Genomic DNA, 57,671 nt, shown 5'->3' with positions numbered 1-57,671 from the left:
TGGGGTGAGACATGACGATCGCCACTGATGTATACCAAGTAAAAGTCATTATTCCCATTTGCAAGCCGTACCAAATTTGAACGGGTATAGGTGTAAGCGGGTTGATAACTTGAGTAAATAAACTTAAAAAAAATAATGTCACTTTAGGATTGAGAATATTGTTAACAAAACCCATTCTAACGGCTGCCAGCTTACTAAGATCTTGACTAGTTTGCGAGCGTCTAGACTGCTGTTCTAGTTGCCGTTGTGGTTTCGCTATTAATGATTTATAACCAAGGTAAATTAAATAAGCCGCACCTATATACTTAATTAAAGCAAATAAAACAATCGATCGCGAGATAATAAAACCAATCCCAATTAAAGAATAACTAGCATGAACCAAAATTCCCAAAGTTAAACCGAGAGCAGAATAAATTCCCGTTTGTCGCGAATAAACTAAACTATTACGACAAATCACCACAAAATCTGCTCCAGGTGCAATAATCACTAGAAATTGTAAAATAGCTACAGCAATTAATTCAGGTAATAAAGGCATAATCTAATTGAAAGTTTCCCATGCAGGTAAGTTCAGCAAGGCGATCGCGATCGCCTTGATGCATCAGTCGAATCAGGAGATAATCTAACGGCTTGTAATCTAACTTTTCTGCCCATTCAATTGCCACAATTCCAGGGGCAAACTCTATTCCTTCCCAATAAATTTCTGGTTGTAATTCTGTAATTTCTGTTGGTTCTAAACGATATAAATCGAAATGATATAAAGGTATCCGACCTTCTAAATACTCGCTAATTAACGTAAAAGTAGGACTCTGGATTGGCTCGGTAATACCTAAACCCGCACCAATCCCCTGTACCAAAGTCGTTTTCCCACTACCTAGATCGCCTTCTAACAAAATCGTACTACCAGCAGGCAAACAGCGCCCTAAATTAACACCAAGCGATCGCGTTGCTGCTGCATTTGTTAACGAAAGTACGATTGTCTCTCTCATGATTTGAATGAGTAGTTATCAGTTATCAGTTATCAGTTACTACTGGTTAGTCATAACTTCTGTCTCCTGACTCCTGACTTTTGACTTTTGACTTTTAACTTTTGACTTTTAACCTCATCCTCTCATCTTACTCGCCCGACTGTACCAGCGAAATAGGACTCCTGCCAAGCGTTGCGGGTTGTGACGTACTAAACCTTGTTCGTCTTCATCCATCACGTTAGCAAGGATAATTCGTCGCTTTAATTGTGCTACTTCTTCGCGATCGAGAAAGACAGGATGAGAATTTTCTTGAGCGTAGCGAATTAAGCTAGTTTCTGAAGGAGATTGCTTTTGTACGAGTACAGCACTAAATAAATGTCGCCCGCAAGCGCGATCGATCGCGCGAATGTGATCTGCAACAGAATAACCTTGAGTTTCACCAGGTTGAGTCATGATATTGCAGACGTAGATACAGGGAATTGGAGGATTACCCTTTTGACACCGTTTGGCGATCGCGGCGGCGATTTCTGGGACTAACAAATTAGGAATGATACTAGTGTAAAGACTGCCAGGACCAATAACAATAAAGTCTGCTTCCTCGATCGCTTGCAAGGCTTTGGGTAGTGCTGGGGGATTGGTAGGAGTGCAACCGAGTCTGATAATACTACCCTTAGCATGAGTGATATTAGACTCCCCTTCTATCCGGCGACCGTCCGCTAATTCTGCCCACAAACGCATATCGCTGAGAGTTGCTGGCAACACTTGACCTCTGACAGCAAGAACGTTGGAACTTGCCGCGATCGCCTGTTCCAAATCTCCAGTAATATCGCTCATAGCGGTCAAAAATAAATTGCCAAAACTGTGTCCGACTAATCCATCTCCAGCTTTGAAGCGATACTGAAATAGTTCTGTCAATAATTTTTCTTCTGATGCTAGCGCTGCTAGGCAACTACGAATATCCCCTGGGGGTAAAACACCGATTTCGCGACGTAACCTTCCAGAGGAACCGCCATCGTCCGCTACGGTGACAACAGCAGTAATGTTAGCACTGTAAGTTTTCAATCCCCTTAATAGCGTTGATAGTCCCGTACCACCACCCACAACCACAATTTTTGGTCCTCGGTTTAAGCGGCGATAGTTCAACAGTAAATCGATCAGTTCTTCATCGCCATCCGTACGGAATACCTCAGTAATTGAACCTACGGTTCGAGATTGTCCCCAGAGAATTAACAAAAAGCCCAATAACAAAACTAAAGGACCGCTAATATAGCTAGGTAAAATAGTTGTAACCTTATTTAGGAACCCTTCAACTAATTGAATTGCATAAAAAATTGGTGTTAGTTTAATCCAGATTGCCAAACCTAAACCAACAAAACACACTCCACTAGCACTAATTAATAACCAGCGCTTGATTGATAAACCAGGAGATAACCACTTAAACCATTGGTTGACACGATAGGGAGTGACAGCGCGGGAGTCCTGCCGAAAATACTTGAGAATTCGTTTAGGAGTATTAAAAGGCATAACTGGATACGTGGCAGGTGGACATAACGCAGGTGAATCTGATGCAGGTGGATATGACAATGTATATCAGACGATCGACCAACTAGAAACTAAGTCACTTTAGAGAACTTGCAAAAGAGAACTTGCGGAACAATGATAGCAATCTAGACATGGGAACGAGGTAAAAGGGTTCAGTGGGATCGAAACAACAAATTGAACAACGGCTGGAAAAACGCTTAGAAAAACGGATTCTGGGATTAGATCCCGGGCTAGCAATTTTAGGCTTCGGTGCTATTTGTACGCCAGTAGGAGATCCGATCGCAACAGCAACTTCATTAAAGTCTGCCCCAATTCCGACCCAAGCGATCGCCACTTCGGTCAAGTTGCTAGACTTTGGCATAATTCAAACTACTGCTAAAAACGAGATCGGCAGCCGACTTTGTACGATTTATGAAGATTTACATACCATACTTCAAGAATGGCAACCGGACTTAGTGGCAATTGAAAAGCTGTTCTTTTACCGCATGGCTAGTACTATTTCCGTAGCTCAAGCACGGGGAGTTTTAATGCTTGTCCTAGCCCAGCACAACATCCCCTACATCGAGTTTACTCCTGCCCAAATTAAGCAAGCGCTGACAGGGTGGGGGAATGCCGATAAACGCGATGTCCAACTCGCAGTAGCCCGCGAATTAAATCTAGACTACATCCCTCAGCCAGACGACGCTGCCGATGCTTTAGCAGTAGCCTTAACTGCATGGTTTCAAGTCTAGGGAGCAGGGAAAGACAAGGGAGACAAGGGAGACAAGGGGGACAAGGGGGACAAGTCGCGCCTGAGCGCCTGAGCAATTCAAAATTTCCTGACTCCTGTACGGGCGGGTTCACCTAGAATCTCTGTTTAGTACGGAGTTTTTTAGTAAACCCGCCCCTACGACTTCTGACTCCTTACAAATGACAAATGACGCATGACAAATGACAAATAACAAACTGTCTACTGTCAGAAAAACAAAAGTTGTTGCTCGGTAAGATATTCCTATACACGCTCTTGTCTTATGGTTTCACTCGCTCGTAAAAACCTGCTGGAAGATATTCCTCGCTTTTTGGTAGCGCAAGCAGGAATTATGTTCGCCGTGAGCCTGGTAACTATTCAAACAGGGATCTTCAATGGATTTACGCGATCGGCAGCACAGCTAATTTACAATGCTAATGCGGATATTTGGGTAACGTCTGATACATTAGTCCAGCCAGAACTCAGCTTACCGCTACCAGCAACAACATTAGACCAAGCTCAGGAGGTAGCAGGAGTAGCACGCGCTGAAGCACTGATCTTTAAGAGTGCTGTTTGGCGACATTCCAGTAGCGATATCAATTTGGTACGGGTGATTGGTTTCGATCCGCAAGGAGAATTATTTAACCCCAACAATTTGATTCAGGGTAGTAGGCAAGCTTTGCAACAACCTTACACCGCGATCGCCGACACTAGCACGTTGCGATCGCTCAATGTTAGCAAAGTTGGCGATATAGCAGAACTCGGTTCTCTACCAGTGCGTTTGGTAGGCTTAACTCAAGGCAATCGCTCGATTACTTCTAATCCTTTTGTTTTCACGTCTTTAGAGAATGCCAATGCTTATGCAACTGGTGGTCAGAATGCTAGGTTGTCCTGTAAGTTGCAGACTGGTTCGGAAGACATTCAGTGTACGAGTATACCGACAAATCAGAAACAAAGTCCTCAAGCTAAACCACGTCAGCTAGCAGCTTCAGACACGATTTCTTTTATTTTAATTCGCGCTCAATCTGGGCAAGACCTACAACAGCTCAAGCAGAGATTAGAAACAGCTATTCCCAATACCACTGCATATACTCAAGCTGAGTTGATTAAGAAGACGCAGCAGTTTTGGCAGCGTCGAACGGGCGTTGGTTTTATTTTGGGGTTGGGTGCAACTGTAGGCATTATCGTAGGGGGCATTATTGTGGGTCAGATTCTCTATTCTTCTGTATCCGACCATTTGCGGGAGTTTGGCACGCTTAAAGCAATGGGAGCATCAGATTGGACTATCTATGGCGTAATTATCGAACAATCACTTTGGATGGCAGTCTTAGGCTATATCCCAGGTATGGTTCTTTGCTTTGGAGTTGGTGCATGGACTTTTGCGACGCAAGGTATAACGATCTTGATTACCCCTGCTACAGCGATCGCCGTGTTTGGCATTACAGTCGCAATTTGTGTCGGTTCAGCAATCTTTGCCATTCAAAAAGTAACGCGGGTCGATCCAGCAATCGTCTTTAAGGCATAATTTCCTTCTTCCCAGGGAGAGAAAAAAACTATTTACAATATCTATATACAACTTCATAAATGCTTCATTTATTCCGAAAGCTACATAGGGAGAAATAAATAAGGTAAGTAGAATACATTCATGCATTACAAAGTTTAATATTTTTCCTGGCTACTCCAAATTTTCGTGAAGTTAAAACCATATCGATTAAATATTTGCAATAATGACAGCCTCTTTAATCAATTTCGCCACTGCAATTAAGCCTTCAGTCAAGCACCGCAAAAGATCGGCGGAATCGAACTGTGGAGCAAATATCCCAGAATCGTCAGCCATTGTCGCCAAAGGTATAGAAATGGCATTTCAGTCAGGACAACAGCAGTATCCCGTGCTGAAGGGAATTGACCTTGAAATTCGTTCTGGTGATATTCAATTACTGATGGGACCATCCGGTTCGGGTAAGACAACCTTACTCTCAATTTTGGCAGGATTGCTCACGCCAACAGAAGGATGCGTTTACTTACTGGGCAAAGAGATTACCAGAATGTCTCGGGAAAAGCTGGCGAAATTTAGATTACATAATATTGGTTTTATCTTCCAAGGTTTTAACTTATTTCCGGCGCTAACGGCAGCAGAAAATGTCGAGTTAGTGCTGAATTACAAGGGGATTAATGGTGCGATCGCCCAAAAACAAGCACGAACTTTGCTAGAACAAGTAGGATTAGGGGCGCAGGCGAATCAAAAACCCAGCGATCTATCCGGCGGACAAAAACAGCGAGTGGCGATTGCCCGTGCTTTGGCTGGTAGTCCCAAGTTGATTATGGCAGACGAACCCACGGCAGCTTTAGATTCTCAAAGCGGTCATAACGTAATTCAGTTACTCCGCAATTTGGCGAAAGAGCAAGGTTGCACTGTTTTGATGGTAACGCACGACCCCAGAATTATTGACGTTGCCGATCGCGTCAGTTATTTAGAAGACGGGATGTTGACGCAGAAGTAGGAATCGTAGGGTGCGTTATTGTAACGCACCCTACCAAGAAATATCGATCTGGGTAGGGGCGCACAGCTGTGCGCCCCTACAGCGTTATACCGACGTTCTCGTTAATTTTTTCACAATTTGACGCAATACTTCTTCCACCGATCGCGGTTGCCATCCTAACTCTTTTCTCGCCTTGGTAGCGTCAACCCGCACGCAGCGATCGTACACGTAGTGAACTCGTTCGCGGCTGAGGGGAGGTTGCCATTTCAACACTCTGCCAATTGGATCGAGAATATTACCGACAAGCTTTACAAGAGATTTGGGTGCTTCCTTGGGAACGGGAATTCCTGACTCTTGGGAGATAATTTGAAACATTTCCTTCGTGGGCAAATCTCCGGCAGAGATAATGAAATGTTCGCCAGTTTTAGCTTTTTGGGCAGCTAAAAGCATTGCTTGTACCAAGTCATCGACGTGGACGATACCCGTAATGCGATCGCCCCCCGCCCATACTTTTAGTCCGCCTTTGAGAAATTGTTTCAGTACGGGTCCGAAATGGGGATCGTCAGAGCCAAAAATACCCGAAGGCATAACGCTAACTACAGGTAAACCTTGGGCAGCAAATTGGTCAGCTAACTTTTGTGCTTTGTATTTAGTCACGTCATAAGCAGAGGAAAAGTCAGTTTGAGTGCGATTAAAAGTTTCATCAATAACTTTTCCCTGAGTATCACCGTAAATTCCTACAGTGCTACAGTAAACGACTTTCCCTACTTTCAATTCTTGGGCAACATCTAAGACAGCATGGGTTCCTTCTACGTTTACCCGTTCCATCTTAGCTGCATCGACTATGCCCAATTCCACATAAGCCGCCGTGTGAAACACCACGTCCACACCAGCCATAGCAGCGCGCAGAGCATGGCGATCGCTAATATCGCCGTAAACTAACTCTATGGGGCAGTCAGCCAGACGGGAGAGATCGCTAGACTTACGTACCAAACCAACAACAGTATCTCCTCGTTGGGTTAAAGCACGGACTAAATGAGAACCTGTAAAACCGTTAGCGCCAGTAACTAGTGCTTTCATGAAGGGTGTGGGTAATTGGTAGTTGGTAGTTGGTAGTTAGTAGTTGACGGTTAATGGTTGTTGGTAGTTGGTTGTTATTCTCCCTTGTCCCCCTTGTCCCCCTTGTCCCCCTTGTCCTTCTTCCTACGAGTAGCTAAAACACTCACAAAGCTTTCTCATAAATCCGGTAGGTTTTGTGAATTTTACCGCCAGCAGCCTCTACGAGCTTGCGAGAAGCAGAGTTATCTTCGTAAATATGTCCTAATTCCGCTCGTTTGTAAGGTTTGCCTTTTTTGATTCCGCCTTGCATTCCCAAATAAATGAGAGCCAAAGAAACCATTTTGCGGCGATATTCAGGGAGGGAGCAAATGTAAATTACTCTCCCTTGGTCAATTTGGCGGCGATACCACAAGAATTTTAACGTGCCGAGCCAATCGAGTTTGCCACCTAGATGCTTGAGAGCGATATTGTAGTCAGGTAATCCCATCCACATCCCCACCATTTCACCGTTGTATTCAGCGATGGGAAAAACATCAGGGTCGATCAGAGATTGAAACGATCGCGCTTTATCTAAAAACTCTGCTGGGGTTTGCGGTGAATAACTGTAGTTGTCGGTAAACATGCGCACGAGGAGATCGTAAACTTTCAGCGCATCTGCCTCAAATTCCTCACCCTTGGTTCTAATGGGACGAAAAGTTATACCAGCTTTACAAGCAATACGATAAGCCTTTTCAAATTCCGCTGGTAAAGGTTTGTCTAGGGGAAAGTTATACGTGTAAGCATCCTTACCTTTGTACCAACCATCCCGTTCGATAAACTCTGGGTAATAAGGTGGATTATAAGGCATCAAAATCATTGGCGGGGAGTCAAAGCCATCGACTAAAAATAAACAGCCGTTGTGAGTTGAAAAATCGATTGGTCCCCTAACTACAGTCATGCCTTGTTCTCGCAGCCAGTCACAAGCAACCTGGAGGAGGGCTTGAGCCACATCAAAATCGGAGATAGATTCAAAAAAACCGAAGACTCCGACATTTTGACCTTCTTTCTCTATCAACCGTTGATTCACAGCAGCAACAATTCTGCCGATTGGTTCTCCTGACTGAGATAGAGCGATAAATTGCTGTGCCTTACCATACTCAAAGAAAGTATTGCTAGGCGAGAATTGCTTGGCTTCACTGCTGCGGATGGGGGGAACCCAGTAGGGATCGTTCGCATAAACCCTAGCAGGAACATCGAGAAAAAGTTCTTGTTCTACTGGAGTCGTAACAGGTTTGATTTGAAACTTTGTAATCGTTTGCATGATTTACACAGCAGTGTCAAAAAAATTGTGCGATCGCTCTTGTTTGTAATTGGATGAAATACACGCTCCGTAGGGGCGCACAGCCGTGCGCCCCTACAAATGTTATGGACGCAAGCGAAAATTATGTTTAAAAAAACGATTAAGACCAAAATACAGCAATGCATCCTGGTCTTAAAAAATTATCTAAGTTTTTAATAATTGAATTTGGAATTTAGCCCGTTTCGCTAGGCGCTGATCATGGGTTTGTAGATCGTGTCGCGAATTGCTACCATTCCTTCTACTAACCGATCCATATCCTCTTCGGTGTGCAAGGCATTAACGGTGATTCGCAAGCGTGGCTTAGCAATATACCAAATTGCCGATGCCCAGATGCCATGTTCTTGCATTAATTGACGGGCAAAGTATTTCGGATTGCACTCAGTGGGTAACACGACGGGAACGACGTTGGTTTCGCCCAAAGCTTCAAAATCATGCTTAGCCAAACGCGATCGCAGATATTTGGTTTTTGCTTGCAGTTGTTGTACCAGTTCGGGATTTTGTCGCACTTGGCGAATGCTCTCCAAAGCAGCAGCAGCAGTAGGTGCAGGTAAAGAAACCGTGCCGATGGAGGTGGGAGAGAAATTCATCAACGGGATCAATTCAGCCACGGGACTGCTAATTGCTGCCCCAGCCGAAGCCGCAAACTTAGAAAATGTGGTCATAATCAACGGCACGATCCCCCGCGCGATCGCATTTTGAGGAGTCAACCCAAAATACTCGTAAATCCCCCTTCCCGTGGCTCCAATCGCGCCGCTAGCGTGTGCCTCATCCATGACCAGCACGCTACCTTCATAGTTTTGCAACACATCAAGCATATCTGGTAGAGGGGCGATGTCACCATCCATCGAGAAGACAGCATCGGAAACCACCATAATTCTGTCGTCGGGACGAGCATAGCGATATAGTTTCCGCTCCAAGTCTTCAGTATCGCAGTGGCGATAGGCTTTGACGCGGACGCGGGGGCTGTGGCTGAAGACTTTCCCAGAGCGAGTCCCAGCATTGACAACAGCCGAGACAATACAGCCGTGGTTGAGTACGTCAGTCAGGATCAGAGTCTCTCTCGTATTTTGAAATCCTGGTACGGGGATGGCGAGGTGACAGAAAGCATCCATCAAGGCTTGCATTGCCATCCAAGCATTCAAAAATAGCTGGGTGTGGGGCAGATGCTTAAAAGCAGAAATCTCTGCTTCGAGTTGACGGTGTAAGTCAATGCGACCGTTTAAAACGGAAGTTCCACTATTAGAAGTACCGTATTGCAAAATCGCATCAATTGCCGCTTGCTGCACGGCTTCATTCTGCACTAGCCCTAATACATCATTGGTGCAGAATGTCAAGACATTTTGCCGCTTGCCCGTTGCTCCTTCTTCGATTTCAACTAAATTACCCTGACGGCGATGACAAATGAACTCGTCGGGGGCTAGCCCGCTGTCATATAAGCGCTGAACGTACTCTTTGACTACTTGCACGAATTTACTCCCCTCACCTGAAATTCCCAGATAGCTTTGTGCGTCTGGCTCAACATTATTAATATTTTCCCTGGTTAGGTAATTTTTAGACTATCCAGGCTCTTATTTCCTGCCGGAGGGCAGCTTAATTGAGTCTATGAATAAGACATTTTGCCAGCACTATACCATTCATAGCGATCGAGCTAGCGATCTTTGACTGTATTGACGAGATAATTGCTTCATGCGATTGATAATAAATTAGCTTGACTATACCCGACTAGAAGAGATCGCTTCCGATTAAGACAGCGATTCCCCCTGCTGGTTCCCTGAAAGTTGGGAAGACAGGGTTTTGCGGCGATATTGCTCGTATTGCCGCATCATGACCTTTTGCAGGGCAATAATTGCCGGATTAATCTCTACATAGCGACGTTGGGGGTTGTTTGAATAAGTGAGTTGCTCGCTCTCCATCATTTCGATATCCTGATCGAGAAACTTGGAAAATAGAAAGCGCCAGATACAAGCAGAAATCAGGGGTTTGAACGGCTGCACCAACCACTTAGGTAAATTCAGCCGCAGAAACATCAAGGCAAACGATTTAGTTTCCGTCGCTCCCACAGGCGATCGCATCAGGTATAAAGAGGAAACTCCCTCTAGAGAACTGTGGTAGTGGGGATATTGGTAATGGAGTGAGACAGTACGAGTTGTCACCTCATCACCGCGATCGCTCAAACCCAGAATTTTCGTCATGACTCCCTTATAAGACACTCGATAATCGGCATGAACCGATGATTCTGTCGTCTTCAAGCTAGTTAGCACGGGGTTAAACCAACCTTGGAGATTTTTGTGTAAAAACCCGTGAAACACATCCATCGTGTTTTCGTTGCAGATGGTGAAATGTGCCTGAAAATGACCTGGAATTGGAACCATCAGACAATCTGGATCGTCGAATTCCGGTATTTCTGGTAAGGAAATGCTAGTTGCCAAACTCGCATCGCCAGGAAAAATCCAGATCAGATTGTATTTTTCGCGGACGGGGTAGCTACGAACTTGAGCGCATGGTAGTTTTTGTGTCTCAGGGAGGTATGGGATTTTGACGCATTGACCTGCACCGTTAAATTCCCAACCGTGATAGGGACACAATAAATGTTTCCCTTGAATTTGCCCTTTATGTAGAGCCACACCCTTATGCGCGCACGCATCATCTAAAGCATGAAGCTGTCCGTCCGTGTTGCGGAAAACAGCAATTGCTTGTTTCCAGATCGTTACGGGCATAATATGACCAGGTTGCAGTTTATTTGCCCACCCAACCGGATACCAGTAATCTGGATTAATCCCGATCTCGCGGATAGCATTCTGAACTGTCTGACTTGTTAAGGTCGTAGCCAGTTCCATGAATCGTTCCTCTCTTGCCTGATTCTGACGATATTTAGCTTTCTAGTGTCCCTTAATTCGGCTAAATTGTCAGCACAATTCCTGACAGCACACCAACTGTCCACTCATACTAGGGAGCAGGGAGCGCTTCGGTGCAGAAGGGCAGAGGGGCAGAGGGGCAGAGGGGCAACAACTGTCAACTATCAACCAACAACGAATGACGAATGACAAATGACAAATGACAAATGACCAACTATCAGTGACGAATTCCCCAACATGCGCAAACTATCACTATCGCCAACAATAGCTTTTGCCGCGATCGCCCGTAATCCTCAGTTGATGGTGCTGATGGCGGCTGGCTCCCTAACTACGATGACTGGAGCGGTGTTTAACCCTGCCTTAGGGGAGATCAAACATCAACTTCAGCTGGCTCCAGAGATTGGCGGTTATTTAGCAGCCGCTCATGTTTGGGCGCTGGGTCTTTTTAGTCTTCCCCTGGGAATTCTCTCCGATCGCGTAGGAAGAGTAAAGGTACTCATAGTTTCCCTGCTTTGCTATGCCGTTTTTGGTGCTGCTGGAGTCACGGTAGACAATTTTATCCCCCTAATCGCATTACGAGGATGTTTGGGAATCGCTACAGCAGGCATTACATCCGCTAGCTTAGGTCTGCTCACGAGTATGTATGAGGGTGAGGAACGAGCCAAAGCATTAGGTTACGCCACGGGGACGCTGACGCTAGCGGGGATCGTCTTTCCATTGTTGGGGGGTGGAGTAGGCTATTTCTTCCACTGGCGATACATTTTCTGTCTATACGCGATCGGGCTGCCATTAGCAGTATTGACAGCCAAGATTTTGCCACAGCCACCCGAACGTACTTCAGTCAAAACAGAGCAACGACCTAAGCATAAACTGTGGCAAGTTTTAGGGCGCTACCAAACAATTTGGTTATTGCTAACTCTGAGCTTGACATCAATCGTGATGTACTCGGTTGTCTTCTATACCCCGCAGTATTTCAAAGATACAATTAATGCCAATACGCTGACTAATAGCCTCGTCTTAGCTTCTCGCGCTCTGGGTGCAGCCATTATCTCTGCTTTTGGAGCCAGAAGGCTATCTCAATCGTTGGGTTTGTATAAAGCCACGGCTATCGGCTTCATCTTGATGGCGCTGACGCTCAGCACGATCCCATTTTTACGAGAGATCGGTTTAATTATGTTAGCTGCGGTCGGTTTTGGTGCTGGGTTTGGTCTGATCCTACCCAACCTTTATGATGCTCTAGCGGGTCTTGCGCCTTCCCAGTTGCGATCGAGCGTGCTATCAGCGGGGGCTGGAGCAGGCTTCATCGGTCAATCTTTCTGTCCGATTGTGTTAGGCTTTGTCGTCAAAAATCACGGTATAGAAGCTGCTTTTTACACGGCTGCGAGTGCTTCGATTATCATCGGGATGCTGTTGCTCGTATTCGGGAGCAGGAAGTCGGGAGTCGGGAGTCGGGGGGAAGAGAGCTGAGGAAGCGCAAGGTTACTGAGGTAGCTGAGGTAGCTGAGGAGAAATTACTAGTCGCTGGTCACTGGTCACTGGTCACTAGTCACTGTCTCTATCTTCTGGCAATTTCACCTCTTGCTCTATTTTTAGACCAGCCAAAAAATTGCGGTCTTCGCTGATGTGGGGAAACTTGAGTTGAGAATCGGGAATGCCCTTTTCTATCTGTCGTTGGCGGAGGATGGCAAAGCTACCAGGAGCTAAAATTCGCAGTCGGGGTGGCGGAATCGGATCTTTGCGGCTAATTTCATAGTGGGTGTTTGCTGCTTGTAATTTGCGATCGCACTCATTTAAAAAAGCTTGCGGATCTTCCAGCTTATAACCATTAGCTAACTCAATATTGAGCAGGTAGCGAGCGGGAAAATCATTTTCAGATAAAGTCATGCAAAAATCTTCTAGTAATAAGCTAAATTCCTGCTGTACGGCTTGCATCACCTGAGTCGCATGGGCTTCCGTCGTCTTTTCTGTCGTAGAAGAAATCAAACCACCTTGACGATGACGAAATACAATTAGCGGTGCTTGCTCGTAAAATCCGACTACCTCGATGACATCGCCAATATCGTAGCGATAAAATCCGTTATAGCTCGTAGTCAGAATGCGATACTGTTCTCCCGATCTGACTTCGGTAGCGAGTAGCGTTTTCGGTTGTTCTTCTTGCCACTGGTCTTGAGGGATAAATTCAAAAAAACCGCTTTCCAGGGCTAAAATGCTGCTGTCGTCGTCGAGTTTGTGATAAATACTAAACATCCCTTCGGCAGAAGAAAATACTGCGCCGAAAATGGGTGTATTGCTGAAATAGGTGGAGAATCGCTCGAAATAAAAGTCGGACGTACCTCCACGGGCGCAGGCGACAAAAGACAAATTTGACCAGGCGAGATGAGGGATGAGCTTACCTTCCGACTGGAGAATTTCCCGTAATTGATTGGCTCGAACTGGATTGGCTGATAAGTGCTGCTCTAATGTCAGTCGTAGTTCCGGTTCTACTTCTAACCAATTGGCAATGGTTCCTGTTTCGATATCGTGGATTAGGTCTTCACCAAATTTTTCCAAATAGTTGCAGGTACGGAGGATGAGCATCGGAAAGTTAGCTAACATCCCCCGCATTAAAGGATCTTGTAAGGCAAATAATAAGGCGAGATAATGACGGGCAGAGCTATCTGCGACTTGGAGAGTCTCGTAAGGCTGGGCAAAAAATTGCTCGTACAGCCACTTATCCATGCTGAGGACACCAGCACTAGCGGGACCGTAGGGAATACCAGCACTAGTACGTCCCCATTGTTGAGTAGAATTTGTCAGGAGAATTTTGCCAAACTGTTGCCCTCTAGAACGTAGGGCGGCGGTTAGAAAACCCATACTGGTTAGGGTAGCTTGACGAGTGATATTTTGCGATCGCCTCGTCGTCGGAATCATTTTCTTTTTCCCCGTCGAACCACTCGTCAGCGTCAAGTACACCACCGGATCGGCTGTTAGAATATTTTGCTTGCCGTTGGCAATGCGCTCCAGATAAGGTTCGTAGCTGGAATAAGGTAAAATTGGCACTCGTTCGCGAAAGCGATCGACTGTTTTAATCTCACCGAGCTGATATTTCCTACCAAATTCTGTATCGCGATGAGCTTGTAACAACCGCAACAAAAACCGTTCTTGTACTTCTGCCGTCCGGCGAGTTTTTTTGATAAAGTTTGCCTTTGTCAAATCTGTAACAGCATTTAAAGCAGACAGAACGAGATTGACCATTCAGCTTTCTCAACTCATCAAATACTGATTCAAGCAGATTAATTGTGTTTAGAATATGACAATTTGGTGTCGAAGTAACTGGAATCGGTAATTGGTAATTGGTAGTTGGTAATTAGTAGACCGATAACTGGTCACTGGTTACTGGTCAGGAGTCACTGACAACTGTACTTCCCGTGCCACTTGCAAACCAGCTAGGAAATTGCGATCTTCGCTGATGTGGGGAAATTTTAGTTGAGAATCTGGTACTCCTTTCTCTAATTGCCTTTGCCGCACGATCGCAAAGCTGCCAGGGGCAAGAATTCGCAGTCTTGGCGGGGGAATTTGATCGTTGTCGATCCGCTTGACGGCGTAGGAAGTGTGAATTGCACTCAGCTGACGGTCAAAGCGATCGAGAAATTGCTGCGGATTTTCTAATATTTTTCCAGGCGCAAGCTCGATATTCACCAAATAATATGCGGGAATGACATCATCCGATAAGGTAATACAAAAATCTTCTAGAGGTAAGTCAAATTCTTGTTGTAATACCTGCATGACTTGAGTGACATGAAATTCAGTAGTTTTTTCTGAGGTTGAAGATAGCAAGCCACCGCGCCGATGGCGGAATACAATCAGTGGTGCTTGTTCGTAAAATCCGACGACTTCCATAACATCGCCAATGTCGTAGCGATAGAAGCCGCTGTAGTTACTCATCAAAATTCGGTAGTAGTTTCCAGGTTTGACTTCGCTAGGTAGTAGTGTTTTTGGTTGTTCTACATCCCATTGATCTTGAGGAATAAACTCGAAAAATGCACTTTCGATCGCTAAAATACTGGCATCAGAATTTAGCTCTGGGTAAATGCCAAACGCGCCTTCTGACGAACAACAAACCGCGCCAAAACCTGGTGTCTTGCTAAAGTAAGTCGGAAAGCGCTCGAAGTAAAAATCTGAAGTTCCGCCTCTGGCTGCAACTGTGAAGGCAAGATTCGACCATACTGCTTCGGGGGTGAGTCTACCTTCTGCTCGCAAGATTTCTTGTAGTTGCTTGGCACGGTTGGGGTTAGCGACTATTTGCCGTTCTAGTTTTAAGCGCAATTCTGGTTCTAGTTGCAACCAAGGTGCAAGCATTCCTTTGTCAATGTCGCGAATAAAGTCTTCTGCATATTGTTCTAAGTAGCCGCAGGTGCGGAGGATCAGCATGGGAAAGTTGGCGGCTATTCCTCTCGTATCTGGCTGTTGTAGCGCAAATAGCAGACAAAGATAATGGCGCGTCAGGCTATCGGCTGCTTGCAGTGTCTCAAAGGGATGAGCAAATATTTGCTCGCAGAGAAATTTTCCCATCCGCAGGACTCCAACGCTAGCGGGACCGTAGGGAATTCCACCACTGGTACGTCCCATCAGTTGAGTTGAGTTAGTGGCGATCGCTTTGCCAAATTTAGAACCCCGTTGTCTTAATGCCGAGCTGAGAAAGCCAATACTAGTTAAGTTGGGACGGCGCAAGGAGTTTTGAAAGCGTTTGGTGACTGGGATGAGCTTGTGCGCTCCTGTAGAACCACTTGACAGGTTAAAAAAAACAACGGGATCGGGGGTGAGAATGTTCTGTTCCCCTTGGGCAATGCGATCGCAGTAGGATAAATAGCTATTGTAGGATGACACGGGAATACGCTGGCGGAATTGCTCAGCAGTTCTAATGTCTTTAAATTCATACTTTTGCCCTAGCTCTGTCGCCTGATAAGCTCGTAGTAAATCTCGCAGAAATCGCTCTTGTACTGCTTCAACTTGGCACGTTTTTTTAACAAAGTTATCCTTTGTATGCTCGGCAACAGTTTGCAACAGTGGCAGCAATAAATTCGTCATGGCTCCTCACACCTTTTGTCTGCGTTATTATAAATAATAGTTGGCTTATCTAATTATTTCGAGTGCGCTTTGTGGTGCAACCGCATACATTTTTGTATATCTTAAGAATCGTCAAATATCAACACATACTTAAAATTAGCTTAAAAAAGTATTTTTTTCTTTATTTTGATAGGTAAGTTATAGAAAGTACGTTTGAAATTTTCTATGCGTTTAACGACTAGCAATTTTGCTGAAAGCAGAGCTGATAATACAACGTTCTCAATTGCACGGATAGAGCTATCATCGGTATCGCCAGATTTATTTTTTGAAAAATATCAGAAAAGCGGGATTCCAGTTATTATTACTAGATTAAAAGTAGATAACTGGAATATAGATTATCTCTGCGAACAGTTGGATCGGCAAGAATTTCTCTTTCGCTGTTACGGACGGGAAAGATATCAACAAGATAAACGTACTTGGCAAAATATTGGCAGTGGTGTTCCGCTCAAAACAATGTCATTCACAGACTATGCAAAGTTGTTGCACAGTCATGAGGCTCACGAAAAGGATATCTATCTAGCTAAATGTTCGCTGAAAAATACAAAGTTGGCAGACCACAATTCTTTAAGTAGTATTAGCAAACAACTAGGTTTAACAAAACCTATAGGTAATATCAATCCTTGGGTAGCACCCGGAGAGCATTTAGAGTGCCTACACTACGATACGCTGGATGGTATTTTGATCTAGATGCATGGGACAAAAAAAGTATTATTATTTCCATCCAGCCAGACTTATAATTTGTATCCATTTTCAATATTTGTACATTACTACGCGGCTTAGAACTGCGAGCTTGGTTTAGTAATGTATATCCAGAAAAGCTAGATTTCGTAGCATTTTCCAAACTCAAAAGAGCATTAGAATTCAAGCAAGAAGTTATATTAGAGCTAGGAGAAATGCTATATATTCCTATGGGATGGTGGTATGAAGTCACGGCATTAGGTAATGAAATGGTGTGTTCTGTCAATCAGTTCTGGGGTGTGTATCCTACCTCAAGAGCAATTTTTTCTTGGTGTCGGTGGCGAGTGATTTTTAGCAAAATGTTGACAATACCTTATTTATTAGTCAAATTTGCGATCGCTTTTCTGAGTCAAAGCAGACAGCACCAGATAAAACAGATTTTTTATCGATTTTGAAGCCTCAATTGTAGGGTGGGCATTGCCCACCCTACAATTGGTATTATTAATGAGGTTGAATAAAGTCGTGTCATGAAAACTCAAAATTTCACTGCGATCGTTTATCGAGAAGATGATATGTATGTTGCTGAATGCCCAGAAGTCGGTACAGTAGATCAAGGAGAAACTATAGAACAGGCAGTTGCCAACTTGCGCGAAGCAACAAAACTTTATTTAGAAGAGTTTTAATTAACGAACCCTACAGTTAAGATGCATTAGTAAAATAAGGTAACAATAATTGCTGTTTGTACCAATTTGTATAGACAAAATGAAGCACAAAAGGAGCTGAAATTACTATCAGTACGATTCCCAAATGCAAATATTCAGAAAAATTATAATTTGTCGTTATCTGTTGACTGGGAAAGATAACTTCTAGAACGATTGTGGCAGCATTATTCATGGCATGAGCGATCGCAGGTACAATTAACGAGCGAGTTTTGAAATAAAGCAATGTCATCAAAATTCCAAAAACTGCTGCACCGAAGGGAACAATATGACCTAAACCAAAAATGATTGCAGAAACTAATATTGCTGGCGATATTCCCCATTTCATTGCCCACCGATGTATGAGTACGCCTCGAAAAATAAATTCTTCTGTAATAGGAGCAACTACAACTAAAGAAATTATATTTGTTAAGTAAGCAAGAATTGGTAAAGCTGAAGTACTGGCTGGAGGATCTTGCAACCAATTAACCAGGCTTACAGTTAGTGAAGGAGAAATTAAAGATAAGCTGTAAAAAAATAGCAGATCGATTCCCCACGTAAATAGGCAGATAGCGATCGCAATTCCACATAAAGACAGCCAGCGATCGCGATTGGGTAGTTTGCCAATTAAATATTTAGGGTGAATAGATAATTGATGAAACCTATGTAAAATCCAGATGCTAGGTAAAAGCATCATAAGATAGTAAATGAAATCGTAAAATATTGGATCGTCACTATTCCAGTTAAAGAAGAGTAATAGAAGATCGGAAATAAAAACAAACTCAACAATCAGAATCAAAAGTAAAATAAATATATTTCGAGTTTTAAATTTTAAGAAGGGATCGATCGCTGGTAAGTTAAGCATATGACTCGATTTGATATGGTGGAAATAATCTAGATAGATTTGAGATTTGCGATCGCATTCTTTCTTGAAAAACATGACAGCCGCACGTTTAACCATCAAAGAACTTACCGAGGCAGTTGGGGGAAATTGTACCCCTCGGATGGTGCGACACTATCACCAACTCGGCATTTTGCCACCCCCAGAGCGATCGCGTAGCAATTATCGCCTCTATACTCAGGAAAACGTGCAACAGTTGCGGCGGATTGTGGCACTAAAACAGCAAGGCTTTCAACTTTCACACATTCGCGAACTCCTCAAAAGCGATGCTGCTACAGAAGTAAAAAATTTAACACATCAATTACAACAACAATATCACTCTGTGATGCAACAAATGGCGCGATTGCGGCAGACAGCGACAGCGCTAGAAGGGTTGATCGGACGCGATCGCTCGTGTCAAAACTTGCAGGCAGAGGCGATTGCTCAGTTGCGCTTGTTAGAAGTGGAAAGCCAAGATGGACTAGGGCAATTGGAACAATTGTGGGAAAATTGGGATGCAGCCACCCATGCTCACCCAGAAGAATTTCAGGAATCTTTGCAACAATTATTACCCGATCTCTCCAACCGTTCGGAAATTGAAATCGATTTGCTGTCTAAACTAGTGCTTGCTTGCGGTGATGTCAGTTTAGTTAATTTTATCCGCATCGGTAAAGGAGCGATCGCGGCGGCGCGTCATGCTCTAACTCAGGGCTGTGAGATTATCGGCGATGTTGCCCCTGTAGTTGCGGCTTGCGATCGCACCCGTTTATCTCATTTAGGATGTCCGGTTACTACCTTAATCGCCGATCCTCACGTTAGCAGCGTTGTGGAAGCCGAGCAAGCCTTTTGGCATCAAAGCCAATGGCAAGAACAGCTACAACAGTTGCCACTAGGCTGCATTTTTGTCGTGGGATACGCCCCATCAGTGCTGATTGCTGCTTGTGATGCTATTGCCAAGGGACATTTTCAACCCGCTTTAATCATCGGAATGCCAATTGGTTTCAGCCATGCCCCAGCTGCCAAGCGGAAATTAATCCGTTCTGGCATTCCCTACATTACGATTGAGGGGACAATAGGCGGCGGCTTGTTAGCTGCGGTTGCCCTCAATGCTTTAGTTGAATCGACAATTGAGAAACCGGATTGTCATTGTTATTTGGGGGAGTAGGGTGTGGCTAGTGGCTGATGGCTAGTGAAGAAAGGGTGTCGTGTAGGGGCGGGTTTAGCCCGAAATTCACAGCCACGGCAAGAAATCTTTCCTCAAAACCCGCCCTTACAGAGGTCACAGCGAATTGCGTAGCTTGCGAGTATCGTAGGGGTATTGCGAATTGTCTCCATCTACAGCCGATCTGCCGCGATCGCAGCACCAACTAGCCCAATGTCCGATCGCAGGACGATATGCACGGGAACGTTTTCTAGTAGAGGGCGCATCCGTCCTTTACTGGTGAAGGTGCGGATAAAAGTACCTTCTTGCATCAGGGGGAGAATTTTCGCAGCAATGCCACCAGCAATGTATAACCCTGCATATGGTAAGAGTTTGAGGGCGAGGTTTCCTGCTTCTGCGCCGTAAGCCTCAACAAAAATCTGCATTACCCGTTCTGACAGGCGATCGCTTTTTTCTAGGGCAGCTTTGGAAATTGCGGCGGCTGGATCGACGGTTTTTTCTTTCTTGCCAGCTTGTTTTTCCCAAGCTGCTACAACTTGGGCAATTTCTGGCGATTCTTTCACGGAGGCGCGATCGCGCAAAAATTCATAAATGGCAACAATTCCTTGTCCCGATACGACTCGTTCTACTGAAACTCGTTGGATGTCGTGCTTGTCCAATAGGTATTTTAAGAGGTGAAAGTCTAACTCAGAACGAGGTGCGAAATCAGCATGTCCGCCTTCGGAACTAAAGACATGGTAAGTGTCGCCTTGCTGAATTAAAAATCCCTGCCCTAATCCGGTTCCTGCACCAATTACCGCGATGGGCGTACCTGTTTGGGGCTTACCTGCTTGGAGGGTGTGCAAATCTGATTCCTGCAAACCCAATATACCGTAACCAACAGCTGCAAAGTCGTTGATTAGGGAAATAGACTCGATCCCCAACTCTTCTTCTAGCCTGGATGCTTCTAGCAGCCAAGTCAGGTTGGTTAACTGTACTGTGTTGTTAACAACTGGACCCGCGATCGCAAAACAAGCTTTTTGCGGTAAGAGTTTTTTGCCCAACTTTTCCTCAGATGTAGCTAAAAACTCTTGGACTATTGGTGCTAAATCTGGATAGTCGCGACTGTTATAGCGTTGTTCGTAAAGAGGTGTGGGTGTTGCTTCTGTTGTCTCCACCAGACGCAAGATCGTCTTCGTGCCACCAATATCTCCTGCTAACAGTATTGTCATAGCGATCGCTTTAATGAAATCGAATAATTTTTTCGGTTTTACTTAAGTGGGACGTGTCGCCATTTAACTCCAACACCCAAGGTTGTTCTGGGGCTGGACGGACAACTTTCACTAAACAGCACAAAGCAGCGTTAACCTCTGTTTGAGCCGTTGCGCCTACTAGACCCATTGTTGCACCTACTACAGATGCCCCGTGTCCTACCAACAGAATATCTTTGGAAAATTCTGCTGCTAACAACCGAGCCGTTTTGCCAGCCCGTTCTAGGGCAACTTCTCCGGTTTCGGGATATTCTGCCGCGACGCGAGAAATATAGCTAGTGTCGAGCCTGGGAAACATGCGGGTTAAAACTTCTAGGGGCGCTCTTTTTGGCGCTTGTGGCATCCAAGCAGGATTGAGCCATTCGCTCAAACCAGATTCTAAGTTAATCGAAAGACTGAGGGCTTCTGCTACGTAGTTAGCTGTTTGCACCGTGCGCAAAAATGGGGAAGCAAAGATATGACTGATATTTTCTCCTTTCAGCCGTCGCGCCAGTTGTTGAGCTTGAACTTTACCATCTTCAGAAATCGGTGGATCGAAGGGTCGTTCTGCGGTGAGGAACCACTCAGGATTGACAAAATCAAGACGATTGGCGTGACGAGCAATCCAGACAATTTGAGTCATAAGATGAATATTCCGAGCGCATAGAATTCGCAGAATGCCACCACAAATATAAGCAACTTAAAAGTCAAAAGTCAAAAGTCAAAGGAGACAGGAGACGAAAGAAACAGGAAATAGAAGGAACCCATTGATTTAAAAACACGGATTTCACCCACGCCTTATGCGCTTACCATCAATTGGCTTCTAACTTAAACCCAACCAACATGAAATAAGTAATTGGTCACTGATTACTGATTACTAGTCACTGTTAACAGGCGATCGCCACCTTTTTGAAACTGATAAGCTACTTGTCTAATTTCTACTTTACACCCTTGCTTTTGCATTTCATCCATTACTGGTTTCAGCCACGGCGAAACTTCTCCTGAGAACTGGACTAAGATTGGAAAAATTCTCACTTCTTTTGCCACGCGGCACATTTCGCTAATTGCTGCTATGTGAAAATCTAAGGAAAGATTGTCAGAATAAGTGAATAAGAAATGAGAACATAACGCTAAATCGAACTGATGCGAATGAAATGATAGGTGAGGCAATTCGTCTGTAACATATCTACCTTGTTGCAGTCCTACTGGGAAATCTGCAATAAATTTTTTCATCGCTGCAATTCTAATTTTGCCTAACTCTTCCGGCGACTGAATATCTTGCCAAACAAAGCGATCGTAATGAATTTTAGTCCCATCAATAATTGTTTGATAAGTTTCTTGTACTCGCCGCGCAATTTCTGCCGCAGTGAATTGATAGATTGGATCGCTAGAAATAACGTTATGTCCTAGCTGCGTCATTTCTGCATTAAAGCTAGCGGGACCACCACCACAATCTAGAATATTTAGTTTTAGAATGTCAGGTTTGAGATCGAACATCCTTACATATTCTTGCATCGATCGCCCCCAAGGAACGACATTTTCTAGTTTAAAAGTCATGTTTGCACGTACTGGCTCAAACGTTGCTCTAATCTACCTAATAATGTATCTACATCAGAAGCAAGATGCTCGAAACAAATAGGGGGAGGGGGTTCGATTTCAAATTGAATTAACTTAATTTGCCCGTTACCAATACCAAGAATTAAAACTTGTTTTTCAGGATTATGAGCATCAATAAATCCTAAAACTTCTTGGATCTGACTGTTGACGCGATCGTTTAATTTTTCAATTGCAGATTTAGGACAAAAGATAAAACGCGGTGTCGGTTGGATGTCGATACCCAAGGTATCATCGCTGGCTCCTTTTTCCAGAAATAACCCCCAAGATAGCGCTGCTAACTCTTGTTGATTCTCCTTAACAAAGCAATCTAATTGCTGTCGCCATTGTCCATCTTCTCCGACAGGTTGAGGGCTACCAAATGAGAACATAGTTGGTAATTGGTAATTGGTAATTGGTAGTTGGTAGTTGGTAGTTGTTCCATGAGGAACAAATTTATTTTATGCCGGATTGGACGCGCCAGAGCGTGGCGTAGATTCCTCCACGTTCTAGGAGTTGTTCGTGGGTTCCAGATTCGATGAGTTTGCCATACTCCATGACATAGATACAATCGGCATTACGGACAGTAGAAAGACGATGGGCGATCGCAATTGTGGTTCTATCTACAATAATTCGTTCGAGCGATCGCTGAATAGCTGCTTCTGTTTCGTTATCGACAGCTGATGTCGCTTCATCTAAGATTAAAATTGGTGGGTTCTTTAATACTGCACGGGCGATCGCAATTCTTTGTCGTTGTCCGCCTGATAATTTTTGTCCCCTTTCCCCCACAATTGTTTCATAATCTTGGGGCAGTTGCATGATAAATTCATGCGCTTCTGCAACCTTTGCCGCTGAGATAATTTTATCTATATTGGCATCGGGACTACCATAGGCAATATTCTCGGCTACAGTACCGTGAAATAAGAAGACATCCTGACTGACTAAGCCAATACAAGCGCGTAAATCTCTCAATTTTAAATCGCGGATATCGATCCCATCTAAGGTAATCGTTCCCGATCGCACCTCGTATAATCTGAGCAGGAGTTTGACTAAAGTACTCTTCCCCGAACCCGTGGAACCAACAATCGCGATGGTTTTTCCGGCAGGAATCTGCAAAGATAGATTTTCAATCACGGGCGATCGCTCGTAATAAGCAAAGGTAACATCTTTTAATATCACCTCTCCTTTGACCTCATGAATTAGTAAGGTAATATCTCCAGTATGAATATCAATGGGAGTGTCGAGTAAATTCATCACCCGATTTGTGGAAGCCATTGCCCGTTGATATTGGTCAAAGGTTTCGCCTAATCTAGTTAGGGGCCATAACAAACGCTGAATTAAAAAGATCAAGACGCTGTACGTCCCTACACTCATTCTGCCCGCGATCGCTTCCATGCCTCCAAATAAAAGTAAAGCGGTAAAACCCGCTAAAATAATCATCCGAATTAAGGGAACGAAGGCAGCAGATAGCGCGATCGCTTTTTTGTTACTCTGACGGTAGGCTTGGCTTTCCTCTGCAAGTCTGCTTGATTCATAGGCTTCGGCAGTAAAGCTTTTGATCGTCATAATGCCGGACAAATTATTTGCCAGCCTTGCATTCAATAAGCTAACTTTTTCGCGCACCTCTGCATAACGCGGAGCCAAAAGTCGTTGAAACGCTACCGAACCCCACAAAATAAAAGGCATGGGTAACATTGCCATCCAAGCGACGCTAGGAGCGAGAATAAAGAAAGCCCCGCCGATAATTAGAACTGTAGCGGTAACTTGGATAATTTCATTCGCGCCATTATCCAAAAATCGCTCTAATTGATTGATATCATCGCTCAAAACTGACATCAATCCGCCCGTACTGCGTTCTTCAAAATAGGCGAGTTCTAATTCTTGTAAGTGGTTGTAAGCATCGAGGCGGAGTTCGTGTTGAATCCTCTGCGCCAAGTTACGCCATTTCCTGGCATAGGCATATTCAAAAATTGATTCTAGTATCCAAATAATCACCGTGAGGACGGAGAGAATCAGAAATTGGGCAAAAACATCCTTAACACCCCAACGGGCAATAATCGAATCTTGACGCTGTACTACCACATCAACAGCAACACCAATCAATGCAGGCGGAGCCAGATCGAAGATTTTATTTAAGACAGAATAGAGAGATGCCAGCCAAATTTGCCCCCGATAGTGGCGAGTGTAGGCGAGTAAGCGTTTGAGGGGATGCTTTGGTTGAGGGCGCAACCTTGGGGAAGATTTGCGTTTTGGCGATCGCATTAATGCCTGCGGCTGCATTATATTTTTTTACATATGTGGGTGTATCTTCCAAGATAACGTGGTGAACGGTGCGTGGTGCGTGTTGATGCGGGTGTGGGGTGTGGGGTATAGTGCAATACGGTTTAGTTAAAAGCGATCGATCCTCGAAGATCCCCCCAAACCCCCTTTTTAAGGAGAGTTGGGGGAATCGAGTCTTATCTAAACTGTATTGAGGTATAGTGGATTGTTGACTGGTAACAGGTCACTTGTCACTGCTCCCTGCTCCCTATTAAAGCCAATTTCCCACTAAAACATAAGCTGCCCAATAGCCAGGACGACGATAGTTAGGGTAGTTTTTCATCAGATTCAGTTGGGCTTGACGTAGGGCTTCGGCACGGGTGAGTTTAGTTTTGGTGAGTTGTTTGTAAAATTCACCAATAAAAATAGCTGTTGCTTCATCGTCAATTTGCCACAGAGAAGCTAGAGTACTCCTAGCCCCAGCCCTGACAGCAATTCCTGCTAGTCCCAAGGCAGCGCGTCTGTCTCCTGTAGCAGTTTCGCACGCGCTGAGGACGAGTAATTCGATCGCATTCGGACGGCGACGATTGCGCGATCGCAATAAGTCATCAAATTTCCTGACGTTAATTGGTCCATCAGCGGCGAGGATAAATGTATTCTCGGCTTGAGAACTGAATTGACCGTGAGTCGCTAAATGAACTACGTTGAAGCTAGTTGAGTCGATCTTGGTTTCTAGGCTCTTGCTAGTAAAGGCGCGATCGAGTAATTCGGCGATCGCGACTCCGGCTTGTTGAATTAAATTAAATTCCAACCTGACAGCGGGTAAGGGTGGAAAGGGAGAGTTAGCAGGCGGAACGCTAAGTCCAGCAGTTAAGGCTTTGAGATTGGCTGGAGAGATAGGCTGAGGGTTGATGAGTTGCAAACCTGGACTCACGGCGATCGCGTATTTTTCGACCAGATATTGCTTACCATCAAATAATGCAGACATGGGAATATTTCGCAACGCCCCATCTGGGACAAATACTAGGGTTTTGACTCCGCTTTGCTGCAACTTACTAGCAATAGGTTGGATCAGCCAGTTGTATATTTGTTGAGATAAAGTTCTGACATCTTTAGTACGATCCGGCTCGGTTAGCGATCGCTGCAATCGTTCTACCGTTTGCTCGACCTGAGTTTGTGGCTGATGGATCGTATAGTGGCGTAGAGGTTGCTGGGGAATTTTGAGAATCACTTCCAGGCGATCGGGTAATATAATCGGATAAATTACCGCTGCTGTAGGATTATCCCGATCCACCACATTATCGATCGCTACAGGTTGGGCTTCGATACAGGCTTCCCGAAAAAAGTTATCTAGTTCCGCTAACTGCAACGCTTCGATCGTTTCACGCGCTTGGGCAAGGTTTTGCTGAGGGGTTTCGCCTGACTTTTGCCCAGACAACAGCAAAGCAACGAGTTCTCGATAAACTGGCTCTACTTCATCGCGAAAATTAAATTGAATTTCTGAGTTGACAGCGACGAGATCGTTACGCAGAGCTTTTAAAGTTTTGACTGCTTCTCTGTATGTGGCGATCGCCGCTGGAGTATCTCCTTGCGCTCTCAGTAAACGTGCCAATTGCCATTGCCAGCGATAAGTAATATCCGGTGCATTCACTGCCTGAGATAAGATTAAAGCCTGCTGTGTCAACTCTTGAGCGTTCTGCCATTGCCGATTTTGCTCGTACAAACTACCTAAATTACCTACTGCATAAGCCTCAGCTCGTCGATCTCCTAAAGTTCGAGATTGGTGGACGGCGGTTGCGAGTAATTGGGCAATAAATGTGGGAGTGGTAATTGGTAATTGGTAATTGGTAATTGGTGTTTTTCTCCCTTGTCTCCCTTGTCCCCCTTGTCCCCCTTGTCCCCCTTGTCTTCCTTCCCCTAGTTTCATCAAACTTTGAGCGAAATCAATTTGGGCATATACTGTTTTACTACTGGGGGGGATGGTAGCAAGCAGAGATTGAATTTCGGGAATGAGCGATTGGGCAGTAGAATCTTGCGTGTCTACTAATAGGCTGAATTGGTTAAGTCGAGCTTGCAGTTTTGCGATCGGCGCGATCGCGGTAGTAGCAGCCTGTTGATAGTAGGCTAAGGCAGTTAGATTGTCTTTTTGCGATCGCGCTGTATTACCGAGGCTAAATAAACTAGCCGCAATATCTGACTGCGAGTCGAGTTTTTGCGATAAGACTAAACTCCGTTGCAATACTTGTTGGGACTGTAGCAAATCGCCCATCGATCGCAGTAAGTTCCCCATTTGGCGCAGTCCGGTAGCTTTCAGCGAAGAATCTGGAATAGCACTGAGGCTGCGATCGGCAGAAGTTAACGTTTCTAAAGCACGACGATACAATCCCAAGGCTTGCAACGCTTGACTTTGATTCAGTAAACTACGGATGACCCCAAGGCGATCGCCTGCTTGTTCGTATGCAGTAGCAGCTTGTTGCCATGTACTTACAGCTGTTTCTGCTTGTCCCAATCCCAATTGCAAGCTGGCTTGGGTATTTAAGGCTTGAGCAAGAATTCGGGAGTCGGGAGTCGGGAAATCTTGAATTTTGAATTTTGAATTTTGAATTTTGAATTTTGAATTGCTCCCTTGCAACGCATCGAAACTAACAGCGATCGCCTGTTCTGCCTGCTGCCACTGTCCGAGTTGCTGATAGGCTAGTGATAAATTGCTGGAAGCGATCGCGAGGTTAAGCTTATCTCCTTTGGCTCTAAAGTTTTGCGCTGCTTGTTGCCAGATTTTTACTGCTTGGGCAAATTGTCCGGTTGTATAGAGTTCTCTGCCTTGTTGCAATAACCGTGCATCATCACCGCTGCTCTGTGTTGGTTGCATAGCGATCTCTGGAGCGGATGGAGCTGCGATCGCCGTTCCAGGGAGGAAAATTAATAGTACTGCGAGGCAAGTTTTTGAGATTGAATGCATTGTCATCACCTCTTGCCTCTCGCCTCTCGCCTCTTGCCTTAAAACAAGCTGTAATTAACCGAAAAATATACGCCGTTTTCTTGCCAGGTGCGATCGCGGTCTTCAATATCAACTAAGGGAATACCCCAATCTAGACGAGCAGTTACGGTGTCTGCTAGTTGAAAGCGCAATCCCAAACCTACAGATACTAAGGTATCTTCGTCTTCAGGCGGAGTCAAATCATCCACCGATCGCCCAGCCTCATTCCAAATCGTCCCAAAATCGACGAAGGGCGTGACTTGCAGTGTCAATTGCCGTTCGGGAACGCGATAAACTGGAATGCGCAGTTCTGCCGAAGCAAATAAACCACCATCTGATAGCAGTGCGTCTTGACGGTAGCCTCTGACGCTTTCGAGTCCACCCACGCCAAATTGTTCTAAAGGTACGAGCGGATCGTCGGCAATTTGGATATTTGTACGGAGTAGGAATAAAGTATCGGGAGCGAGCAACCGTACCCATTGCGCTTGTCCTTGCCAGGAGAAGAAGCGACTGTCTGGATCGTTACTGTTAATCGTAGCGTCAAATGCTCCCACACCTAAATTGAATTGCGATCGCGCTGCAAATACTTCTCGCGTGTTGCGTTGCGTCCATTCTTGAAAGAATTGGACGGCTGAAATGCGAGTATCTCCATCCTCATCTGCGCCTGGTGATAGCAAAGAGGAAGGATAGTCAAACTCTTCTAAAACATCAGAAGAAATTTCGCTTTCACGCCGCGCCGCTGTCAAACCGAGGGCAAATTCGCGATTGGGAGATTGCAATATAGGTTGACGATAGCTGAGTTCAAAATAGCGGGAATTACCATCAATTTCGAGGTCGTCGAATGGCGGTTCGATCACGTTGCTGTCGGTAAATCCAACATTCAAGCTAACCGCGCCGTTTTTAGCATTTACGGGGATTGTATAACTGCCATCTACGCCGTTGCTACCGTCGGTATTGCTATATGCAAAACTCAACCCATCGCCAAATCCGAGTAAATTAGCTTGATTCAATTGCACCCGTCGCCGGAAGCTACCAACACTAGGCGATCGCCCGTTATCTAAGACAATTTGTGTATCAAAAGTATCTGCTTCTTTCACAGTGACATCTAGCACACTCGTACCTGCACGAGTCCCTGCTGAAAGTTCGGCTGACAGGTTTTGAATTAAGGGATTGAGTTGCAGCAGTTGCAGAGATTCTAGTAAGCGTTGTTGGTTCAGGGGTGTGGCTTGCGGAATGCGATCGCGAATGTAACTAGGTCTTAATCGCCGTGTTCCCTGTATGTTAACTGCTTCTAATCCCCCTTCGACGACTTGAATTTTCACTACGCCGTCTTGGATGGCTTGGGGTGGAATTAAAGCCCCAGAGGTAATATATCCTTTATCTATATATAGTTGCGTAACCGCAGTACGGGCTTGAAACAGTTCGGCAAAAGATAGCGGTCGATTCGTGAAGGGAGCTAAAACTTTCTCGAAATCTTGGGGGCTAAATACCGTACTTCCAGTCACCTCGAACCGTTTCACTGTGAGTTTTTCTGGAATTTTTCCCGGTATAGGTGCGGGTGTCGGAGGTGCGTTAGGTGGCTGTAATAAATCTTCTGGTGGTGGTAAGGGAGCGGGTGTCGGGAGTTCTGGCGGTGCGGGTTCGGGGCGCGGAACTACGTCTTGAGGACGTGGCGGCGGTGCTGGGAGGCGCGGAACTTGGGCGATTGGGAGTTGTGCTGGTAAGTTTGTCTGTGCAACAACCGCCGGATCGGGGCTAGCATTCAGACTAGGAGTCAGTAAACAAAAACTAATGCTTATACAACCAATCCCTCCCGTTATTTGTATGAGGAGGGATGCAAAACTATTGTAAAATTTACGTTCCATTACAGCTATTCGGTCTAAACCAAGGAATATTAAGCGTATCGGTAATAACAGAAGCAGTCAGTATGACCTCACCATTAGAACCTACCACCCACCCTGTAGCTTCCACAAGTGGGGCAGGATTAACTTTATTGGAAATTTCTGCGGGAGCCGAAATTGCTTTTGACTTTTGACTTCTAACTTTTACGCGGCTAATGTTGCCGAATCCATTCGGCAACCGCCTGCTTGACTTTTCTGTGATGCCCAAATCTGCCAAGATAGAATCGCTTCTGGTTGTTTCGGCAGGGGTTGGAGGCAAGCCACCTCGCCCGGCGATCGCGAAGCTGCTTTCTCCTGATGCTACGCTACCTACAGAACACCCTTGAGCTACCAGAGCGCTGACATCGACGACATCTGCTGGTAAGATAACTAACTCAGCGCTGGGGTCTACATCTGGTCTTCTAATTTCTACTATTCCATTAATACCGCGATCGGAGCTGGCATCGATCGTACTATCGGGAGACACAAAGAGTCCTTGGGTTGTAATGCTGATATTACCACCGCGACCATCGACAGCTTTAGCTGTAATTTTGCTTCTTTCTGCTAGTACTAGATTGTCTGTATCAATATTGATATTGCCACCATCACCCGCACCTTCAGCACTAGTAGAAATTTCACCACTATTGCGTAATGTAAGTAAGTCCAGGTTTTGTAAGTTTATATTGCCACCATCACTGCTGAATTTACTGGTAGCCGTAAGTTTGCCACCATCTTCTACACGCATAGAGTTAGCTGTAACTTCTAAGTTACCTGCGTTACCTGTACCTGTACTACTGGCGTTGATTTCAGCCCCATCTTGGAGGGTCAACTGTCTGGTATTAATTTCCAAGGTTCCTGCATTACCTGTGGCTAGACTTCCTCTGCTTTCAGTTAATAAAGCACTGAAAAATTCACCATCTGCTGTTTTGCCAATTAGGTTTATAGCTTCCGATGCGTTTACGGTTAAAGCTCCACCCTGACCAGAGCCAGAAGTAGAAGTTGATACTTGCGCCCCATCTCGAACAGTTAGCGTCCGCGTATTAACAGTTAAATCTCCTGCTCTTCCAGAAGCAACAGTTTGAGCGAATAAACCGCTAGGCGATATATCTGAGCTACCACTCAGTTCTATAGAATCTGCGGTCACAGTCAAATTTCCTGAACGACCTGCGCCAAAAGACCCTACTGTAATTCTCGAACCGTCTCGCAGAATTAACTGTTCGGCACTAACGGATATTGCTCCTCCGTTGTTATCTTCATTAAATGAAAAAATTCCTGAATTATCAGTTAAGCTTATAAGTCTACCTTTAACCTGAATCTTTCCACTTCCAAAACCACTAGTGTTGATGCGTCCTCCTTGCAGAAGCTGGATATCTTTGAAATCCTGCACCCCTTCATACCCTAAAGCCCAACCTTGCATAACAGGCGTTAGACTTACTAGACCGCTCCTTACACTCCCTAGCTCAATCCGTCCCCCGTCCAGTACTGTTATGTTAATACCCTCTATTTGGCTACTGCCTTCTATTACGACATCACCTCCTACAAGACCTAAAGTTTTGCCAGATGGTACTTGAAGACCAACAGAATAACCTTCGCTACCAAGCACTTGAGATTGATTGCGGATTGCTCCTGGGGAATTGCCCAAATGCAAACCTATAGGAGTACTAACGGTTAGTAGAGGCGGTACAGTGGGATCGGCAGCACTAAAAAAATTACCATCAGAAAAGTTGATACGGTTAGCTGTGCTAGCAATGAAAGAACCGCCAATATCTAACCTGGCATTGCGACCAAAGACAATGCCATTAGGATTAATTAGAAATAAGTTTGCACTACCGTTAGCTTGAATTAAACCGTTAATATTAGAGATGGAACCACCAGTCACGCGGCTGATAATGTTTTGCACGCCATATGGAGTTAAAAAAACAGTCGAGCCGCCTGTCGGAACTGAAAATTCATCAAAGCTTTGGAACAGATTGCCTCCAGCTTGGTTTCCTCCGGCAATAATGAAATTAAGGTTATCCGTGGTTGTAACTGTGGTAGGTAACGTATTATCTGAGGTAATTTGCGCTTGCACCAAGCTAGCTTTCTCCAAATAGCCACAGATAATACAAGTCGAAATTAGGAAGGAACAACCACCTAGTCGCATAGACTAACTTTAGTAACTACTCTACTGTAATTTACTATGATTTCTCTAAATCAATAACCAAATACAAGCGCAAACTCATCTTAGTTCACTACATTTTCCTTGATTCAACCATCAGGTGGAAACATTATTTTTCAAGCAAACCCGTACTCATTTTATACTCATATTGATAGAGCCAATCAATTGGCATCTACTCTACCGATAACTTGAATAACTGGGCAACATTGCGGGCGAAGTCTCCAATGACACGGACACTCTAAATTAGACTTAATATACAGTAAGTAGACAATTCCTAACTCCAATTGTGGTTCGCCAGGATACTCTATCTCTAGACTAGATATGTCTTCCTGCTGCCATATAACCTTTACATCATGTGGACTAGATAGTTGTATTAAATACACTGAATATGAAGTAGCATCTGGAATCTTCTGCCAACTGAATTTTGGTTTTTCGTCAAGAATCAACTTCGGTTCATACATAACCAATCTCCTTGAATTAAAAATAGGGCAGAAAGTATTTTTGTAAGCAATTACCTCTGTCTCCTCACTACAATTCTTCAGTTCGCCATTCCTGAAAATAGTCAAAATAAATTTTTATTGCTCGATATCAGCGATATCGAAACTAATCGTACCAGTCGGGAAGTAGGAAGCATAGGGAAAAACCATTAATATTTTTCTCCATCTCCCAAACTCGCCTTCTCATCATGCCCCATCAGCGCGATCGCACTCCAATTTCCCTCACACTCATAACCCGACTACGCATACAGCACCTTTTTTAAGGGGGTTGGGGGAATCTCCACCTTTTTCAGGGAAGTTGGACTAACTGCCAAGGATTGCTGAAAATAGTTGGCAATTCCATGCACATCTGGGCAAGTCGGACTTAGTATTGACAAAAGGAACCTGAATCCACACGCTCAGCCCATGCAAACCCTGGAAAAGACAGAACCCAAACTCGCCCAACTCAAAACCCTCCTGACAGAGATTAACGACATTGAGTCGGCTGCTTCCCTTCTCTATTGGGATCAAGCAACGTATATGCCTCCCGAAGGCGCAGCAGCACGGGGAAGGCAACTAGCCACGCTAGCGCAGATTGCCCACACGAAATTTACCGATCCGCAAATCGGACAACTATTAGAAGATTTACGCCCCTACGAACAAAGCTTAGCCTACGATTCAGATGAAGCAAGCCTGATCCGCATCACGCGCCACGACTACGAACGCGCCGTAAATATTCCCCCTGCCTTTACAGCTAAGTTTTCGCAGCATACGGCTGAGTGTTATGAAGTTTGGGCAAAAGCAAGGGCTACAAATGATTTTGCTATAGTTGCGCCTTATTTAGAAAAGACATTAGAACTGAGTCGCGATCTCGCTAACTTTTTTCCCGGGTACGAGCATATTGCCGATCCACTGATTGCAGATGCAGATTATGGCATGACAGTCAAGAGCGTGCGATCGCTATTTACTCAACTGCGTCAGGAACTCGTCCCCATTGTCGAAGCAATTGCTGCTCAACCCGTAGCCGACGCATCTTGCTTGCACCAGCATTTCTCCGAAGCCGAACAACTAGACTTCAGCTTAAAAGTTATCGAACAACTCGGTTACGATTTTCAAAGGGGACGACAGGACAAAACCCTACACCCCTTCATGATTAAATTCTCTACAGGGGATGTCCGCATAACCACCCGCGTACGCGAAAATGACTTGAACGAAGGGCTATTTAGTACGATTCACGAAACCGGACACGCACTCTACGAACAGGGAGTGAGTCGGGCATACGAAGCTACGCCCCTAGCGGGAGGAACTTCAGCGGGAGTGCATGAAAGTCAATCGCGGTTGTGGGAAAATATGGTGGGCAGAAGTCGTCCTTTTTGGAAATGCTTTTATCCCCAGTTGCAGGAAACCTTTCCCCAACAGTTAGGAAAAGTTGACTTAGAGACATTTTACCGAGCGATTAATAAAGTCGAGCGATCGCTCATTCGCACCGATGCCGATGAAGTCACCTATAATCTCCATGTCTTGATTCGTTTCGACCTGGAATTGCAGTTATTAGAAGGTAAATTAGCAGTTCGCGACCTTCCTGATGCTTGGAACGAACGTTACAAATCCGATCTTGGCATTACCCCACCCAACGATAGTATTGGTGTTTTACAGGATGTCCACTGGTACGGTGGTGCGATTGGCGGTGCGTTCCAAGGATATACCCTCGGTAACTTAATGAGCGCTCAATTCTTTGCTACTGCAAGGCAAGCACATCCAGAAATTCCTCAACAAATCGCCTCTGGTAACTTTACCACCTTGCACGACTGGCTGAAACAAAACCTCTACCAACACGGTCGCAAGTATACGGCGGCGGAATTAATCCAACGGGTGACTGGTAGTCCCCTGCAAATCGAACCCTTTATCAGCTACATCAAACAGAAATTTGGCGAATTGTATGGAATTTAGGGAGTCGGGAGTCGGGAGTCGGGAATAGGGAAAAACGCCCCTCACCAACTACCAATTACCAATTACCAATTACCAACTACCAATTACCAACTACAACACTCTTGGGGAATTTATCATGTCCGAACTGCTGCAAGCTGTTCTCGATAGTGAAGAAAGAAGCGATCTGCGCCAGTTTTTTAGCGAGATTCGCCATCAAGATAAGAAGTACTTGTTGAGAAACGACATTTTGATGTCGTATGTCGAATATTGCAATAAGTACCAAAAGTCGGCTGAGTTTTATAGCGGTTCTCATTTGGGTAAGCTCGTTTACTATACCCAAGAAATCATTCTAGAAAATGGTAATCTTTGTTTAATTATCCGCCAAAAAATTGCCAGTCAAGAATTCTATCGAATCACAGAAGATTTGATGGTAGAAGTGCTAACGATCCAGGAATTGCTTGATGTTCGCGATCGCTTTGTCAACCGCTACCATCCAAATGAAGGGGATATTCTCGAACTCGATTTTGGACCTTTTTACGACTACACTCCAACCATTCGCGACCCGAAAAATATTGGGAAAGGGGTACAGTATCTCAACCGCTATCTTTCCAGCAAATTGTTTCAAGATGCTAGACAATGGCTGGAAGGTATGTTTCACTTTCTCCAGGTACATCAATATGATGGAATTCAACTGCTAATTAACGGCAGAATTAAGTCCCATCAACAATTATCCGATCAAATCAAAAGAGCGATCGCATTTGTGGGCGATCGCGCCAGTGAAGAACCCTACGAAAATTTCAAATTTGACTTACAAATGATGGGGTTTGAACCTGGCTGGGGAAACACGGCGGGGCGGGTACAGGACACTTTAAGTATTCTCGATGAATTGATCGATTCTCCCGATCCGCAAACCCTGGAAGCTTTTATTTCTCGGATTCCGATGATCTTTAAAATCGCCCTTGTTTCGTCCCACGGCTGGTTTGGACAAGAGGGAGTTTTGGGACGACCCGATACAGGGGGTCAGGTGGTATACATCCTCGACCAGGTAAAAAGTTTAGAAAAACAGTTGCAGGAAGATACGACCCTGGCGGGTTTGGACGGGATGAATGTGAAGCCGAAAGTTGTCATTCTCACCCGCTTAATTCCTAATAGCGATGGAACTCTTTGCAATCAAAGATTAGAGAAAGTTTATGGAACGGAAAATGCTTGGATCTTGCGCGTCCCGTTGCGAGAATTCAATCCTAAACTGACACAAAACTGGATCTCGCGGTTTGAGTTATGGCCCTACCTAGAAACTTTCGCGATCGATGCTGAGAAGGAATTACTAGCAGAATTGCATGGAAAACCCGATCTAATTATCGGTAACTATTCTGATGGTAATTTAGTCGCATTCTTACTATCGCGGCGGATGAAGATTACTCAGTGTAATATTGCCCACGCGCTAGAAAAGTCCAAGTATTTGTTTAGCAACCTGTACTGGCAAGATTTAGAAGATAAATATCACTTCTCGCTACAATTCACCGCCGATCTGATTGCCATGAATGCGGCTAATTTTGTCATTAGCAGCACCTACCAAGAAATTGTCGGGACTCGCGATAGTGTCGGGCAGTATGAATCCTACAAGTCCTTTACAATGCCAGACTTGTACCACGTTGTCAGCGGAGTCGAACTATTTAGCCCTAAATTCAACGTGGTTCCGCCTGGTGTGAATGAAAGTTACTACTTCCCATATTCGCGGATGGAAGACCGCGTGCCAAGCGATCGCGAACGGGTAGAAGACTTATTATTTACCTTGGACGACCCCGTTCAAGCTTACGGCAAACTCGACGACCCCAGCAAGCGTCCGATTTTCTCGGTAGCCAGGTTAGACCGGATCAAAAACTTAACTGGTTTAGCTGAGTGTTTTGGGAAAAGCGAAGCGTTGCAAGAACATTGCAACTTAATCTTAATTGCTGGGAAATTGCGCGTTGAAGAATCGGAAGACAACGAAGAAAAGGATGAAATTGTCAAGCTTTACAGCATCATCGACCAGTACAACTTGCATGGTAAGATTCGCTGGTTAGGGGTACGCTTGCCTAAATCTGCTTCTGGGGAAGTTTATCGAGTTATTGCAGACCGTCACGGTATTTTCGTGCAGCCAGCGTTATTTGAAGCTTTCGGCTTAACCGTATTAGAGGCGATGATTTCTGGTTTACCGACTTTTGCTACTCAGTTCGGGGGACCGCTAGAAATCATTCAAGATAAGGTAAATGGTTTCTACATCAACCCAACACATCTAGAGGAAACAGCCGATAAAATTTTAGATTTCGTCACTAAATGCGAACAAAATCCTAATTATTGGTATGAAATTTCCACGCGGGGAATTGACCGAGTTTACAGCACTTATACTTGGAAAATTCATACTACGCGTCTGTTATCTCTGGCACGGATTTACGGTTTCTGGAATTTTATTTCCAAGGAAAATCGCGAAGACTTGTTGCGTTATCTTGAGGCTTTATTCTATTTAATTTATCGTCCTAGGGCGCAACAATTACTGGAACAACACATGCATCGTTAAGTTATCGGGTGCGTTAACAACGCACCCTACCTTACTACTGCCAAACAAAAACTTTGGCTTCGTAAGGACCAATATCAAGCAGCATATCTTCCCCAGATTCGAGGTCGTAATTCCCCGTCCATTCGTGCCATTTTCCAGCAGCAGGGAAGTTATCGACGCGATACCCAGCTAAGAAGTTTTCTGAGAAATTAGCAATTACAACTACGCGAGAACCTTCATCGTTCCAACGAGTGTAAGCTACGACTTTAGCTTCTGGATTTTCGTGAAAGAAGTCGATATTTTCCGTGTAAAGTGCGTGGTTGTGCTTGCGGAGGTTAATTAAGCCTTTGTAGTATTCAAATAAGTTGCGATTGAGATCGTTGCCCAACAGTCCCCACTCAATTTTGGCAGATTCAACAGTTTTTGGCTTGTATTCACCAAATTCTTCACCCATCCAAACCAAAGGAACACCAACAGCGGTCATTAATAAGGCAACTCCCAATTTGATGCGTTTAAAAGCTTCTTCGTCAAAGATTTGGCGATCGCCTAACTCTACCATCAAATGGTTGTGGTCGTGGTTAGTCAAATAATTCACCACGTTAGTTGCACCCATGAAGCCTTGACGCTTGCAGTCAATCACATCTTTAAGTCTTTCTAAGTCGAAGGTGTCACCGCAAATGTGCGCTAAAACATCGTGATAAAAACTATCGTGCCAGCAACCATCCATCGGTCCATCTACATTGGTAATAGATGTTGTTTCGGGAATGTGTTCGGCAACAGTATAAAATGGCTTCATGCTGGCTTTTTGCTTAGCTTCATTCACTATCCAATGCATGAAGTCATAGTTGGCAATTTGTCTTGCAGCGTCAAAGCGAATGCCATCAATATGAAATTCTTCCACCCAAAATCGCACGTTATCGCCAATAAATTTCCGTGCTGGATATGTTTCTAAATTTTCATCGTAAAATTCGTAATTAAACTCTGGTCCCCAGTTATTATCGGGGTCGCGGGGTTCGTGATGATACCAATAATCGTGGTCGATTTGAGTTAGCGGACTTTCTGCTTCTGAGTGGTTGTAAATCCCGTCCATGATAACCCGAATGCCTTTTGCATGGCATTCATCGATCAGTTTTTTCAATCCCTCTGTAGAACCGTAGCTGGATTCTGTGGCGAAAAAGTGACGGGGATTGTAACCCCAGCTATGATCTCCCGGGTATTCTTTAACTGGCATCAATTCGATTGCGTTAACACCAAGTTCGCACAGATAATCTAACTTTTCAACAACGTGTTTGTATTTACCGCGTGCGTGAGGGTCGTCTTCACCACCAGAAAAATCGCCAACGTGCATTTCATATATTACCAACTCGCGATCGCTCGGTAATGGCTTGTCATCGTGTTGCCATACATAAGTATCCAGAATTCGCTGTCCATCTTTTACCCGCACTACTGCATTCTGCGTTGGGTTATCGATATCTGTAGCATAAGGATCGATAACATCTACCCATTGGTCGGGTTCAAAGAACCAAGATTTAGACTGGACGCGAAACTTATATTGATATACGCCATCTTCTAATTCAACTTTTGTCCGAAAGTACCCATCTTTACCTTTTTCCATCGGTATCTCTTCCCAATTGGAAAAGCAGCCAATTAGCTTCGCACCTTTGTTGTATGGAGCAAATAAACTAAATTCAATTGGGCTTGCCATGATTTTTTTAATACAGTGACGAACACCCGTATTGTCTTACGCGCAAACAGAGTTTGAAAATCATTCACGGGATAGAAGATAAGTTATTCTACCTTCCTCCCCAAGATATACGAGCGAACGATTCTTTTCATGCAAGTCCCAAAAATTGATGAATTAACCGAGTGTTCGATCGCATCTCTATCAATTTTATTAAAAATCTCAATCCTATCTCCATCAACTGTACTTCTTCAGATATATGCCTAGAGCTAGAGTTTGAAATGGAGCGCGATCGCGTTCCAAAATATTTGTTAAGATATGTGTAGCTGACAATACAGACTTACATTTTGTTTAACTTTAAACTTTCATTATTTAGATAGAACTGTGTTTTGTCTTGCGACAGAGGGTGAGTAAAATGTAACAAAGCTAACCTAAAAATTAGGAAAGGAAATAATTTTAGCTTTTCCTATTTTAATGAAATTATTCCAAGTCAAACTATGGCGATCGCACTGACTCGAATTTTCAGTTTATGCGGCTAGAATGGACCTGATTTTTTCTAAAAATCCTATGCAGCTAGAATCCCTAAATAAAAGTTACAAAAGTAACAATATACCTGCGATCGAATTTCCCTTAGTCTTTTCTAGCTTTAGAAATGGATTGTGGCTGTTTGGAATTCCTTCTTGGTTATTTGGTATTGTCGATCGCAGTTTTGCCGCTTTTACTGATGGATATGTCTCTTCTATAGAGCTGGTACACTTATTTACAGCTTCTTTTTTCTTACTAGGCTGGATTTATCTCAAACCTGAAGAAAGCTCAAATATTGGTGGAATTGGTGCAGTCAGAAGTTATGCAATTGAGGCACGAAACTCTATAGATGAGCATAGCTTACACGCGACCACAGCTAGAATGTCAGAGTTGCAAGAGCAACATGTCATTCGTCAAGAATATATCTTACCCTTTCATTACATTTGCCAAATTTACCATCTTTTAAATCTCAAGCACTTAGAGACAATCCACCATTTCAGTCTGAACAACCTTAAAGTGATTGGAGTTAGTCAAATTCAGCCGACACAAAGCGGGGGAATGGTAAGATTTCAAACTGTGTTAGATTCACCTACTAACGTGTTACGAATTTGGCGACAACCAATAGTCGAAGTAGGATTAACCTTACATACTCCGTATACGGTAGAGTTGAGTATTCCGGTTTATAACCAGCGATACATTACAGTTTTGTTCAATGTCATTCCCGTTGGTGCTAACGAGCATAAGCTAATTATAGATATCTACAGCAATCTCAATTGGCCCCGACCGTTATTGCAAGTCGTGTTGCATTTTGCCGCTTGTTTGACTTTGTTTGAAGATTTACCTTATTTGCAAAGAATCGCTCAGAAAAAAGTAAATCATCTCGTTAATCTCAAAGGAATCTCCGAACGAGATACGATGTGGTTGTATAGGAGATTTGTGAAATTGCATGGAGCGCGTCAAGTACTAAGCTTACCTGAAGCAAAGGCTTAAATATACATGTTAATAAATCTCTTTCCAAGCTGCTACAGTACTCTTCCCGATTTCGCTATCTACAATTTCTCCGCTTTCCGTCACCAATCGAATGCCAATATTTTCACTTGGGGAGTTTTTCAAGGCAGAGGCTAAATCTGGTTTGACGCGGAACCTACTACGATCTCCTTCTAGTTGAAAAACGCGATCGCCGACTTTGATATATAGATTGGCAATTCCCAAAGCTGCGTTTGCGGTTAAACAGTCTCTACTGATACGATGGTCAAACCAGCCATGACCAAAATTGCAATCGCGATCGCTATAAGCTAATAAGAAGCGTACCGAATCATTCCGCCAGAGGCTAACGACTTGTATTCTGGCGTTTGTATTTAAAATACGTCGATAAAAGAAGTTTTTATCGAAAATACCCACATACTCTCCCTCAAACGGATCGATAATTCTTACAGGTTGCGACCACGGCACATCAATTCCTGGATCTAAAGCTGCCGATCGCACGATCGGGAGTTCTTGGGAAATCGCAGATGGAATAGAGATATATACTGTAGCGATCGCTAAAGACGCAAAACATAATTTGACTGCTTGACGCTTCAGCGAATGTCTAAAAACACAATTTAGGCTGATGGAAGACATAGAGTAATACCAGAAAGTAAGCTATTTTCACTCTAGTACTTTCATTGTAGTCTTCTCCTCCTTCATCAAAAGGTTTGTACTTCTGATGCTGTCAGCGTTTCAGCTACACCCGTGAGTTTAGCAGTCGATTCTTTTACTTGACTCATAATCTTTTAGATGCTGGAATTGGCTAGAGCTTTCGCGATCGCCAGTTTCAATCTATTCAAATTTATGCTGACATTGACGGCAAGCATGACATGGCTGAGTTCTGGGTTCAAAGTCGCGACAGGCAATTGCTGCTTCCGTACAGGCATTTATTGGGTTTACCGTGCATTTGAGCCGATAGTCGTTGGTAAAAAAGGCACACCCAGAACAGGGAATTTGATGTAGTGTTTTGATGCGATCGCTGGCTTTTTCAATGGAAAGGATGGCGCTAACGCAAGCGCCAATTGTCATTACCCAAGCACAGCAAGCAAGAAAAATTGTCATTAACATTTGATTCCTATAGTTGGTTGCATGTCACGAGAGAGCTGCATTTCAAGATAATTTTGGCAGTGAAACCTAGATGTAATGAGACGAAGACAAACGAATTTTGCGTGTCAGCCGAGAATCTGGCTCACCGCACTTTTGGAAGAGGAAAATTTTTTTGGAACACTCAAATTTTATTGATAATTACTTTCAATAATTTATTTGTATATAAAACTTAACACTCCCCAACTGAACTCATCCTGATACCATGCCACTAAAACTACAGAAATTCATCTATAGCCCCCCTTTTTAAGGGGGGTTGGGGGGATCTTCTCTACCGTAGTCAAATGTAAATCAGTGCGTGATACTTGTAGGGACGCACAGCCGTGCGCCCCTACAGATCGTGTTTTACCCAATTGAAAATTGCTATCAGTCGCGCGTGCCAAACCTCCGTCAATAAAACAAATCAGGCGCTACAGCTAACTGCGCGCCCATACAGATTTATTACACTCAAACGAGAATTACTTACTCTGGTCGGTGGATAATTGTTTCCATCACCCGGCGCTTTGTTCTTGGCTCAATTCCGAATATTCGCAAATACTCATTTTGATATTCAGACAAATTGACTTCGAGCGCAGTAATTGCTTCTGATTCACCTACAATACTTTGACCGCAACTCTTCCAAGAATTAGTCCGAAATCGGCGTTTATCTACATGTTCGATCCCAATGTGGTAGCCTTGCGCTATTAAATTTCGTACTTGCTCCAAAGTTTGTAAGCCAATTTGAGTTGATATTACCTCATTGTGACGATTATTATGAACTGGAGGCTCGTAAGATTCAACTGAGTTTACTACTCCACTACTAGCTTGGGGCAATTGAATACTTTCATTGACAAATCGATTCCCAGATTGCCAAACAGGAAGAGGCGTTTGTGTAGGTGAATAATTTTTTACTGGATTCTTTGCGGATTCTGCACCATTACCAGAGGGCGAAGTTACAGTTTCTTGCTGCGACGATCTCGGTTTTTCTGGTGGCGCTGGAGGAGTATATTCTCTAAAATACCTGTTTCCATCTAAAGCTCGATTATACTCTTTGACTAGCTGAGAATTCTGTACTTGTTGCTGCTCTTTCACCATCAAGTTACCCATTTCAATCAAACGGGATAGATTGAATTTGGGCTTGCTAAATTCTGGTGGTCTATCGGCACTATTTACAACTCTTCTCGATACCTGCTCTATGCCAATTTTGAAGATAAAGTCGCGAATTTGCTCGTCGTAAATTCTGGAACGCAGGGCGCTAAAGAAATCGACTGACTGGTTGGAGAAAGTATCGACTAACTGCTCTATTTCCCGTGATGAGAGTCCGTCGTCTGAGTAAATTCCAGCAACGATACCCACTTTATCACTGCGATCGGGTTGCCAGTAAAATTTTTCCATTCTACCGTCTCGAATTAATGGCGCGTATAGAGTGGAAAAATCATTACCTGTAACAATAATTGGGACGCGATGTAAAGGTGTTTCGTCGTAACTACCAGGTAATTGTACGTTAGTTGGATTATCCGCAATATTCATCAACGTGGCGTTTACCAACTGAGTATTCACCGTATACTGAGTGCCTTCATCAAATCGTCCTGCGCCTGCATCGAGATCGTTAATCATGATGGCGCACATTTTACCCCGCACACGGATCAATTCTGCTGTCTCTCGATAGCGCAGACGCAGCAAACGCGAAGGATCTCCAGCATCGGGGCTTTCTAATTCACCACCAGAAATATGAGTAATTTCTATCCCCATCTTCTCGAATACTAAATCGCACTGAAAAGATTTTCCCTCGCCTTTACGTCCGTGAACGCCTAAAATCAACGGTACGCGAATACCAGGAATATTTAAATAATTCTTGGTGATAAATACAGCGATTTTTTCGAGAAAACGAGGTGCAATGTAGTAATTCATGAATCTATCAGATAGGTCGAGCCGCTTAAACTTATCTTAAGTTTTTTTTGGTTGTTGCGATCGCTTTTTCTTGCTCTATTCAAGATTGCTGTTGTGCTACTTTTCTGACAGCATCTATGTCTAATTGCAGTTGTTCGGCAACCTGTTCTACTGTCAGTCCTGCTTTTAACAATAAAGGTACTGCCGCTAGTTTACCTTCGGCTCGACCTTGCTCTAGCCCTTGCTCTAGCCCCTGCTCTAGCCCTTGCTCTAGCCCCTCTGCTAAAGCTTCTTGGTAGACTTTAGTTTGCTTCAATTCGTTTAGCCCTAACATTGCCTCAATCTCCTCTCTGTTCAAGTCTGGAAACTTATAAACGAATACAGTTTCTATCAATTCTATAAATTTTCTTTTCTTCTCGGCATCTGCTACTTCCTGTCTAGTTCTTGCTATCAATTGTCTACCCCTCTCAGGAACAACTTCTGGTCTTAAACCAATGAGCTGCAATAAACTTAGTCCTAAAGATAGTTTTTCAGTTTCGCCTAATTCATCTAAGTAGATGCGCTGGAATTGAGAACTAGATGCAAATACCCGATACTGTCTAGGTAAACCTGGATCTAAACTACGCCTGGTAAAAACTAAAATGGCTTGCCAGTCATTAACTGGTTGGTAGTCATGTAAATACAGAAAGATTTGGCTGAAAAAACTGGAATAAAGAACTTTTTTAATATCTTTGTAGCCTTGAACTTCTACAAAGACTACAGGTAAGTCAGTGGCGTAAATGGGAGGAACTAAAATCCCATCAATCCGAAAGCTGGTTTGTTTAACTTCTTGGGAGGCAAAGCTATAGGTAATATTTCTAGCAGAAACATTACCTATAAGTTCAAACACGATACTTGGATCGGTTTGGAAAATTTCGTAGAATAGACTATCTGTTTGCACGGGTGATGCCGAAGGCGGTTTGCGAAGCAACCACCGCACTAAAAAATCCACAAAAGGAGAGGTAGAATCTACCCCTCCTTTCAAAACACTTTAACTATTTCTAGTTTTTAGTAGTATCTACTGCCACTGCTGTTGGGTTTGTGAACCAAGAAGCTGAGGATTTGACACTGCTTGACGTTATCGAAACCAACGATCCGAATGTAGCAGTTGGAATACTGAGAACGGCACGCTTGAACTTCATTCAATACTTCTTGAGTGCTTCCAGCTCCAAACAAAGGCAACTTCCACATTGTCCAATAACACTCTGTTGGTTCAGAGGTTTCGTTGAACTCAATTGCCGGAATATATCCTTGACTGAGAATGTACTGAATTTGTCGATTAATTTGAGCGTCAGTTAGAGGCGGCAAATAAGATAAAGTTTCGTAGCGCCGCTCTTTTGGTAGGGTTTGCATGGATTATCTCTGTGGGTTGCTGAAAAGTTGATGATTGTCATTTGTCATTTGTCATTTGTTGTAGAAACAACTAGTAACCAATAACTAGTGACGGTTTAAGGGCTATCCAGATTGGTTTCTGGGGTAGTTTGAGGCTCAGAATCAAGGCTAGGATTTGTTTCTAGTTGCGTAATCCGCTCTAGATGCTGCTTGCGGTGTTGCATGTTGGCTTGCTGAATCCCAGCACGTACCATCTCAGGTAAGAAATCAGCCACTTCCTCCGCTAAATGTTCTCTGACAGTCATGATTCGCAATGCCAAATCTGGCTTTTCTCGAAACAAATTTTCTATGTACGCTTCGCCGTCTTGTATTCTGTCAGTCGCAGAAAAGCGATGCAGCCACAGTGCCAGAGGAGGGTTAGTTTCACCAATTTGCGCCAACACCGTTCTTACTGCCTGATAAGTCAGGTAGCTTTGCAGCGTCTTGGCTGTGTCCTTCGCAATTCGCTTTATATCCATGCTTGACCCCAGCCTTTGTAGAGTTATGAGGTATGAGTCGCGAGTTTTGAGTATTCTAACTCACTCACCACTACGCAGCTAATGGGGCGCGAGGACACCTCGCCGCCCGCTGCTTCACCACTCACCACTCACCACTTATTAAAGGGTGTCAACTGCCTTGAACTCGAACTTGATTTCCTTCCACAGTTCGCAAGCGACAGCCAACTCAGGCGACCACTTAGCAGCTTCGCGAATTACATCGTTACCTTCGCGTGCCAAGTCGCGTCCTTCGTTACGAGCTTGAACGCAAGCTTCTAGAGCTACGCGGTTAGCAGTTGCGCCAGGAGCGTTACCCCAAGGATGTCCGAGCGTACCACCACCGAACTGCAAGCAGGAATCATCACCAAAGATTTCTACTAGCGCTGGCATGTGCCAAATATGGATACCACCAGAAGCTACTGGCATTACACCAGGCATGGAAGCCCAATCTTGAGTGAAGAAAATACCGCGAGAACGGTCTTCTTCAACGTAGTTTTCGCGCATGAGATCGACGAAGCCCATCGTGATGCCGCGTTCGCCTTCTAGCTTACCGACTACTGTTCCAGAGTGCAGGTGGTCGCCACCAGACATCCGCAAGCACTTAGCCAATACGCGGAAGTGAATACCGTGATTTCTCTGACGGTCGATTACGGCGTGCATAGCGCGGTGGATGTGGAGTAACAAACCATTATCGCGGCAATACTTCGCCAAAGTCGTGTTAGCAGTGAAACCACCAGTTAGGTAGTCGTGCATGATGATTGGCGTACCGAGTTCTTTAGCAAACTCAGCCCGCTTCATCATTTCTTCGCAGGTAGGCGCTGTAACGTTAAGGTAATGACCCTTAACTTCCCCTGTCTCTGCTTGTGCTTTTTCAATTGCTTCTTGGACGAATAGGAAGCGATCGCGCCAACGCATGAAAGGCTGAGAGTTGATATTTTCGTCGTCTTTGGTGAAGTCTAGACCACCGCGCAAGCACTCGTATACAGCCCGACCGTAGTTTTTCGCCGATAGACCGAGTTTGGGCTTAATCGTACAACCTAACAACGGACGACCGTACTTGTTTAGTTTGTCGCGCTCAACTTGAATCCCGTGGGGAGGTCCTTGGAATGTCTTCAGGTAGGCGACAGGAATTCTCATGTCTTCCAGACGCAGCGCTTTGAGGGCTTTGAAACCAAATACGTTACCTACAATCGAGGTCAACATATTAGTGACGGAGCCTTCCTCAAACAAGTCGAGAGGATAAGCCACAAAGCAGAAGAACTGGTTATCTTCACCTGGTACTGGCTCGATGTAATAACAACGACCTTTGTAGCGGTCTAGGTCGGTTAACAAATCCGTCCACACAGTCGTCCACGTACCAGTGGAGGATTCAGCAGCTACAGCCGCGCCAGCCTCTTCTGGAGGGACTCCAGGCTGAGGTGAGACACGGAAACAAGCCAGAACGTCTGTATCTTTGGGAGTGTAATCGGGGGTGTAATAAGTCAGTCGGTAATCTTTAACCCCTGCCTGGTAGCCCGATTTGGTCTGGGTTCTCGTTTGCGCGTAAGACATATTTTTCTTCCAAGAGTCAGTCTCTTCCACTCGCCAGTTGGCAAGTCTATTTCTTGCCAACTAGCTTCGGTTTTTAACAATATATCAAGAATTGAATTAGTTAAAATTTAAATGTACTGTACACATTTATAAAAATTTATTATTAAACTTGTATTTTATTAATTTTTGTTACAAATACTGCTGAATATATCTGAATCAGTTACTAGCTATCAGTTATGAGTGAAGAAGGGGAGTCGGGAGTCGAAGTCGTGAAGAATTTACCTCTTTTCACGCACCAGATTAAGATCGCGCACTACGTACCACTCTCTTACCAACAGCCAACAACTACTAATTACCCATTACCTATTACCTATTACCACTCATTTATGCCAATCACTACCCAGCAATTAATTCAATGGAAACAACAGGGGCGCAAAATAGTTGCTCTAACAGCTTGGGATTATATTACGGGGCGGTTGTTGGATTCAGCTGGAGTAGATTTGATTTTAGTTGGGGATACTTTAGCGATCGCACTTGGTTACGAAACAACGCTACCAGTGACGCTAGAAGAGATGTTACACCACGCTAAGGCAGTGCGCCGAGGCGTGAAACGCGCGTTGGTAGTATTCGATTTGCCGTTTTTGTCGTATCAGGAAAGCTTTCAGCAGGCTATGCATTCGGCGGGAAGGGCGCTGAAAGAAGCAGAGGCGCAGGCGGTGAAAATTGAGGGCGGGCATCCGGCAATTATAGAAACCGTGACACGGTTGGTACAAGCAGGAGTTCCAGTGATGGGACATATTGGTTTGACACCGCAATCGATCCATCAGTTGGGATTGAAGCAACAGGGGAAAACAGCCACAGATGGAGAAAGACTTATGGCTGAGGCGATCGCTCTCGAAGCAGCAGGAGCCTTTAGTATTGTCTTAGAACACATTCCATCAGACTTAGCGGCTCAGATTAGCCAAAAATTAACGATTCCTACTATAGGTATTGGTGCTGGTTCTAAGTGTGACGGGCAAGTATTAGTCACTGCCGATGTGTTGGGTTTGTCTGAACGGCAACCGCCCTTTGCCAAAGTGTATGTAAACTTAAGTGAAGCGATCGCTCGGGTAGTGCAAGATTATGCTGCTGAGGTACGAGAGCATAAGTTTCCGTAGTAGGGTGCGTTAAATAACGCACCCTACCAAATGTTGGCGATCGCAATATATTCCAATATATTCTTAGTTGCGATCGACTAAGTTTCTTATAGTAAGAAATCATTATTATTCATTTTTATTCATGTATTATTCTCTTACTTAGTAGTATTTTCAGCCATAGTAGGAGTAGTATTTGGCTTAACTGCTCTTGCAACTCAAAAGTCTAGAAAAGCTGGATTTTTATTATTTATATGGTCATTCTTTGGCGGGATACTCGGTTCGATAGTGAGTTTTCTACCAGCAGGTTTTTGAACTCATCAAGCTGTAATAATGAATAACCCCACCTTGAAAAACCCCAATCTAAGCGGTTTGGCTCAGGGAATGGCAGTAGGCGCTATGGTTGGTATTTGGTTTACTTTATTACTACTTAGCTCGATTTCAGGTGCAATGTTAGGTGCATCTTTTGGGTTAAAGTTTTACCATCGTCGTTCTAGATCTCGGTAAAAAAGAGAATTTTTTGTAAGTTAGCAGAGAGAGCATAAATTCCCATAGGGTGCGTTAAATAACGCACCCTACTACGGAACTCGGATTCATTCCCATAAATCGCCTCATATTGTCTCACCAATAAGCTAACGTCATATAGTGAGCTGAGATTGGTTACTGCAAAATTATGGTTAATAGTAATACTGACAAGAGACAAGGGAGACAAGGGGGACAAGGGGGACAAGGGAGACAAGGGAGACAAGGGGGACAAGGGAGACAAGGGGGACAAGGGAGACAAGGAAGCAATTCTAGCCACCAGCCACTAGCCACTAGTCACTCACCCGACTCCCGACTCCCGACTCCCGACTCCCCATTATTAGGTTTAAACCAAGCACAACTAACCGCTTGGGTACAAGCACAAGGACAGCCAGCATATCGCGGCAAGCAGCTATACGATTGGATTTACCACAAAGGAGCGCGATCGCTATCTGAAATCTCAGTGTTTCCGAAACAATGGCGTAGTAGTGTAGAAAATGTTTCGATTGGGCGATCGCAAATTCATCATCGCACTGTAGCCCCTGATGAGACTGTCAAATACTTACTTCAACTTGCAGACAATCAAATCGTTGAAACTGTAGGTATCCCAACTGACAAGCGCCTTACCGTATGCGTCTCGACTCAAGTAGGGTGTCCGATGGCTTGCGATTTCTGCGCCACGGGTAAAGGGGGCTTTCGTCGCAACCTCGCCCCTCATGAAATTATCGATCAAGTTCTGACAGTCCAATCCGACTTTCAACGGCGCGTCAGCCACATTGTTTTTATGGGTATGGGCGAACCCTTGCTAAATACAGAAAATGTCGTGGCGGCGATTCAATCTCTGAACCAAGATGTGGGTATCGGACAGCGTTGCATGACTCTTTCAACTGTGGGAATTCCAGGGCGAATTCTTAAACTTGCCAAATATCAACTACAAGTTACCTTGGCGGTTAGCCTTCACGCTTCTAACCAAGCTACGAGGGAAAAACTGATTCCCAGCGCTCAAAAGTACTCTCTTCACGATCTACTTTCAGAATGTCGCGAGTACGTGCGTTTAACGGGTCGCCGCGTCACATTTGAATATGTCTTACTCGCTGGGGTAAATGACGGCATAAAACAAGCAGCTGAGCTAGCTCAGCTGCTGCGAGGTTTTCAAAGTCACGTCAATCTAATTCCTTACAATCCCATTCGAGAAGCAGATTATCAGCGACCGAGTTCAAGTCAAATTCAGGCTTTTGTCAACGTCCTGAAGCAGCAACAGATCGCCGTGAGCGTCCGTTATTCCCGTGGATTGGAAGCAGAGGCGGCTTGCGGTCAACTACGGGCGCAGCAGCTACAGCCTTCATTGGGTTAATACCCGGCGCATATGCTTCTATAACTTTTCCTGTACGAGCGCACGTCACCATGAGATAGTCACAGCTATTGCATTGCGTGCGTGTTAGTTCGCTACTTAATACATAAAATCTTTCTGCTTCGCTGCCACAGTTGGAGCATCTAATCTGTTGTTTTATTTGCATTTGACAAACCTTTTGAGCCTAAGAATTTTTAAGAAAGAAGAAATAAAAACTGGAAGGTCAATCGAATATATAGTTTGGAACGCGATTGTTGAAATCTAGCTAGTCGCTCCAGCTAGGTTTTGTCCAAGACGGTCATCTTTTTTTCATTCCTATCTATATTCTCGCAAGATTTCAGCTCAGTATCCATGCCACTTTTGGTAGAAAATATAAAAAGTTTTCGTGGACACTACTTCGATTTGCTGCGATCCCCATGGTGAATCCTTTGATTTTGTAGCTTAGATAACAGTGTAAACAGACTTTCTAATGGCAGTGAGCGTTGACTTACTACTAAGACAATCGATCGACCGATCCCCGAGTCCAATCAATAATTTGACTCACGATCGGGTTTTCTCCTATCAATTTTTAACCATTTATTAAGGTTTGGTTTCCATCGAGGGTTAGATTGCTTGGATACGATCCCCAAGCGAAACAGATAGAAAAACGCCGAGCGCTTTTCTATCTACAAATTGTCAATTTATGTCAAATTAAATAGAAAAATTGCTCAATTTATGCTTTGAGGTGGGTGAAAATAGTTGTAAATTTCCCCTGCCAAGCGAGAACCGATACCATCTACTGTTGCCAGTTGCTCGATACTAGCTTGGCGAATGTAGTCGATCGAGTGAAAATGCGCTAAGAGTTGTTTCTGGCGATGGTAGCCCAAACCAGGAATTTCTTCTAGACGCGATCGCCTCATCTTGTCACTACGCTGCTGACGGTGGAAACTGACAGCAAAGCGATGTGCTTCATCTCTCAGTCGCCTAAGTAATTGTACTCCCGATTGTTCCGCATCTGTCGCCAAAGGTTGAGATTCGCCTGGTAAAAAAATTTCTTCCCGCTGCTTGGCTAAGCTGACAACTCGCAAGTCTTCCATCAAATTCATCTCTTGCAGCACAGCTACAACAGAAGATAATTGCCCCTTACCGCCATCAATCATCACCAAATCGGGCCAGTCAGGGTTTCCCACCCGCTGCATTTGCGGGTCTTCCACGTATTTACGAAAGCGGCGTTGAATCACTTCTGCTAAACTGGCAAAGTCATCGGAATGACCAGCCGTAACCGTAGGATTTTTAATCTTGTAGTGACGATAGTATTGTTTGGCGGGTAAGCCTTCAATAAACACTACTTGGGATGCAACCGCATTGGAACCCTGAATGTGAGAAATATCGTAGCCTTCAATTCGATGGGGTAAGTCGGGTAAGTCGAGAATGGCGGCTAGATCTTCCATAGCCTGGGAGTTGCGATCGCTCAATTTTTGCGTTCGTGCCAGTTCGTACTCCGCATTTCGTTCTACCATCTCGATCAATTCTGCTTTCAACGCCCTTTGGGGATTCACAATCGTGACTTTTCGCCCCTTACGTTGGCTTAATGCTGTCGCCAGCATCTCTGCTTCTGGTAATTCGTGCTGTACCAGAATTTCTGTAGGAATTTCTACATCGTCAGCAGTTTCATAATGTTGTTCTAAGACACGCTGTAAGATTGCCCCTGGTTCAAATGCGGGAGTCGGGAGTCGGGAATCGGGAGTCGGGGAAGAAATTTTTAATTGGGGATTTGTAGGGGCGGGTTTAACTGAATCATCTCTTGATTCCTCGCTAGCCTGTTTAACAAACCCGCCCGTACCAGATTCAGGTGCGAGTAGGGGCGCATGGCTATGCGCCCCTACTTCGGCGACAAAACCGAGGCGACCGACAAGTTGTCCGGCACGAATTTGAAATAACTGAATGCAGGCGTGCTTTTCATCTGCTGCCAGGGCGATCGCATCTCGCGAGATCGTATCATCTGGTAGCGATACCTTTTGATCGGCACCCAGCGATTTTAACCCAGCGATTTGGTCGCGAATTCGCGCTGCTGATTCAAAATTTAACGCCTCGGCGCTAGCTTGCATTTGTGCGGTCAGGACATCGATCAATTCCTGCGTTCGTCCTTGAAAGACCATCGCTACCTTTTGCACGGTTTTGCGATATTCTTCTGGTGAAATTAGTTTTTGACATACCCCTGGACAGCGCCCTAAGTCATAATTGAGACACGGACGGTCTTTAAATAACGGTTGCGGGCGTTGCCGCAGAGCAAAGATTCGCTTTGATAGCCGTAGAATCGTTCGCAGTAAGTGAGCGTCAGTGTATGGTCCGTAAAATTTGTCTTCTTTTTTACCTTGGCGACGATTGCGCGTGATAAAGATACGGGGATATTGCTCCGACCAGGTAATACAGACGTAAGGATATTTTTTGTCGTCTTTGAGTAGAACGTTGAAGTAAGGCTGATTTTGCTTGATGAGATTAGCTTCTAAAGCAAGGGCTTCTGCTTCTGTATCGGTGACGATAAATTCAATATCAGCGACCTGTCGCACCATTATGGCGATACGATCGCTCAGTTGCTTAGGGTCGCGAAAATACGAACGTACCCGCGATCGCAGTTTACGCGACTTGCCGATGTAAATAATGCGATCGCTGCTGTCGCGCATGAAATAAACCCCTGGTTCGGGAGGAATTTCTTTCAGCCGACTTTCTAAACGCTCTGGATCTCTTACCAGTGGCAATGTCTTCGATGCTGTCACTACCCTCTAAACCCGCTTGCCTTCAATCCCTTCCTCTGTCATCCTATCAAACTGCACGCAGAAGGGTTGAGGGTTAGGGGCTGCAGGTTACAGACTTTAGTTCTACTCTCTATACTGAGGGTTAAAATCTCACTTCTCATTCCCAGACTTCGACTTGCTTCCTAATACCTACTACTAGTCAGAGAAGCTTTGTTTATTCCTTACCGCTCTTCTTACCTATTGATTTGCACCAAATTAATTCTAAAAAGAATATACTGATCGAATAAATTGTCTGCCTTAGCCGAGTTATTTATATTTCTATAATAGTAAATATACTCTTTTTTTTTCTAAAAGCGTGATAAATTATACACCAACTATAAAGTATAAATTAAATTTTGGTTGCCAAAGATGAAATTCTCACAGATCGGCTAAATTCTACATTAGCTGAGATTAAATTGGTTCTAGAAGTCAAAAACGATAAGTTATTTGAGGAGCTTGCTGCAATAGGCTGAGTTATGAATATAGAAGAATTTGAACTGAACTATCGAAACGGTATTGATGACACGCTCAACCAGCTTCAGACAGCTGTGTTGTTATTAGCACAGCTCGAAGATCGAATCACAGTTATTGGTCAGGACTTACAAAATCTCAGCCAGACAGTAGAGGAGTTTGTGACGCAACAGCGCGATGAATAATTTCAGAAGAGGTTCTACGATCGCTGTAGTTCTTCTTCTATTGCCTGTTTCAAATCTCTCAAACTGACTGGCTTGACAAAATAACGCTTTGCACCTAACTTCAAAGCTCGCTGCTGGTCGGCTTTGAAAGCAAAAGCAGAAACCACAATAACTGGAATACTTTGATAGTCTTGTCTGTAACTCCTTTGTTCGAGTAAAGTATAACCGTCAATACCTGGTAACTTTAAGTCTAATAAAATTAGTTCGGGTCGAAAGTCAGCCAAAGCTTGAAAAAATCCAGTGCCATCCGCTAAACCCAAAACCTGGTATCCACAAAAAACTAGATAATCTTCCAACATCTGTCGATTGAGATAGTTATCTTCAACCAATAAAATTCGTTTTGGAATAGGGTTGGCTGGTGCAACCGATCCAGCGTTGCTCACTTGTGTAATTAAATAACTGTTGTTGCTTGTATCACACTTCAAAGTCTTATATTGAAGACCAATTTAAAACAAAACTGAATTTATATTTGCGACTAGTTGTCACTTAGCTAGTTATCATTCATATTAGTCAAGCACAAGTATAATGGCAAATTGTCACCGAGCGAGCAGGTAGCAAGAGTCAGAAGCAACTGAAGGCGAAATTACCAAAATTTTCTAATCTTTACTCTAATCATTTAAGAATTGAGCGATCCGATCCACAACCGTTTCTAAAACATCAGGCGATTGAACCAGAGCAAAACGAACGTATCCTTCACCAGATTTACCAAAACCAGCACCAGGAGAAACTGCAACTCCAGTCGCTTCTACTAATTGAGTGCAAAAGCTGACAGAATCTTTATCCCAAGGTGGAGGTAATTTTGCCCAGATATACATGGTTGCTTCAGGGATGGGAACTTGCCAGCCAATACGATGCAAAGCACTCACAAAGCGATCGCGGCGTTGGCGAAAAGTTTCTACCATTCTTTGCACTCCAGTTTGGTCGCCACTCAAAGCAGCGATCGCCCCATTTAATATGCCTCGATATTGATTAAAATCGACTGCGGCTTTCACCTGGCGCAAAGCTGCAATCAGTTTGGCATTACCGATCGCATAGCCAACGCGGAAGCCTCCCATGTTATATGACTTAGAAAGGGTAAAAAACTCAATCGAAACGCTTTTCTCTGGATCGGCTTGCAAGATAGAAGGAGCCAGGAGCGAATTCGGAATTCCGAATTCCGAATTCCGAATTCGGGAGTTACTGCTCTCTGCTCCCTGCTCCCTGCTCCCTAAGTCCTCAAACACCAAATCGACATAGGGGAAATCGTGGACTAAAACTAAATCGTGTTGTTGGCAAAAAGCGACTGCCTCACGGAAGAAGGAAAGAGGTGCGACGGCGGTGGTGGGGTTGTGAGGATAACTCAGTACCATCATCCGCGCCTGTGCTAATATCGGGGCAGGAATGTCGGCTAAAACAGGTAAAAAATTATTTTCTGCCAGCAGGGGCATGGGATAAATTTGACCGCTAGCGAGGTAAACTCCGCCAGCATGGGAAGGATAGCCAGGATCGAGGAGTAAAGCAAAGTCTCCTGGGTTGAGTATGGCTAGAGGTAGATGGGCTGTCCCTTCTTGAGAGCCAATTAAGGGCAGAACTTCAGTTTGTGGATCGACAGCAATACCGAATTTTTGCTCGTACCAGCGGGCTGCGGCTTGGCGAAAGTTTTGAGTGCCGTGAAAAAGTAAGTATCCGTGGGTTTTGGGGTCGTGGAGAGATTGGGCGATCGCTTCTGTAACGTGCGCTTCTGTGGATAGATCGGCAGAACCCAGGGACAGGTCGATCGCATCTCGCCCAGCTAATATTGCTCTTGCCTTTGCCCGATCCATATCGGCAAAAACATTTGCTTTCAAGCACTCTAAACGATTGGCAAACTGCATATTTTTGTCCTTTGTTATTTGTCATTCGTCATTTGTTAAGAAAACAACGAATGACTAATGACCAATGACTAATGACTATTTAAGTACGTATCTAACATATCGGTGATTTTTTGTTTGCTCAGCGCTCCTTCGGAAGCAGCAATGACCTCCGTACCGCGAATTAAGCGCAGGGCAGGGACTCCTTCTACTTTGTACAGCTTGACTGTAGCAGGGTTAGGATCGACTTCCATTTTCACGACCTTAAGGCGATCGCTATAGTTCTCAGCTACCCAATCAAGAGCAGGTGACATCAATCGGCAAGGACCACACCAAGAAGCCCAGAAGTAGATCAATACTGGTCGGTCAGCTTTTACAACTTCTGTTTCAAACTCTTTGTCTGCGATCTGAATTGCGTTGCTCATGTGACTATTCCTTAACAGCCTCTTTTACCACTCAACTATTATCAGTTATCAGTTATCAGTGTAGAGACGTTACATGTAACGTCTCTACAAAGTTATCAGTTATCAGTTATCAATAACCGATGACTAATGACCAAACTGGTTTAAACATAAATGCCCAGTTTTCCCAAAATTCATCAGTTGCAGGTGTAGTACTCATAGTATTCTATCTAGCCCTTTGAATTGTCTTGGCGATCGACAGTGATTCCAGAGGATTTGTATGAGTTTTACTGCTATGCGACGAAAATGGGTTATGACTGCGTTAGCGATCGCGATTTTTGCGGGTGTAGGCAAAACTAGCAGCGCTCGAACTACAACACCAGCACCTTTATTCGAGCGAGTTGCCAGTTACAGTACGACGATCGCGGCGAATCAAAATCCAGCAGACATATATTATCCCCAACAGCCTCCTAAAGAGCAGGGGCGACAGCGATTTCCCATTGCCTTACTGCTGCCAGGAGCAAATGTTGATAAGTCTAGTTATAGCGATTTCGCCAGAATTGTCGCTAGTTACGGGTTTGTTGTAGTCGTTCCCATTCAACAGCGATCGCTACCTCAATTTGGATTTACGGGGCTGCTACCGGATACTTCCCAAATCGACGCAGTTTTAAACCAAATTAAAACGGAAAAATCTAATTCTACTCCAATTGCGAAGATTGTCGATCCTCAAAAACTCACATTACTCGGTCACTCTGCTGGTGGTGCTGTCGGTTTATCGGCGATCGGCAACTTGTGTATTATTCCTGTTACGTGTGAGGGTTCCTTCAAACGTCCTAAAGAGCTTGTAGGTGGGGCATTTTTTGGCACAAGTCTGCGCGACCCAGCAACTCAAGAGTATATTCCCATCAAAAATGCTGGTATTCCTATTGCTCTGATTCAAGGCGATCGCGACAGCATTGCTTTACCCAAAAGAGCGCAAGCTACTTATGCCAATATCCAATCTCCGCCCAAAGCTCTAATTACCGTTTCAGGCGCAAATCATTACGGCATCACGAATACCAATAATCCACCAGGTCCAATCCCTGACTCTAACAAACCACAAATCGAGCAATCGCGGGCAGTAGAAACTGTAGCGCGTTGGAGTGCGCTGTTTTTACGAGCGGAGGTATTGGGCGATCGTCAAGCTTTCGATTACATCTACAAAACGGGAGACGCTCGCGATCGCCGCGTCAGCGTTACTAGCCAACAGTGAATAGTTATCAGTTATCAGGAGTCGTAGGGGCGGGTGCGCGCAAATAGATGGATAGCTTCAGCCAAAAATCTAGGCTCAAAACCCGCCCGTACAGGAGCCAGGAGTAATTTTAAATTTTGAATTTTGAATGCGCGAATTTTGAATTTTGAATTCTCCCCTTGTCTCCCTTGTCCTTCGTTGCCAGAATTTACAATTGATCCAACTGTTTTTTCAAGTCTTCTAACTCTGCATCCACAACTGGACTTTTGGCAGCAGTTGACTGCTCGTTTGCTTGTGGTAGAGAAGGTTGATTTGATGATGTTGCTGGACCTAGAGACATTTGAGCTTTTAATTGTGCTAGTTCGTCATCGACATCGCTACCAGCTTCTAATGCAGCAAATTGGCTTTCTAGATCGTTCCCAGCTAGTTCTCCAACCGCTTGCGCCCGGGCTTCTTGCATCATGACTTTTTCTTCCATCCGCTCGAAGGCTGCCATAGCACTGCTAGTACCTAAGCGTCCAACTGTGCCTTGTAGTTGTTCCTGCGCTTTAGCAGCAGAACTACGTGCTTTGAGCATATCTTTTTTCGTCTTCGCCTCAGAAATTTTACTTTCCAAAGCAATCAGGTTGCGCTTGAGGGTATCAATTTGAGTGACTTGCCCATCTAAAGTAGCTTTGAGCGTATTTGCTGTTTCAAGATAATTTTTCTTACGCTCTAGGGCTTGCCGAGCTAAGTTTTCATCGCCTTTTTGCAAAGCTAGACGGGCGTTACGATCCCACTTTTCTGATTCATTTTGGTTTTGTTTGTATTGCTGTTCGGTACGTTTTTGGGCAGCGATCGCTTGAGCAACACCTTGCCGCAACTGGATTAAATCTTCCTGCATTTCTAGAAGCGCTTGCTCTAGAATTTTTTCTGGATCTTCTGCCTTGCTGACTAAATCGTTGAGGTTAGATTTGACAACCCTGCTAATCCGGTCAAATAATCCCATAATTGTGCTTTTCCTTCGGGGTTCACGGTTTAAGAGTAGGTAGCGAGTGCTGGCGCAGCACGAATGATTTATGTTTGCTCAAAGCAAAGTTAATTCATCTCTGCTTTTATTCTTAACATATGCCGAATTAGGGAGCAGGGAGCAGGGACGAGCTGGGAGCAGAGGGAGAAGTCGTAAGTCGTAAGTCGTAAGTCGTAAGTATTTCACGCACCACTCACCACTCATCACTCCCTACTCCCCTTTTGGTAGTTGCGGCGGGGGTGTTTGTCCTGAAAGTTGTGCTTTCATACTGGCAAGTTCAGAATCGATGTCGCTGCTGGCTTCTAGGGCGGCAAATTGTTTTTGCAAGTCGTCGCTACTTAATTCGGCGATCGCCTCTGATTGAGCTTCTAGCTGCAAAACTTTTTCTTCCATCCGCTCAAACGCACCCAGGGAACTAGTTGTATTTACACCCCCTAGCACTTCATTCAGTCTTTGAGTAGCTTGCGCCGATCGCGCCCTAGCGATATACATATCTTTCTTTGTACGCGCTTCAGAAATTTTGCTCTCCAGTGTTTGCAAATCTTTCTTCAGCCTG

The 57,671-nt window shown here is 44.4% G+C and carries 50 protein-coding genes (2 of these 50 cut by a window edge); 17 read left to right on the top strand and 33 right to left on the bottom strand.

All coding sequences use genetic code 11. The annotated features are described in order from the left end of the window. The 3 genes from H6G17_RS01910 to H6G17_RS01900 all read right to left on the bottom strand — a co-directional run. Window positions 1-535, bottom strand: the 5' portion of a protein-coding gene (locus H6G17_RS01910; RefSeq protein ID WP_192153676.1) for a LysE family transporter. 107 nt of this gene lie to the left of the window's left edge; 535 of the gene's 642 nt are visible here — the first part of the coding sequence; the start codon lies at window positions 533-535; its stop codon lies off the left edge, out of view. After that, the gene (gene tsaE / locus H6G17_RS01905) at window positions 519-986 is read right to left on the bottom strand and encodes a tRNA (adenosine(37)-N6)-threonylcarbamoyltransferase complex ATPase subunit type 1 TsaE (RefSeq protein ID WP_192153675.1); all 468 of its coding nucleotides are present in this window, start codon (window positions 984-986) and stop codon (window positions 519-521) included. Before tsaE ends, H6G17_RS01910 begins: the two co-directional genes overlap by 17 nt. A 114-nt stretch (window positions 987-1,100) precedes the next feature. Then, on the bottom strand, window positions 1,101-2,489 hold the full coding sequence (locus H6G17_RS01900; protein WP_192153674.1) for a gluconeogenesis factor YvcK family protein: 1,389 nt from the start codon (window positions 2,487-2,489) through the stop codon (window positions 1,101-1,103). Between the two features lie 203 nt (window positions 2,490-2,692). On the opposite strand from H6G17_RS01900, the gene ruvC reads away from it, so the two are divergent. The 4 genes from ruvC to H6G17_RS01885 all read left to right on the top strand — a co-directional run bounded on the left by ruvC (window position 2,693) and on the right by H6G17_RS01885 (window position 5,735). Next, window positions 2,693-3,238, top strand: coding sequence for a crossover junction endodeoxyribonuclease RuvC (gene ruvC, locus H6G17_RS01895; RefSeq protein ID WP_192153880.1), 546 nt, complete (start codon window positions 2,693-2,695; stop codon window positions 3,236-3,238). Further along, the gene (locus tag H6G17_RS33845) at window positions 3,223-3,354 is read left to right on the top strand and encodes a hypothetical protein (RefSeq protein WP_277875911.1); all 132 of its coding nucleotides are present in this window, start codon (window positions 3,223-3,225) and stop codon (window positions 3,352-3,354) included. The genes ruvC and H6G17_RS33845 overlap by 16 nt, the downstream gene beginning before the upstream one ends. Window positions 3,355-3,517: 163 nt before the next feature. Continuing rightward, a complete protein-coding gene (locus H6G17_RS01890) occupies window positions 3,518-4,759 on the top strand; it encodes an FtsX-like permease family protein (RefSeq protein ID WP_192153673.1) in 1,242 nt (413 codons plus the stop codon). A gap of 202 nt (window positions 4,760-4,961) precedes the next feature. Next, complete coding sequence (locus H6G17_RS01885) at window positions 4,962-5,735, top strand: ABC transporter ATP-binding protein (protein ID WP_192153672.1); 774 nt, start codon at window positions 4,962-4,964, stop codon at window positions 5,733-5,735. A gap of 84 nt (window positions 5,736-5,819) precedes the next feature. On the opposite strand, the gene H6G17_RS01880 is transcribed toward H6G17_RS01885, so the two are convergent. From H6G17_RS01880 to H6G17_RS01865, 4 genes are all read right to left on the bottom strand, one after another. Then, entirely contained in the window at window positions 5,820-6,794 is a 975-nt protein-coding gene (locus H6G17_RS01880; protein WP_192153671.1) for an NAD-dependent epimerase/dehydratase family protein, read from the bottom strand. A 142-nt stretch (window positions 6,795-6,936) separates the two neighbouring features. Then, window positions 6,937-8,073, bottom strand: coding sequence for a hypothetical protein (locus tag H6G17_RS01875; RefSeq protein ID WP_192153670.1), 1,137 nt, complete (start codon window positions 8,071-8,073; stop codon window positions 6,937-6,939). Window positions 8,074-8,297: 224 nt separating this feature from the next. Then, entirely contained in the window at window positions 8,298-9,578 is a 1,281-nt protein-coding gene (locus H6G17_RS01870; protein ID WP_192153669.1) for an aminotransferase class I/II-fold pyridoxal phosphate-dependent enzyme, read from the bottom strand. A 276-nt stretch (window positions 9,579-9,854) separates the two neighbouring features. Next, window positions 9,855-10,949 carry an aromatic ring-hydroxylating dioxygenase subunit alpha gene (locus H6G17_RS01865; protein WP_192153668.1) on the bottom strand — a complete coding sequence of 365 codons (1,095 nt, stop codon included), beginning with the start codon at window positions 10,947-10,949 and terminating at the stop codon, window positions 9,855-9,857. A gap of 255 nt (window positions 10,950-11,204) precedes the next feature. Here H6G17_RS01865 and H6G17_RS01860 point away from each other — a divergent pair, with 255 nt between their 5' ends. Continuing rightward, entirely contained in the window at window positions 11,205-12,434 is a 1,230-nt protein-coding gene (locus tag H6G17_RS01860; protein WP_192153667.1) for an MFS transporter, read from the top strand. 75 nt (window positions 12,435-12,509) lie between these two features. Here the strand turns inward: H6G17_RS01860 and H6G17_RS01855 are convergent, their stop codons facing one another. Together H6G17_RS01855 and H6G17_RS01850 are read right to left on the bottom strand one after the other, a co-directional pair. Then, a complete protein-coding gene (locus H6G17_RS01855) occupies window positions 12,510-14,201 on the bottom strand; it encodes a GH3 auxin-responsive promoter family protein (protein WP_192153666.1) in 1,692 nt (563 codons plus the stop codon). A 138-nt stretch (window positions 14,202-14,339) separates the two neighbouring features. Next, window positions 14,340-16,034 (bottom strand): GH3 auxin-responsive promoter family protein, encoded by a 1,695-nt coding sequence (locus H6G17_RS01850; protein WP_192153665.1) that lies wholly within the window; start codon window positions 16,032-16,034, stop codon window positions 14,340-14,342. A gap of 204 nt (window positions 16,035-16,238) precedes the next feature. On the opposite strand from H6G17_RS01850, the gene H6G17_RS32325 reads away from it, so the two are divergent. From H6G17_RS32325 to H6G17_RS01840, 3 genes are all read left to right on the top strand, one after another. Then, window positions 16,239-16,760, top strand: a complete 522-nt coding sequence (locus H6G17_RS32325; RefSeq protein ID WP_199316341.1) for a hypothetical protein — start codon at window positions 16,239-16,241, stop codon at window positions 16,758-16,760. 59 nt (window positions 16,761-16,819) lie between these two features. Continuing rightward, entirely contained in the window at window positions 16,820-17,206 is a 387-nt protein-coding gene (locus H6G17_RS32320; RefSeq protein WP_347276399.1) for a cupin-like domain-containing protein, read from the top strand. A gap of 72 nt (window positions 17,207-17,278) precedes the next feature. Further along, window positions 17,279-17,434: a type II toxin-antitoxin system HicB family antitoxin gene (locus H6G17_RS01840; RefSeq protein ID WP_192153664.1), complete on the top strand. Its 156-nt coding sequence runs from the start codon at window positions 17,279-17,281 to the stop codon at window positions 17,432-17,434. Between the two features lie 16 nt (window positions 17,435-17,450). On the opposite strand, the gene H6G17_RS01835 is transcribed toward H6G17_RS01840, so the two are convergent. Next, on the bottom strand, window positions 17,451-18,410 hold the full coding sequence (locus tag H6G17_RS01835; protein WP_192153663.1) for a type II CAAX endopeptidase family protein: 960 nt from the start codon (window positions 18,408-18,410) through the stop codon (window positions 17,451-17,453). Between H6G17_RS01835 and H6G17_RS01830 the strand changes: the two genes are divergently transcribed. After that, window positions 18,388-19,494, top strand: coding sequence for a precorrin-8X methylmutase (locus tag H6G17_RS01830; protein ID WP_192153662.1), 1,107 nt, complete (start codon window positions 18,388-18,390; stop codon window positions 19,492-19,494). The genes H6G17_RS01835 and H6G17_RS01830 overlap by 23 nt on opposite strands. 170 nt (window positions 19,495-19,664) lie before the next feature. On the opposite strand, the gene H6G17_RS01825 is transcribed toward H6G17_RS01830, so the two are convergent. The 9 genes from H6G17_RS01825 to H6G17_RS01785 all read right to left on the bottom strand — a co-directional run bounded on the left by H6G17_RS01825 (window position 19,665) and on the right by H6G17_RS01785 (window position 32,048). Then, window positions 19,665-20,702, bottom strand: a complete 1,038-nt coding sequence (locus H6G17_RS01825) for a glucokinase (protein WP_192153661.1) — start codon at window positions 20,700-20,702, stop codon at window positions 19,665-19,667. A 10-nt stretch (window positions 20,703-20,712) separates the two neighbouring features. After that, window positions 20,713-21,363, bottom strand: coding sequence for a histidine phosphatase family protein (locus tag H6G17_RS01820; protein WP_192153660.1), 651 nt, complete (start codon window positions 21,361-21,363; stop codon window positions 20,713-20,715). Window positions 21,364-21,587: 224 nt separating this feature from the next. After that, window positions 21,588-22,277 (bottom strand): SAM-dependent methyltransferase, encoded by a 690-nt coding sequence (locus H6G17_RS01815; RefSeq protein ID WP_192153659.1) that lies wholly within the window; start codon window positions 22,275-22,277, stop codon window positions 21,588-21,590. Then, window positions 22,274-22,705 (bottom strand): hypothetical protein, encoded by a 432-nt coding sequence (locus tag H6G17_RS01810; RefSeq protein ID WP_015157235.1) that lies wholly within the window; start codon window positions 22,703-22,705, stop codon window positions 22,274-22,276. The genes H6G17_RS01815 and H6G17_RS01810 overlap by 4 nt, the downstream gene beginning before the upstream one ends. A 64-nt stretch (window positions 22,706-22,769) precedes the next feature. Further along, on the bottom strand, window positions 22,770-24,575 hold the full coding sequence (locus H6G17_RS01805) for an ABC transporter transmembrane domain-containing protein (protein ID WP_192153879.1): 1,806 nt from the start codon (window positions 24,573-24,575) through the stop codon (window positions 22,770-22,772). Window positions 24,576-24,843: 268 nt separating this feature from the next. Further along, window positions 24,844-27,531 (bottom strand): CHAT domain-containing protein, encoded by a 2,688-nt coding sequence (locus tag H6G17_RS01800; protein ID WP_242038193.1) that lies wholly within the window; start codon window positions 27,529-27,531, stop codon window positions 24,844-24,846. Between the two features lie 38 nt (window positions 27,532-27,569). Next, on the bottom strand, window positions 27,570-29,414 hold the full coding sequence (locus tag H6G17_RS01795; RefSeq protein WP_192153658.1) for a ShlB/FhaC/HecB family hemolysin secretion/activation protein: 1,845 nt from the start codon (window positions 29,412-29,414) through the stop codon (window positions 27,570-27,572). Further along, window positions 29,404-31,572 carry a filamentous hemagglutinin N-terminal domain-containing protein gene (locus H6G17_RS01790; RefSeq protein WP_192153657.1) on the bottom strand — a complete coding sequence of 723 codons (2,169 nt, stop codon included), beginning with the start codon at window positions 31,570-31,572 and terminating at the stop codon, window positions 29,404-29,406. The genes H6G17_RS01795 and H6G17_RS01790 overlap by 11 nt, the downstream gene beginning before the upstream one ends. A gap of 176 nt (window positions 31,573-31,748) precedes the next feature. Further along, a complete protein-coding gene (locus H6G17_RS01785; RefSeq protein WP_192153656.1) occupies window positions 31,749-32,048 on the bottom strand; it encodes a hypothetical protein in 300 nt (99 codons plus the stop codon). Window positions 32,049-32,489: 441 nt separating this feature from the next. On the opposite strand from H6G17_RS01785, the gene H6G17_RS01780 reads away from it, so the two are divergent. After that, window positions 32,490-34,013: a carboxypeptidase M32 gene (locus H6G17_RS01780; protein WP_192153655.1), complete on the top strand. Its 1,524-nt coding sequence runs from the start codon at window positions 32,490-32,492 to the stop codon at window positions 34,011-34,013. A 115-nt stretch (window positions 34,014-34,128) separates the two neighbouring features. Continuing rightward, window positions 34,129-36,549 (top strand): sucrose synthase, encoded by a 2,421-nt coding sequence (locus H6G17_RS01775; protein ID WP_192153654.1) that lies wholly within the window; start codon window positions 34,129-34,131, stop codon window positions 36,547-36,549. Window positions 36,550-36,583: 34 nt separating this feature from the next. Here H6G17_RS01775 and H6G17_RS01770 read toward each other — a convergent pair whose 3' ends face one another. Beyond that, window positions 36,584-38,233: an alpha-amylase family glycosyl hydrolase gene (locus H6G17_RS01770; protein WP_192153653.1), complete on the bottom strand. Its 1,650-nt coding sequence runs from the start codon at window positions 38,231-38,233 to the stop codon at window positions 36,584-36,586. A 543-nt stretch (window positions 38,234-38,776) separates the two neighbouring features. On the opposite strand from H6G17_RS01770, the gene H6G17_RS01765 reads away from it, so the two are divergent. Then, entirely contained in the window at window positions 38,777-39,724 is a 948-nt protein-coding gene (locus tag H6G17_RS01765; RefSeq protein WP_192153652.1) for a hypothetical protein, read from the top strand. Between the two features lie 9 nt (window positions 39,725-39,733). Here the strand turns inward: H6G17_RS01765 and H6G17_RS01760 are convergent, their stop codons facing one another. From H6G17_RS01760 to H6G17_RS01730, 7 genes are all read right to left on the bottom strand, one after another. Beyond that, window positions 39,734-40,354, bottom strand: coding sequence for a hypothetical protein (locus tag H6G17_RS01760; RefSeq protein ID WP_192153651.1), 621 nt, complete (start codon window positions 40,352-40,354; stop codon window positions 39,734-39,736). A gap of 198 nt (window positions 40,355-40,552) precedes the next feature. Beyond that, entirely contained in the window at window positions 40,553-40,828 is a 276-nt protein-coding gene (locus H6G17_RS01755; RefSeq protein WP_192153650.1) for a hypothetical protein, read from the bottom strand. A 498-nt stretch (window positions 40,829-41,326) separates the two neighbouring features. Beyond that, window positions 41,327-42,754 carry a ribulose bisphosphate carboxylase small subunit gene (locus tag H6G17_RS01750; RefSeq protein ID WP_192153649.1) on the bottom strand — a complete coding sequence of 476 codons (1,428 nt, stop codon included), beginning with the start codon at window positions 42,752-42,754 and terminating at the stop codon, window positions 41,327-41,329. A 79-nt stretch (window positions 42,755-42,833) separates the two neighbouring features. Further along, window positions 42,834-43,712, bottom strand: coding sequence for an Rpn family recombination-promoting nuclease/putative transposase (locus H6G17_RS01745; RefSeq protein WP_347276398.1), 879 nt, complete (start codon window positions 43,710-43,712; stop codon window positions 42,834-42,836). Window positions 43,713-43,780: 68 nt separating this feature from the next. Beyond that, window positions 43,781-44,125, bottom strand: a complete 345-nt coding sequence (locus H6G17_RS01740) for a ribulose bisphosphate carboxylase small subunit (protein ID WP_039713444.1) — start codon at window positions 44,123-44,125, stop codon at window positions 43,781-43,783. A 95-nt stretch (window positions 44,126-44,220) separates the two neighbouring features. Then, window positions 44,221-44,622 carry a chaperonin family protein RbcX gene (locus H6G17_RS01735; protein ID WP_192153648.1) on the bottom strand — a complete coding sequence of 134 codons (402 nt, stop codon included), beginning with the start codon at window positions 44,620-44,622 and terminating at the stop codon, window positions 44,221-44,223. A gap of 138 nt (window positions 44,623-44,760) precedes the next feature. Then, window positions 44,761-46,191: a form I ribulose bisphosphate carboxylase large subunit gene (locus H6G17_RS01730; RefSeq protein ID WP_192153647.1), complete on the bottom strand. Its 1,431-nt coding sequence runs from the start codon at window positions 46,189-46,191 to the stop codon at window positions 44,761-44,763. Window positions 46,192-46,556: 365 nt separating this feature from the next. Between H6G17_RS01730 and panB the strand changes: the two genes are divergently transcribed. The 3 genes from panB (at window position 46,557) to rlmN (ending at window position 49,179) form a co-directional block, all read left to right on the top strand. Further along, window positions 46,557-47,327, top strand: coding sequence for a 3-methyl-2-oxobutanoate hydroxymethyltransferase (panB, locus tag H6G17_RS01725; RefSeq protein WP_192153876.1), 771 nt, complete (start codon window positions 46,557-46,559; stop codon window positions 47,325-47,327). A 309-nt stretch (window positions 47,328-47,636) separates the two neighbouring features. Beyond that, the gene (locus H6G17_RS01720) at window positions 47,637-47,810 is read left to right on the top strand and encodes a hypothetical protein (RefSeq protein WP_192153646.1); all 174 of its coding nucleotides are present in this window, start codon (window positions 47,637-47,639) and stop codon (window positions 47,808-47,810) included. 166 nt (window positions 47,811-47,976) lie between these two features. After that, window positions 47,977-49,179 (top strand): 23S rRNA (adenine(2503)-C(2))-methyltransferase RlmN, encoded by a 1,203-nt coding sequence (rlmN, locus tag H6G17_RS01715; RefSeq protein ID WP_192153645.1) that lies wholly within the window; start codon window positions 47,977-47,979, stop codon window positions 49,177-49,179. Window positions 49,180-49,883: 704 nt separating this feature from the next. On the opposite strand, the gene uvrC is transcribed toward rlmN, so the two are convergent. After that, entirely contained in the window at window positions 49,884-51,932 is a 2,049-nt protein-coding gene (gene uvrC, locus H6G17_RS01710) for an excinuclease ABC subunit UvrC (protein ID WP_192153644.1), read from the bottom strand. Window positions 51,933-52,426: 494 nt separating this feature from the next. On the opposite strand from uvrC, the gene H6G17_RS01705 reads away from it, so the two are divergent. Beyond that, entirely contained in the window at window positions 52,427-52,606 is a 180-nt protein-coding gene (locus H6G17_RS01705; RefSeq protein WP_015157212.1) for a hypothetical protein, read from the top strand. A gap of 14 nt (window positions 52,607-52,620) precedes the next feature. Here H6G17_RS01705 and H6G17_RS01700 read toward each other — a convergent pair whose 3' ends face one another. The 3 genes from H6G17_RS01700 to H6G17_RS01690 all read right to left on the bottom strand — a co-directional run bounded on the left by H6G17_RS01700 (window position 52,621) and on the right by H6G17_RS01690 (window position 54,899). After that, window positions 52,621-53,028 (bottom strand): response regulator, encoded by a 408-nt coding sequence (locus tag H6G17_RS01700; protein ID WP_192153643.1) that lies wholly within the window; start codon window positions 53,026-53,028, stop codon window positions 52,621-52,623. Window positions 53,029-53,253: 225 nt separating this feature from the next. Then, the gene (locus H6G17_RS01695) at window positions 53,254-54,498 is read right to left on the bottom strand and encodes an LL-diaminopimelate aminotransferase (protein WP_192153642.1); all 1,245 of its coding nucleotides are present in this window, start codon (window positions 54,496-54,498) and stop codon (window positions 53,254-53,256) included. Window positions 54,499-54,566: 68 nt separating this feature from the next. Then, window positions 54,567-54,899, bottom strand: a complete 333-nt coding sequence (locus tag H6G17_RS01690; RefSeq protein WP_192153641.1) for a thioredoxin domain-containing protein — start codon at window positions 54,897-54,899, stop codon at window positions 54,567-54,569. A gap of 256 nt (window positions 54,900-55,155) precedes the next feature. On the opposite strand from H6G17_RS01690, the gene H6G17_RS01685 reads away from it, so the two are divergent. Next, complete coding sequence (locus H6G17_RS01685; protein WP_192153640.1) at window positions 55,156-56,127, top strand: alpha/beta hydrolase; 972 nt, start codon at window positions 55,156-55,158, stop codon at window positions 56,125-56,127. A gap of 187 nt (window positions 56,128-56,314) precedes the next feature. Here the strand turns inward: H6G17_RS01685 and H6G17_RS01680 are convergent, their stop codons facing one another. Further along, window positions 56,315-57,094: a PspA/IM30 family protein gene (locus tag H6G17_RS01680; protein ID WP_192153639.1), complete on the bottom strand. Its 780-nt coding sequence runs from the start codon at window positions 57,092-57,094 to the stop codon at window positions 56,315-56,317. Window positions 57,095-57,325: 231 nt separating this feature from the next. Next, on the bottom strand, window positions 57,326-57,671 hold the 3' end of the coding sequence (locus tag H6G17_RS01675) for a PspA/IM30 family protein (protein WP_192153638.1). 347 nt of this gene lie beyond the right edge of the window; 346 of the gene's 693 nt are visible here — the last part of the coding sequence; the start codon falls outside the window, past its right edge; it ends in the stop codon at window positions 57,326-57,328.

This window comes from Chroococcidiopsis sp. [FACHB-1243] (genome assembly GCF_014696895.1).
Lineage (GTDB): Bacteria > Cyanobacteriota > Cyanobacteriia > Cyanobacteriales > Chroococcidiopsidaceae > Chroococcidiopsis.
Note: the sequence above shows the minus strand (reverse complement) of the source record. Positions and strands in the feature narration are given on the sequence as shown.

What these genes read in the sequence shown, in the direction of transcription:
- tsaE (WP_192153675.1), bottom strand. Translation starts at nt 986, where the DNA reads ATGAGAGAGACAATCGTACTTTCGTTAACAAATGCAGCAGCAACGCGA.
- H6G17_RS01900 (WP_192153674.1), bottom strand. Translation starts at nt 2,489, where the DNA reads ATGCCTTTTAATACTCCTAAACGAATTCTCAAGTATTTTCGGCAGGAC.
- H6G17_RS33845 (WP_277875911.1), top strand. Translation starts at nt 3,223, where the DNA reads ATGGTTTCAAGTCTAGGGAGCAGGGAAAGACAAGGGAGACAAGGGAGA.
- H6G17_RS01890 (WP_192153673.1), top strand. Translation starts at nt 3,518, where the DNA reads ATGGTTTCACTCGCTCGTAAAAACCTGCTGGAAGATATTCCTCGCTTT.
- H6G17_RS01885 (WP_192153672.1), top strand. Translation starts at nt 4,962, where the DNA reads ATGACAGCCTCTTTAATCAATTTCGCCACTGCAATTAAGCCTTCAGTC.
- H6G17_RS01880 (WP_192153671.1), bottom strand. Translation starts at nt 6,794, where the DNA reads ATGAAAGCACTAGTTACTGGCGCTAACGGTTTTACAGGTTCTCATTTA.
- H6G17_RS01875 (WP_192153670.1), bottom strand. Translation starts at nt 8,073, where the DNA reads ATGCAAACGATTACAAAGTTTCAAATCAAACCTGTTACGACTCCAGTA.
- H6G17_RS01865 (WP_192153668.1), bottom strand. Translation starts at nt 10,949, where the DNA reads ATGGAACTGGCTACGACCTTAACAAGTCAGACAGTTCAGAATGCTATC.
- H6G17_RS01860 (WP_192153667.1), top strand. Translation starts at nt 11,205, where the DNA reads ATGCGCAAACTATCACTATCGCCAACAATAGCTTTTGCCGCGATCGCC.
- H6G17_RS01855 (WP_192153666.1), bottom strand. Translation starts at nt 14,201, where the DNA reads ATGGTCAATCTCGTTCTGTCTGCTTTAAATGCTGTTACAGATTTGACA.
- H6G17_RS01850 (WP_192153665.1), bottom strand. Translation starts at nt 16,034, where the DNA reads ATGACGAATTTATTGCTGCCACTGTTGCAAACTGTTGCCGAGCATACA.
- H6G17_RS32325 (WP_199316341.1), top strand. Translation starts at nt 16,239, where the DNA reads ATGCGTTTAACGACTAGCAATTTTGCTGAAAGCAGAGCTGATAATACA.
- H6G17_RS01840 (WP_192153664.1), top strand. Translation starts at nt 17,279, where the DNA reads ATGAAAACTCAAAATTTCACTGCGATCGTTTATCGAGAAGATGATATG.
- H6G17_RS01830 (WP_192153662.1), top strand. Translation starts at nt 18,388, where the DNA reads ATGACAGCCGCACGTTTAACCATCAAAGAACTTACCGAGGCAGTTGGG.
- H6G17_RS01835 (WP_192153663.1), bottom strand. Translation starts at nt 18,410, where the DNA reads ATGGTTAAACGTGCGGCTGTCATGTTTTTCAAGAAAGAATGCGATCGC.
- H6G17_RS01825 (WP_192153661.1), bottom strand. Translation starts at nt 20,702, where the DNA reads ATGACAATACTGTTAGCAGGAGATATTGGTGGCACGAAGACGATCTTG.
- H6G17_RS01820 (WP_192153660.1), bottom strand. Translation starts at nt 21,363, where the DNA reads ATGACTCAAATTGTCTGGATTGCTCGTCACGCCAATCGTCTTGATTTT.
- H6G17_RS01815 (WP_192153659.1), bottom strand. Translation starts at nt 22,277, where the DNA reads ATGACTTTTAAACTAGAAAATGTCGTTCCTTGGGGGCGATCGATGCAA.
- H6G17_RS01810 (WP_015157235.1), bottom strand. Translation starts at nt 22,705, where the DNA reads ATGTTCTCATTTGGTAGCCCTCAACCTGTCGGAGAAGATGGACAATGG.
- H6G17_RS01805 (WP_192153879.1), bottom strand. Translation starts at nt 24,575, where the DNA reads ATGCGATCGCCAAAACGCAAATCTTCCCCAAGGTTGCGCCCTCAACCA.
- H6G17_RS01800 (WP_242038193.1), bottom strand. Translation starts at nt 27,531, where the DNA reads ATGCATTCAATCTCAAAAACTTGCCTCGCAGTACTATTAATTTTCCTC.
- H6G17_RS01795 (WP_192153658.1), bottom strand. Translation starts at nt 29,414, where the DNA reads ATGGAACGTAAATTTTACAATAGTTTTGCATCCCTCCTCATACAAATA.
- H6G17_RS01790 (WP_192153657.1), bottom strand. Translation starts at nt 31,572, where the DNA reads ATGCGACTAGGTGGTTGTTCCTTCCTAATTTCGACTTGTATTATCTGT.
- H6G17_RS01785 (WP_192153656.1), bottom strand. Translation starts at nt 32,048, where the DNA reads ATGTATGAACCGAAGTTGATTCTTGACGAAAAACCAAAATTCAGTTGG.
- H6G17_RS01780 (WP_192153655.1), top strand. Translation starts at nt 32,490, where the DNA reads ATGCAAACCCTGGAAAAGACAGAACCCAAACTCGCCCAACTCAAAACC.
- H6G17_RS01775 (WP_192153654.1), top strand. Translation starts at nt 34,129, where the DNA reads ATGTCCGAACTGCTGCAAGCTGTTCTCGATAGTGAAGAAAGAAGCGAT.
- H6G17_RS01770 (WP_192153653.1), bottom strand. Translation starts at nt 38,233, where the DNA reads ATGGCAAGCCCAATTGAATTTAGTTTATTTGCTCCATACAACAAAGGT.
- H6G17_RS01765 (WP_192153652.1), top strand. Translation starts at nt 38,777, where the DNA reads ATGCAGCTAGAATCCCTAAATAAAAGTTACAAAAGTAACAATATACCT.
- H6G17_RS01760 (WP_192153651.1), bottom strand. Translation starts at nt 40,354, where the DNA reads ATGTCTTCCATCAGCCTAAATTGTGTTTTTAGACATTCGCTGAAGCGT.
- H6G17_RS01755 (WP_192153650.1), bottom strand. Translation starts at nt 40,828, where the DNA reads ATGTTAATGACAATTTTTCTTGCTTGCTGTGCTTGGGTAATGACAATT.
- H6G17_RS01750 (WP_192153649.1), bottom strand. Translation starts at nt 42,754, where the DNA reads ATGAATTACTACATTGCACCTCGTTTTCTCGAAAAAATCGCTGTATTT.
- H6G17_RS01740 (WP_039713444.1), bottom strand. Translation starts at nt 44,125, where the DNA reads ATGCAAACCCTACCAAAAGAGCGGCGCTACGAAACTTTATCTTATTTG.
- H6G17_RS01735 (WP_192153648.1), bottom strand. Translation starts at nt 44,622, where the DNA reads ATGGATATAAAGCGAATTGCGAAGGACACAGCCAAGACGCTGCAAAGC.
- H6G17_RS01730 (WP_192153647.1), bottom strand. Translation starts at nt 46,191, where the DNA reads ATGTCTTACGCGCAAACGAGAACCCAGACCAAATCGGGCTACCAGGCA.
- panB (WP_192153876.1), top strand. Translation starts at nt 46,557, where the DNA reads ATGCCAATCACTACCCAGCAATTAATTCAATGGAAACAACAGGGGCGC.
- H6G17_RS01720 (WP_192153646.1), top strand. Translation starts at nt 47,637, where the DNA reads ATGAATAACCCCACCTTGAAAAACCCCAATCTAAGCGGTTTGGCTCAG.
- rlmN (WP_192153645.1), top strand. Translation starts at nt 47,977, where the DNA reads ATGGTTAATAGTAATACTGACAAGAGACAAGGGAGACAAGGGGGACAA.
- H6G17_RS01705 (WP_015157212.1), top strand. Translation starts at nt 52,427, where the DNA reads ATGAATATAGAAGAATTTGAACTGAACTATCGAAACGGTATTGATGAC.
- H6G17_RS01695 (WP_192153642.1), bottom strand. Translation starts at nt 54,498, where the DNA reads ATGCAGTTTGCCAATCGTTTAGAGTGCTTGAAAGCAAATGTTTTTGCC.
- H6G17_RS01690 (WP_192153641.1), bottom strand. Translation starts at nt 54,899, where the DNA reads ATGAGCAACGCAATTCAGATCGCAGACAAAGAGTTTGAAACAGAAGTT.
- H6G17_RS01685 (WP_192153640.1), top strand. Translation starts at nt 55,156, where the DNA reads ATGAGTTTTACTGCTATGCGACGAAAATGGGTTATGACTGCGTTAGCG.
- H6G17_RS01680 (WP_192153639.1), bottom strand. Translation starts at nt 57,094, where the DNA reads ATGGGATTATTTGACCGGATTAGCAGGGTTGTCAAATCTAACCTCAAC.